Raw genomic sequence first — 57,671 nt, 5'->3', positions numbered from 1 at the left:
TATAGCGCCAATGTGGTGCGTTTAGGTATACCCGATCAGTTCATTGAACATGGTGAGCAACCAGAGCTATGGGCAGAGTGCGGTTATGATAAAGATGCGATTGTGAGTGCGGTTAAGAAAGTAGGGACAAAAAGGGTAACGAATACGTTGGTGGGGTAAAAACAGAACCTCCTTCCCGGTTGCCCGGGAAGGAGGCAATTATTTATTAAAAATGGTAAAATCTTTGTGCTCTATTTTCTCCAGGGCTTCAGGAGGTAAAGACCGGAAATAATCATAGGTAATTTTTAATCCTTCAGCACGCCCTACCTTGGGCTCCCAGCCCAGAATGGCTTTTGCTTTGGTAATGTCTGGTCTGCGTTGTTTCGGGTCGTCTTGCGGAAGTTCCTTGTACACAATCTTCTGATTCGTGCCAGTTAGTTTGATGATTTCCTGGCAGAACTGCTGGATGGTAATCTCATCCGGGTTACCGATGTTTACCGGTTGTGCATAATCGCTCATCAGGAGGCGGAAAATCCCTTCAATCAAATCATCTACATAACAGAAGGATCTCGTCTGACTGCCATCGCCGAATACCGTTAAATCTTCACCTCTTAAAGCCTGACCGATAAAAGCAGGCAATACGCGACCGTCATTCAGTCGCATGCGTGGTCCGTAGGTATTGAAGATTCTCACGATGCGGGTTTCTACCCCATGAAAGGTATGATAGGCCATCGTAATGGCTTCCTGGAAACGTTTCGCTTCATCATATACCCCACGCGGACCCACCGGATTCACATTGCCCCAGTATTCCTCTGGCTGAGGGTTTACATTCGGGTCGCCATAAATTTCTGAAGTGGAGGCAATCAGCATCCTCGCTTTCTTCGCTCTCGCTAAGCCAAGCAAATTGTGGGTGCCTAACGATCCTACCTTTAAGGTCTGGATCGGAATCTTCAGGTAATCAATCGGACTTGCCGGTGAAGCAAAATGAAGGATATAATCTAAGCTTCCGGGAATGTGTACAAACCTGGAAACATCATGATTATAAAACTCAAAGTTCTCCAGTTTGAACAAATGCTCAATATTGGCCAGATCACCTGTAATCAGGTTATCCATACCAATCACATGGTAGTCTTCCGCAATAAAGCGGTCGCATAGATGCGAGCCTAAAAATCCCGCAGCTCCTGTTATTAATATTCTTTTGCGCGCCATGTTAATCAATCAGTTTACGGCCAATGCTATTATAATAATAACCCAGGTCAATCATCTTCTGTAAATCGTATAAATTACGGCCATCGAAAATCACCTTATTCTTTAAAATCTGATCGATCTTTTCGAAATCCGGATTACGGAATACCGACCATTCGGTAGCGATCAAAAGTGCGTCTGCACCTTCCAAAGCATCATACTGGCTTTGCGAATAGTTCACTTTATCACCAATTACCGCCTGAACATTCTCCATGGCTTCCGGATCAAATACCGTAACTGTAGCACCATTTTTTACCAAGGCATCAATGATGTATAAGGCAGGAGCCTCTCGGATATCGTCGGTTTCCGGTTTAAATGCCAGTCCCCATAATGCAAAATGTTTGCCCTGTACGTTCCCTTTATAATATTTTAAAACCTTATCTACCAATATGGTCTTTTGTCTCTCGTTCACTTCCATCACCGATTTCAGGATTTGGAAATCGTATTCATAATCATCAGATGATTTTACTAGTGCCTGCACATCTTTAGGAAAACAAGAGCCTCCGTAACCTACCCCCGGGAAAAGGAACCTTTTGCCAATTCGCTCATCAGAACCGATGCCTTTTCTCACGGCATCTACATCTGCCCCTACCAGCTCACATAAATTAGCCACCTCATTCATAAAGGTAATTTTTGTGGCCAGGAAGGAGTTGGCTGCATATTTGGTCAGCTCGGAAGAACGTTCATCCATAAACAAGATTGGGTTTCCCTGGCGCACATAAGGACCGTAAAGTTCAGTCATCAGCTTTTTGGCTTTTTCACTTCTGGTACCTAAAACTACACGATCAGGTTTCATGAAGTCATCCACCGCTACCCCTTCACGTAAAAACTCCGGATTCGATACCACATCCACTTCAATGTTGCTGTGGGCTTCAAATACCGCTTTTACTTTATCTGCAGTCCCCACCGGAACTGTCGATTTGTTTACGATAATTTTATATTCTGTAATCAGTTTTGAAATGTCTTTGGCAGCACCCAATATAAAAGACAAATCTGCTGCACCATCCCCACCCGGAGGCGTTGGCAATGCCATGAAAATAATCTGTGCAGCCGCTACCGCATCAGCCAGGTTGGTAGTAAAAGTAAGCCTGCCCTGCGCAATGTTGCGGTGAAAAAGTAAATCCAAACCAGGTTCATAAATGGGCACTTCCCCATCCTGCATCTTTTTCACCTTACTTTCGTTAATGTCTACACAAATCACGTCGTTACCAGTCTCTGCAAGGCAGGTTCCTGTAACCAAACCTACATATCCTGTACCTATTACGGCTATTTTCATATTAAATTTAAATGATTGATAAAATGTTGAATTAGTAAAAGTGACTAAAAGTCGGTATACAAGTTTCTGAATGAACTGCGTAAACCGAAAGTGATGATGCCGGTATTCTGTTTACTCAAGCTATTGCTTTCCCTTCTTACAATACCACCTAGTTCTAAACGCAGGTTGTATTTAGGGTTCACTACGTAAGCCACTTTTCCTTCCAAATAAACCAGATCTGTTCTGATGCCCTGGGTGGTGTAATTTCCATTTTGCTGAACGGCATCCGTGTAGGGTGTAAAGATGTTCTTACCATAGTTTGCGCCTGATTCATCTAAACCATATTTAGCATACATCAATTCGCCGCTGAAATCAAAACGTTTGTAGGAATAATTTAACAGGCCTACTACTTCCCTGAAGTTTGCACCGAGCGGGTGTGCTAAAGGCTCATCATAATTCGCATAATTTCCAATACGGGTTCTGGATGAATAGGTATACGGCTTAGCAGTGTTATACTCCAATAAATAATTCAAACCTGAAATCTTGAAAACATCAGCACCTCTCACACCCAGCTGCCAGCCGTATTTATTTCGTGAACTGCCTTCAGAAGAGAAGAACTCTTTTGCCTGAAACTCATCCAGTGAAAACTGGCCGTAAGCCACCAGTTCTTTAGAAACTTTATATTTTCCCGTAAAACCAATCAGGGCATTATCCGGTGAGCCACTAGATGCTTCAACAGGACGTAAAAAAATAATCGGATTAGCATAGCCCCAATCGAAACCTCTCCTGTTTCCTTCGTCGTCGAATTGCGCCCAGATAATCGAATCAAAGAAACCGATGCTTAGGCGGTTATTTACATTCCAGTCTAAATAATGGAATACGCCACCTTTCTTCCGGAAACCTGCATCATAAGATAACTTCTCTGATCCGGGGTCTTCCATCATTGTCCACATGGCCATGTATTGTACATTGCCCAAATTACCGGTTAATTTCAAAAATGGTGCAGGTGAAGAAAAATCAGACAACAACATCGAACGATATCCATCGCCGATGAACGTTTTATCGTAACCAGCGGTTACATTTAGATATTTTATCGGCGTATAAGAAAGTGTTGCGGTTACATATGACCAGTCTGCTGTTAATGGATTAATGGATGGATTATAACCCTGGCCATATTTACCACCTATTCTGTTATAAGATTGACCAGGTACGATGCCCGTTTGATTTACATATCCCCGATAGTAATCCGCAAAGCGACCCTGATTTTCATACCCACTAGTGTAGAATGAAAACTTCTTCCCTACCGTACCGCCAATCTGGTATCCCCTGGTGTTTAAGTATGTATTCTTCTTACCGGATGCATCCCTGCCGATTTGAAAATCAGGAAGGAAATCTGCATAGACCGAAAAGTCTTCTTTTTCTACCTGTATCAGGTGTTCCTGCCAAAGCTTACGTCCACCCCATGATTTACGGCTCGAATCTCCGTTATAGCTTAATAACATACTGGCTTTATCTCTGATCAAACTATCATCAATAAAAAAAGGCTTTAAGGAACTATGAAAACGCATTTCCGGATTATAGATTTCTGCGCCTAACTTCTGATAAAACTGATAAGAATAAGGCTGATACTGAGATTGTGCATTTAATCTGCTGATCGAGAAAGCCAAAAGAACGAGTAGTAAGAATTTTTTCATGGATATTATTTATGTACCGGTTACAAAAGAACGGAAATTATACGGGAAACAGAAAATTAGGATAAAGAGACAGTAATCGAGTGTAAAAAAAAATCCCGCACATGCGGGATTTAATTTTATATAATATTAACGACTAAAAAGCATTCTCCTCACCTTTTACCATATTGATCACGGTCATAAAGATGATCTTCACATCAAGCATGGCCGACCAGTTCTCCAGGTACCAGATGTCATGCTCCACGCGTTTTACCATTTTATAATCTTCTTTAGTTTCACCTCGGTAGCCATTCACCTGCGCCCAGCCTGTTATGCCTGGCTTTAAAAAGTGACGAACCATAAATTGGTCTACAATTCCTTTATACTGTTCTGTATGGCTTAGCATATGCGGACGTGGCCCAACCACACTCATGTGCCCCATAAATACATTGAAAAATTGCGGTAATTCATCCAGACTAGATTTCCTTAAAAACTTGCCGATTGGTGTAATGCGATCATCGTTCTTACTGGCTTGTCTTTTATCGCTATCTGCATTCATGCGCATACTTCTAAATTTGAAACACCAGAAAGGTTCATCATCACGGCCACTTCGCAATTGCTTAAATAAAACCGGTCCTTTGCTCTGTAGTTTAATTAATAGCGCAATGATTGGGTATAACCAGCTCAACACAAACAGTATTACCATTCCACTAAAAACTACATCGATTACCCGTTTCTTAAATCGGTTATGAATTTTTTCTAAAGGCTCTGATCGTAATGATATTACTGGAAACTCATTACCCAAATAACTCACGGTATATGGCGACAAAAGCGCACCGCTGATATCCGGGATGAATTTTAAACGGACACATTGCCGCTCCGCTTCCTCTGTTAGTAACAGCATATCTCCCATACGTTCTGGTGCAATGGTTACGTAAATATCTTTAATGCCCTTATCTACAGCTTGCTTAAATTGCTTACCTACGGCCTCGGATAGTTGTCCATCCCGATCCCGATACTGCTCGGGTACATCATTAATGAAACCATGAAACTCAATATATCTCTGTTTTTCAAAATATCCTGCCAACTGTACACCAGTAGCATTATTACCGAGAATTGCCACAGACTTAACACCCCTCAAATGATTAAACAATAAAAACTGGAAGGAAGTCCCAATGAAACGATTCACAAGGAACAAAATACCAAGCATCCCATAAAAGATCACCAGGAATGACCTTGAAAATTCGTTTTGTTTTGAGAAGAACAAATAAACAGCAAATAGGACTGCATGTAGTACTACGCTTTTCCAGGTTCCTCGATATATGCGCTCTATCCTTCTGGATCCATATTCTGTATACAACCCAAAACTTGTTGTGCTCACAATCCAGATCAAATTGCAAACGACCACGTAGTGCCATTGTAATTCAGAGCTAAGGGTTTTCCCCAGATAGCCCGTAAATTGGAAGGCTAAAAAATATACCAGGTTCACCATTAATAGGTCAGTAACTGGTAGTATGTATTTTAATATGAATAGGTAACGTGTTTGCATAGGCCGTGAGTGCGCTTTATAACAGATATTTTAAATTATTGTTTGCACTAAGTTTATTATGAACAAAATTAATGCCCAAATCATCTCTACAAAGTTAAATAATGATTACCAATATAAAAATTGTTAATAATGTATGAATGTAAGGCTTTTCGAGCGATGATTCAAACTTAGTCACTGAACATTAATGAACAGTAGAACACAGTACTCAATCAGTAGATAGCAAAAAAAGGCTAACTTAAAAGTCAGCCTTTTCAAAATTGTTTTATGAATAGCGATTACAACTTAAACACGTAGGACTTAATAAAGCCCCTTTTGACCACAGTCGTTATACCAATCAGACAATGCATCTTTTAAAGTAAATTGTAATTTATAATGAGATTTACTTAATTTTTCACCCGATATATTCGTAGATATCATTAGTTTTTTTACGCGGTCGGGATGAATACCACTAATTTTTTTACCCAATGACCTTGCACCGAAATATGCTCCTCCAGCAGCAGATTTTAAGGCCCACCCAGGCACTAAAATTTTAGGCGCTTTAACATCCGTAGCTTCAGCCATAGTTTCACATATCTCCTCAATAGTGGGAGCAGGGAAATAGGTTAGATTGAATGTAACGTGCCCAGGATTCTCTTGTTGTGCGGCTTCATATAAAATACGGGCAACGTCCTTTACGTAGACACTTGCTTTTATCGTATCCTTCCTTCCAGGGTAAAAGAAAAAACCTTTCTTTAATGAGTTATATAACCTCGTGAAATTCCCACCCTCCTGCATGCCAAACACAACACCAGGACGAACAATGATCAGTTTTCGATTTTGAGGATCTTCTCCCTGCCACAGCTTATGGATGTATTCTGCCGTAAGTTTGGAAATGCCATACGGCGTGTTAGGCATTGGCAATGTATCTTCAGTTTTATAATCTTCGGATGCACCATATGGTGCAATTGAACTGGTGAAAACAATAGTTTGAATATTATTCTTTCTTGCGAAATCACATACATTTTGTGCTCCAAAAATATTGGCCTCGAAATACTCATGATCAGGGTGGCCAGGGGTCGTATGCACGGCAGCTAAATTGTAGATAATGCTGTCTTTTACTTCGTCAATAACAACATTAATAGGCTGCCGGATATCTACTATTTCAAATCCATCACTAACCTTCTTTTTCAAGTCAAAACTATAAACTTTATCCTTCAAAGCTAAAGTTTCATTTATATATCTTTTCAGATGAGTTCCAATAAAACCAGAACCGCCAAATATTATATGATTCATCTATTTTTTTCAATTTTGTCCCAATATTTTTTATGCATTGAATATGCTCTTCTTTGTTTCGGAGACAGCTTATCATGCATCATCCCAAGCTTGTAGCCTAAGAATTTCGCCCCAATAGACAAAATCATCTTTGGCAATACTAAGGGATTATTCTTTACCACGTAATTTAATTCCGACTTAAGATATTTCAGACCTTCCCCCCCGGCTGATCCAAACTCATCGAGTAGCCATCGATTTGTAGAATGAAACACACCAATATCAAAGTATCTATTAAATTCCTCCTTTACTGTGTAATCATGTGAGTGATATACTTCGGCTTCCGCCACGTAAGCAATTTTCCAACCTTTAATTAATAACTGGCCTCCGACAATTACATCCTCCGCGAAAATAGTATGACTTGGAAACCCACCAACAGAATCGAGTGCTCTTTTTCGGTAGGCAGCGTAAGAATTGGAGCAGGAAGCAGTTTTAATCCCCAATTGTTCCTTATCACTTAACTGCTTAACCTTAGATTGTGTCGTATAGTTAAACAGCCGAGCATGCGTTTCTATTGTCTTAGCTCCTATGTGTGGAAGTTGCCTACCATATGCTATTCCTATTGACTCATCTTCGAAAGCATTTAGTAGGTTTTTTAAAGACTGATCCCCACTAAGAATACAATCTTGTGTAAGATAAACTAATAAATCACAATCTTTTGCCGCTTCGGCAAGAAGCTGCCGTGCATAACCATGATCGAAATCGGATTTATTGATTGTTAACAATTCATATCCATGTGCTAAGGCAATTTTAGTTGTGTCATCACTGGATCCCGAATCAATAATTATCTTTTTGTCAACTACTAAATCTTGCTTTTCTATAGAATCCAGCAACATTTCCCAGCTGTTACCAGCATTTAATGTAGGTATTAATATCGCAACTTTCACTTTTAATTTTTTAGCATAAATAAATTATATAGAAGATTAATTCTATTTTTAATCTGGTCTTTTACAGGGAGTTTTTTAACCAGTGTTTGAGAAGCATTGTTATCATGTCTAAGGTAACGTAATGTTTTCGAATTAAGAAACATTACGGTCCCAAACCGTTCTGCTATAAGACCAATCCACCAATCATGCATATGTATTGATGCCGGAAATGGAAGAGAAATCAGCAAAATTCGCCTTTTAAAAGACATACAGCATCCGATATAAGAGTTTTTCAATAAGTTATTGAAGAGCCCTGCTCTAGATTTCCTTTGAATAAAAAATGAATCAAAAAGTATATTACCTGTTTCATCAACAACTACGGCATCAGAAATGACAAGATCATGCTCTTGATGTCCTTTCATATGATCAGCAAGTTTATTAGGCATCCAAACATCATCCTGGTCAGAGAGAAATATTATATCTCCCTTAGCAAAACTCAACGCATTTTCGAAATTCCCTATTGGTCCACTTTTCCCTGTATTCTTTTTAATAGAAACCCTTGGATCGTTAAACGATCTTACAATTTCTATTGTCCTATCTTTAGAACCATCGTCTGAAATTATTACTTCAGCTGTATCGGGCAATTGATCTAAGATAGATTTTAATTGCGCAGCGATGTATTTTTCGCCATTGTAAGTAGCTAGACAGACTGAAACAGTTTGTTCAAATTCCTTTTTATCATGCATATATTTCTTCGGTTATTGAAGATGTTTCTTTGGAAAATTCCTTTTTATAAAAAATTCGTACACACAGGTAAACTAACACTACATAGAAATACATTTTATTGTGCGAACTGTAAAACGTTATCGAAGCCAAAAATCCAAACCAAAATAGCAAGTCGATAAACAGTTTGTTGAGATATAGCTCTTTTGTAATCCGAAATATTCCAAATACATAAAAGATAAAAATTGGCAGGGAATATTCACTAAAAAACGCAATATGTGTAGAATGTACTGGCGCCTTACCTAAGCGGGCAAACTGTATAAATTGTGGGTCAATTGATTCGATCTTTGAATAGTCAATATCACTTCGAATAAGCACGTCCGAAAATGCCCCGGGGGAAATACCAAATAAAAAGTTGTTCCAGCTTTCAAGTTTTAATTCAATTCCTTTGGCAATTAACATCGAATGTGCAGAGGAAGAGTCATCATTTATAGAATCTGATGACGATACTCGTTGAAAAAGTAAAAATGAATCACTGTTTTTTAAAAGGATAATAATAAGATAAACTACAGCTGGCACTAAAAGAAATAACGCAACAAACACCATCATCTTTATGCCGCTATCTCGTTTTATCTTATAAAACATCGCAAATATTAGGAAAGGGAAGAAGACAACAGTTAAGCGAGATGTTGTGAAAATAGATAGGAAAATAAAGAAAAAGGATAACAAATACGCCCCCTTCTTAAAAACAGTTAATGATATAAATGAACAGAAACATAATATGATTGTTGCATGTGATTTGTCATCCATGCCATAAGATATCATCGTCAAACCTTCTTTATAGTCTAAATATCCTAATATTAAATATATAGGGACTGAAAGAAGTATAAGATAGCGTACAGTTGATTCAAATAATTTCTGAGATACACAATTTGTAAGAAACCTATAGGAAAGTAGTAGAAAAGCAACCGAAAATAACATGAAAACAATCACTAATGGCTTTCCCGGAAAGTTGTAACAAAAGAAACTATTAAGTATGCCTATAAAGGTTAGGAAAAAAAACATAAACAAGATTTTTAAATCAAATAATCTTAAAAATCCTGCTGAAATAAGTGAGACTATAGTCATTACTTGAACGAGATTGGATATTGCTAATTTACCTTCTCCACCGGTAATGGAAAACCCAAAGCTCATCAGCAAAAAGCATAAGCATAGCATGCCTCCAACCAACTTAATCTTTAAATCATTAATTTTTAGCATTTAATTGGATTTAGAAAATATTTCAATCACCATAACTAACCTTTATACTTGCCTAGCTTATTGTTCGAATAATCTTTTAGAGCTTGCATTATAAACTTAACGTATTTTGACCTTTCATTTTCAAATAAAAGAGATTTAAGAATTTCTCTTCGAATTAGACGTTTTATTTTCTGAGCAAATTTAGGATGTTTTTTAGCTATATAATATCCATTTCTAATAAAATAATAAACACGCAATGGCGAGTGGGAAACGTAATGAAGTCTATAGTTAAAAAATCTAAATGTTGCCTTATCTCCCAAGGAATGTACCAACTTTAGTTTTTTCGTTACTAATATACGCAGACCATTTTCTAAAGCGTTATAGCAATAATCATGATCTACATGATCTATGAATAAATTTTCATCAAAGCGGCCCAAAACCTCAAATTTGGTAAGATTCAAGATTGAGCCGGATGTCATACATTCAGTTACGTCATTAGCATTTACTTCATCATTTCGCTCTACGTAAGAGTCCTCTGCCTGCAAAGGGGACAAGGAGGCTATATCATGCCAATTTAATTCAGTAGCGATTGACTTAAACAATTTGAAGTCACCATCAAGGAAAGAGCTATCCTGATCCATGGTCAATAACTTATCGAACCCATCGTCTAAAGCTTTCTTGCAAGCAAGATTTAATGCAGCGGCAATTCCTAAATTACTCCCCTCATGAAGTATCAGATAATTCTGAATTCCTGCCATCGACAAAGTCTGGATACTTTCTGAATTATTAATTATGTATAATTTATCTATCCATGGATGATATGTTTGCAATCTATCAAATAGACCTTTATCTGGGTAATAAAGTATTACAATTGCAGCTAATTTCATATATAATACCCCTTGATGACCACCAAAAACAAAAATTTATAATAAAAAATCGAGTTAATTTGCATTATCAAGAATTTAGGTACATTTTAAATATTTCTTTTAACCCCTTTCTCAAAGGGAGGCTTAAAATTTTAAACCTGTAAAACCAACCAAAACGCCTATAGTCATTTAGGAATTGCGGACAATCCTTGAATTCAATATTTATATCTTTAGTTTTATTTTCTTCGGTCAACAAATGAATATCCAGCCCGCCACTAAAAATTAAATAGTCTGAGAGAAACCTCATTATTTTTGAATTATTGTATCGAGGGACCAATTTCATAATCCTGTAAGTATTCAGAATCATGTCCTTATAGAGAGTTCGGGTACCTTGAATCTCAGACTCCCGATAAAATGATAAAATGCTTGTTGTATAAATTGCTTTAAACCGAGCGGTGAACTTTATCCACATATGAAAATCCAGAATATACCCATATTCATTTGAAAACCCGCCTAATAGTTTGGCTGAACTGACTTTGAATACAGTCCCTGGTGCATAATTGAAATTTCCAAATACAAACGCGTCGGAAGTTACCCCCTTCACTTTAAATTTATCTAAGTTTATCTTATCCGTAAATTTACTACTTGGATTTTTCCTAACTTCACTTTGGCTGAATAAGATATCCCAATTTTTATCGATGCGGCCTATTGCTTCGACAAATTGTAGATGAAGAATATCATCATCGTGTAGAATACTTAGATATTCAGTCGAGCATAGTTCTATACAACGATTCCAATTACCAATCATTCCAAGGTTTTCCTCATTCTTGAAATATGTCAAATTGTGCAAATTTAGACTTTCTACATATTCTTTAAATCGATTGTGTGAGGAATTATTATCTACTACTATTATCTTACATTGAACAGTTTGATTTATAGCACTAGTGATTGCCATTTCGAAAAAATCATCTCTCTCAAATACTGGAATCGCAATGGTTAAGTTATCGTTGATCAAGTTTTTATTTTTTTTTGTTTGTAAAGGGAGAAATAACCAGTTGTAAAAGATTACTATTTAAGTCTTTTAGGCTGACGTATGGCCATTTCCAGTTATTATAGGCTGCTTGTACAATAAATTGAGAAGACAAAACACCAAACATTCCAAGGGCTAAAAATTGTAACGATATGTAAGAAAACAAAACAACTAGTACACCTGAAATTATCGCTGGCTTAACAAAGGGAACTGTATTCTTCGTAGTTATTAAGGTTGCAAATAAAGAATGATTCATCTCTAGAAACAAAATAATACATAAAAATATTAGATTACTTTGTGCGATTAATTCAGTTTTGCTATGAATTAGTGACAATGCAATATTGCCGAAAAATATGAGAAAAGCGGCTCCTATTATATACAAAACCCAACTTATCAATAGACTTTGTCCTACAACAGTTTTAATTTGATCATTATTTGATTTAAGCCTATCCATATTTATCTTGGGAATATGTGCTGTAAAAAAAATTGTTCCGAATGATACTAGTGTTGTAACTAACTGAAGGCTTAAGCCATAACTTGCCGCTTCCGCTAAGGAGAGATATTTCGACACCAAAAAAAGGTTTGCTCTAAGTATAAAGAATGTTCCTAAGGTTACTATCCCCAAGCGCCAAGAGTTCCCCCACAAAACATGAAACAAGTTTGTTAATTCAGATCTATTATATTTATTATTATTGAGCTCGTGATAAAAATATTTTCCTGCAAAATAGCGATCTACTATTGTTGATAAAAATAAGGCTAACACAATCCCCATTAATCCCAAACCAAACTGTAAAGCTACAAAGCTTAAAATCAAATTGGTAGATTTGGTTATTATCACCACGAGATTGTATTCTTTTACTAAACCTCTTCCAAGTAAAAGCGGATTGAAATAATAATAATAAAAGTTAATAACAGAAATTGACAAATATAGTACCCAACACTCCACCAGATAGCTCTGATCAGGCAAATTTGAAGTGACACTGTAAATATAATATGTACCTAAAGTAATCAGGATAACAAAAACAATTACTGAAATTAGCTGATATATTTTTTTCGCAGTGTACACCAGCGACCAAAACAATGGCCAATTTATAGTTGGGGAGGTATCAAAATTATCAATGGTCCCTGAAGATAATCGTTTTGCGCCTGCCATCACATAGGACATATTCCGCATTAAATTTGGCTGAAAACCAAAATCTAGTAAATTAATAGCGGCATTTATAGCGAGAAAAATATACCATATCGCCAAATGCGATGTAGGTAGCGTATGCAATATTATAGGTAATAAGAGTAGCCCCGCACCATAGTTAAGCATTTGCGCTAAATAACTCCAAACGACATCCACCTTACTTATTTTAATATGCATTTAATTTATAAGTTTATAACTTAATTGTAAAAAATTGAAAATGGCGCCAACGTTTGGGTAGTTGGACGCCATCATAACTTACTAACCTTGGATATAAGAACGAATTACATCTGTAATATAATCATAATGCCCCTCATTCAAACCAGGCCAGACACCTAGCCAAAATGATTGATTCATAATGATATCAGTATTTGTTAGATCGCCGACAACTCTATGTTCAACATTTGCATATGCTGGTTGCCTTAGTAGATTACCTGCAAATAGTAACCTAGTTCCAATCTTGTTTTCCTCCAAGTGTTGTACAAGCATATGTCGGTCATTAGAATCTCCTTCTCTTAATGTCATCAGAAACCCAAACCAAGATGGATCGGATTCCGGCGTTGCTTCCGGTAAAATAAATACATCCTCAAATTCTTTCATCCTAGTATAAAGAGCTGTGTAGTTTTCACGACGTCTTTGAATAAAGTAGTCTACTTTCTTCAATTGTGAAACTCCCAAAGCAGCTTGCATATCAGTAACTTTCAAATTAAAACCAACATGGCTGTAGGTATATTTATGGTCATAGCCATATGGAAGTGATCCTAACTGCTGCCCGAAACGGCAACCGCAAGTATCATCCTTACCAGGTAGGCAGTAACAATCTCTACCCCAATCTCTGAAACTTTCCGCAATCTTAGCCAGTTCAGGGTTATTTATGACAACAGCACCACCTTCACCCATTGTAATGTGGTGAGCTGGATAAAATGAAAAGGTAGATAAATCTCCAAAGGTACCGGTTTTCTTGCCTTTGTAAGTGGCTCCGAGTGAATCACAGTCATCTTCAATCACCCAAAGATTATATTTTTTAGCAACTCGCATTACCTCTTCTAAATCAAATGGATTACCTAGTGAATGGGCAATCATAATTGCTTTTGTTTTCGGAGATACAGCAGCTTCAATCATATCTGGCTTAACATTGTGTGTCGCAATATCAACATCAATAAAAACTGGAATAGCTCCTGCTTGGACAATTGGATTTACAGTGGTCGGGAAACCAGCGGCTACAGTAATAACCTCATCGCCCGGCTTAATGGCTCTGTCCCCAAGTTTAGGGGATGTAAGTGTATAAAATGCTACTAGGTTTGCCGAAGAACCAGAATTGACCAACAATGCTTTTGTTGCCCCAAAATATTTTGCAAATTCATATTCAAATTCGGTTGCGAACCGACCAGCAGTTAACCAGCCGTCCAACATCGAGTCAACACCTAATAAAAGATCATCTTGATCCATTACCTTACCAGTTACAGCGATGTAATCTTGACCGGGGACTATTTCCCTCTTTGCATTTTTGGCAGCTATTGCAGACAATTCTTCCTGTAACGCTCCGTTAAAGTGTTTATAATTCATGTTTTGTTACTTTAAAAATAAAAGAATCTACATTTTCAAATGTAAATTGTGGATATTCTCCTAAAAATTTAATATTTAATAATCCTCCGTACAGTGGTCTAACCGCTGCTTGATTAGATTGAGAAGTTTTAACCGGCTTCAGATGAAGATTGTTGCCGGAGAAATAACTGCCAACCTTTGCCGCTAACTGATATCTATTGTAATAGTCATTTCCTGCTAAGTGATAGATTCCCTTTTTGTTATCCTCAACTAGCATTAAAGTCATTGTGGCAATGTCGCGGGCATATATAGGCGTAGCAAACTGATCAAACGGCAAGTTAAGGTCTTTAGAAACATTATTTTGTAAATCTGAAATTAGTCTTGCGATAAAGTTTTTTGACCGAACCTCTTCTCCATAGACATTTGTTACGCGCAAGACAAGGTTTTTATCCAACGTGGAGACTAATCTTTCACATTCTAATTTATGTTTTCCATAAACATTTAACGGATTAACTTTGGCATCTTCACGATACGGTCCACTCGTACCGTCAAAAACATAGTCTGTTGAAATAAATGCTAATCCAACATTTTTCAGCCTGCAGTAGTCAACTATTTTTTCAGTTGGTAAAACAGTTTTTTCATAGCTTTCATCCACGTTATTTTCACAATAATCAACATTTGTTAAAGCGGCGCAGTGAATAATCACATCTGGATAAAAACTGTGTGAAGCAAACAGTTTTTCTAAATCATCTTCCAAGAAATTGAAAGGAACTGTGTGTTCAGTTGCAAAACTTAAATGCGAACCTAAGACCTCCCAGTTATGTTCTTTAAACACAGACATGCAATGAGAACCTACTAGTCCTGAAGCTCCAACGATAAAGGCTTTCATTATTTAAAAAGGGCTTTTTATATTAGAAAATGTTTCAAAACTTAGATCACGATCTGATAAAATTGGGTTTTGAACTTCCCATTCATATCCAAAAGAATCAAATTTAATACCTGCTTCACACTCTCTGCTTTGAGAAGTAGAAGTATGGTATTCTACAGTAGTGTTGTCTTCTAGTGACAAGAATCCATGGGCAAATCCCTTCCCAATATATATCCCCTTTCTATTTTTCGCTGAAAGCTCTGCGAAAAAAAAACTTCCGAAGGTTTCGGAATCCTTTCGAATATCCAAAACGACATCTATGATTGCACCAGTAACCACGTATACTAGTTTTGAATGATCTTCCGGAGGTACCTGATAGTGCATTCCCCGAATTACATCTTTGTTAGAGACAGAATAGAAACTTTCGGCAAAGTTATAATCCAAATCTTTAGCCTGAAATGTTTCTTTGTGGATTGTCTTTACAAACTCACCCCTGTTATCAACAAAACTTTTATAATCCATGATATATAAATCGTGGAAGGGAGTTTCTTTTATTTCCATTATAATGCCCAAATTATGGTCTTGCCTAATGCCGCCTTAGTGTACTGATTTATCTGGTTTGTCCTTAAAGATAAAATGTTACTTCCTCCTTCCAAATCGTCCATGTAACCTTTTAGAGTGAAATCAACTGTTTCCTTAAAGCTCAAAACTGGTTTCCATTTCAAGAAATTGGCTGCTTTAGAGATGTCTAATTTTAATAACACTGCTTCATGAAGTTTAACAGTACCTTCAGGTATAGTATACCCACCTCTACTATCTAAAATCAAGATCTCATCAATTAGTTCCTTTACAGAATAATTGGTTACATCTTCGGGCCCAAAATTCCATCCTCCACTAAATTCCTTGCCATTCATGAAAAGTTCCGCTGCTAAATTCAGATAACCACTCAATGGCTCCAACACATGTTGCCAAGGTCTTGTAGCATAGGGATTACGAACTTCTAGCTTCTCTTCCTTTTTGAATGCCCTGAAGTAGTCTGGTATTATTCTATCTAATGCCCAATCTCCTCCTCCGATTACATTACCCGCTCTCGCAGAAGCAATATTACATGTTCCTTCGGCTTTGAAAAAGGACTCCAAATAAGAACTCGTAATCAGTTCCGAACAACCTTTAGATGCACTATATGGATCTTTACCGCCCATTGGATCATTCTCACGATAACCCCAAACCCATTCCTTATTATCATAACACTTATCTGTAGTTACATTAACCGCTGCTTTTACAGATGGTGTTGCCCTAACTGCTTCCCAGAAGTTTACTGTGCCCATTAAATTGGTGTCAAAAGTTCCTATCGGATCTTGATAAGACAACAATACTAAGGGCTGTGCTGCTAAATGAAAAGCGAAATCAGGCTGGACTTTTTGAAAATATTCTTTCAGTGTTTTGCCATCCCTCACGTCGCCTTCGAAATGATTAAGCTGAAATTCCAGATTGCAAATAACAAAATTATCCATTTCGGATTGAGGTGCTAAAGCATAACCATAAACATCTGCACCCAATTCTTTCAACCAAATGGCCATCCAGGATCCTTTGAATCCTGTATGCCCAGTGATCAATACCTTTTTACCCTGATATATATTTTGAAAGCTCATACTACCAAATTTTCCATTTTGCTTCACCACTGGACCATAGTTGTTCTAATTCGATGCGATCACGCAACGCATCCATAGGCTTCCAGAAACCCGAGTGCTTAAATGCAGCTAGCTGTCCGTCGTTTGCAATTTCTTTCAAGGGCTTATTCTCCCACTGAACATCTTCCATGTCTCCATCAAGATACTTGAAGATACCTGGGTTTAGAACAAAGAAACCCCCATTGATCCACATTCCATCCCCCTGAGGTTTTTCGACAAAATGTTTAACTGTACCATTGTCTTCCATTTCTATATTCCCGAAACGACCTGGAGTTTGAATACTGGTTAAAGTAGCTAACCTATCATGGCTATTGTGGAAATCTACTAATTCTTTAATATTTACGTCAGAAACCCCATCACCATAAGTTAGCATAAACGTTTCACCTTCCACATACTTCTGAATTTTTTTAATCCTACCTGCTGTATTAGTTTTTAAACCTGTATCAACTAAAGTAACTTTAAATGACTCCGAATTGGAAAAATGAACATCAACTTTATTTTTTTCTATATCGATTGAGACGTCAGAATTGTATAAATAGTAGTTCAGAAAATATTCCTTTATTGACTGTGCTTTATATCCAAGACACAATACGAAATCATTATAGCCATAGGCTTCATAAATTTTCATTATATGCCATAAAATTGGCTTACCACCAATTTCCACCATCGGCTTTGGACGAGCTTCTGTCTCTTCCATTAATCGGGTACCTAAACCACCTGCAAGTATTACAACCTTCATATTGTTGATTTATATTTCTATGTGAACGTTTTCTGTTAAAGGATGAGTACAGCAGAGTAAGTATTCACCCGCTGAAAGATCATCGCGCTGTTTGGTTAAGCCTATCATCTTAACCTCCCCTTTTAGCAAGGCACCTTTACAAGTGCTACAGTTGCCTGTTTGGCAAGAATACGGTATTTCAATATCAGCGTTCAAGGCTGCTTCTAATATACTTTTACCTTTGACAACTTCAAGCATATGCGAATTGCCCTGAAAATTTAATGTAACATTCTGTGTATGTATATTCTCAAAATCTTTTGGGTCTTTGATAAGCTCGAAATCTTCGGAAAAAACATTTTCCACATTTCCAAACTTTGATTGAATGGCATTCTTAACTGATTCTTTTAATCCTACCGGGCCACAGATATAATGCCCTACATGATCCTGGCTTGTGTGATTTCCAAGTATTTCAAGCGCTTTTTTCTGATCAATTCTTCCTTGTATCAAATGTGGCTTTTCTTCTTCAACAGTTAATTTCGTATGGAAATGTCTAACCAAAAAGCGGTTAGCATATTTCGCCTTTAACTGATCAATTTGATCCCTAAATATTGTCGACTCATGATTTCGGTTTCCATAATTTAAAAACACATTTATCCCGTTTTTCTCAGCAAGTATATATTTAATGATCGATAGGAGCGGTGTAATACCACTACCAACTCCCCAAAAATAAACATCTGTAAAATTATATTTCTCTTCGAAAATAAAGTCTCCCATCGGCGGCATTACCTCAATCGAATCACCAACTTGGACTATGTCATTTATATGATTAGATATCAAGCCGTTTTCGACACGCTTAACTGTAATTTCTAAAAAAGAGTCTACGCCAGGGCATGACGAAAATGAATAAGGACGAATGAACCGGCGGCCGTTAATTCTAAATATTAAGGTCAAATACTGCCCAGCCAAATATTTAATTTTTTTCAAACCAGGTTGCTTGAAACATAGAGTAACCGTATCTACTGTTTCATGCCTAACTTCAGCTACCTTTAAAGTATAATTCATTTCTTTGATTAGCTGTTTTTAAATATTTTCTTATACCATTTTTCATTCACGCTTTCACCATAGTTCCCGTAACCATAACCATAACCGTAATACTTACTAATAATATCGTTTACAACAATACCCATATTCTTCATCTTGCCAGATTTGTATAGGTCCTGTGCAAGATGTAACTGGTCTATACGGGTAACTTTTTGGCGCACTAGATAGAGTACAAGAGAGGCATACGGTGTCAGCAATTGTGCATCCGCGATGATACCGATCGGCGGTGCATCCATTATGATATAGTCAAATTCCTCTTTTAATTCCTCAATCAGTTTAGGCATTCGTTCACTAATTAAAGTTTCCGCCGGATTGGGAGGTAAAGGTCCGGAAGATATAATGAACATATTTTTGTTGATTGTTAATGGTTTAATAATATCTCCCACTTCCATATTAGGAGTTATTGTATAATTACTAAATCCAACACCGCCGTCTAAACCAAGCTTAGCAGACAATCCTGGCTTTCTTAAGTCTAGCTCCATTAACAAAACTTTCTTCCCAGCCAGGGCCAATATATTACCTAGATTAATCGCAGTAAATGATTTTCCTTCACCACTCATACTCGACGTCAATAAGATAACCTTTTCGTCTTTATTTTTCAAGAAGAATGATAGATTTGTCCGGAGTGCGCGAAACTGTTCTGAAATAGCTGAGCGGCTTTGATTGGCAACTATCAAATTATCAGAACTGTCGTTATGACTTATTTCCCCTATAACCGGAACATCTGTTTGACTACTGATATCCATTTTGGTTGATATCGTTGTGTTTAGGATATTAATAAGAAAAATTAATGCAGTCGGAAATACAATACCAGACAAAATTGCCAAAGCGTAAAAAATGGTTTTCTTCGGACTTATTGGACTAACCTCTGATTTAGGGGGATCGATTACTTTCGCTACGGAGATGTTTGAGGTTTTTGAAATTGCAGTTTCTTCAGCTTTTTGCATAAGAAAAATGTAAAGTTCCTGCTTGATTTGCTGGTTCCTTGCAAGTTTGAGATAGTTCTTTTCGATTTGTGGCACATCAGAAATCTGATTTTCAGCACTTGCCAACTGACCTCGCAATTTACTTCTGGTTAAAACAAATGTATTCTTTGTGCTTTCAATGTTTGCCAAAATACCTTGACGCATACTAGCAATCTGATTGTCAATGTTTTTGACAAATGGACTTTCTTCGGTGTTGCCAAGCAATAGGCGGTCTCGTTCGATTAACAATGAGTTGTAATTCCCCATCATATTAGAAAAAACCATGTCTGAAGGAAGTAGAGATGTTGGAAAAACCCTCTTATTTTTTGTCTCATCTTTCAAATATTTTTCAAGATCAGTTAATATAGAGATTTGTGTCTCGGCTTTAGCTAGTTCAGACGAGAATTCTCCCGTATTTTGCACTAATAATTTACCTTGCTCACTCATATCCGCCAGCTTATTAGACTTTTTAAAGCTTTCAACATTATCCTCAACGTCACCAAGTTCAGCTGCAATTACATTTAATCTTTCTTTAATAAATTTATAAGTACTATCAGCAATTGAGTTTTTATCGCTCAAATTAGTATTTGTATATTGGGTTATAATTGTATTAAGAATATCTTCTCCTTTATTGGGGAGAGGGTATGCAAGCCCTAGGTCGATTATAGTAACTTGTTTATTAGATACACCTACTGACAACTGCCTCATTAATTCTGCCACTCGCTGATCAATAGACTTAATCGTTACGAAAAACTCTCCAATGGGCATAACGCCATCTGAACCGGGAGTAACTTTAACCTTTCCTACACCTTTTAAGTCGAAAATTTCATTGAAAGTTACATCTTTTTCAAAATGATCACTCGTTATCCTTAACTTTCCTTGAGGTTTAATATCGATATCTAATCGGGTTGCAAGAATTGTATCCACCCCTTTTTCAATAACTATTCTGAATGGAGCTTGATAAAGCTCTCTACTAACCAGATTAATTTTTCTCGAATATGTAATATTTAGTTGCATTTGCCTTACAACTTGCTCCATCAAGAACCTGGTCTTTAAAATTTCAACCTCATTTTCTACAGAGTTACGAGATCCTAAAATCCCGCCCAAATCCATGAGAGAGCCTGCTTGTTTTCCCAAACCACCTCCCTTTTCATCATCATTAACCAGCAACTTTGCATTGATTTGAAAAATTGGAGCCGTATATCTGGTGTACATGAATGCGGCTATAACGAAAATGATGACACTCATAAGAAACCAGTGCCATTTATCAAATAATGTACTAAAAATCTTTTTAAGGTCTATACTTTCATCCTGACCACTAAAAATTTTATTTTCTGTCTGTATACTAGGCATCTTATGGTATTATTTAAATGCGGTGATTGCTACGATTAACACTGAAACTATTGAAGTAACAATTCCAATTGTTTGAACTTGAGCTGCATTGTTAGCAGAAACGCGAGCTTTGTTAGGCTCTACGTAAATCACATCATTTTGCTTTAGATAGTAGAATGGGCTATTAAATATTTCAGAGGAATTCAAATTTAAACGAGCAAATTCCTTTTTGCCATCATTATCGCGTACGATCAACACATTTTCTCTTTTCCCATAAATAGTCAGATCGCCAGCCAAACTAAGTGCATCTAATATAGAAACCTTTTCATTAGGCAAGGTATACGCTGAGGGTGAATTCACTTCACCCAATACACTTACTTTAAAATTAGCAAATCGTAATTGAACGTTTGGCTGTTTGTATACTTCGGCTGCCTTATCTCTAATTAATTCTCTAGCCTGATAGGTTGTTAGACCTGAAACTTTGATTTTTCCAATTAAAGAAAGTTCTATTTCCCCATTTTTGTCTACTAAAAAACCGGTATTTTGGGTTGATAAACTATTGTTGGTATTACCTCCTAAAGTCGGCGTACTTGCAGCCTGATTGATTACAGCACCCGTTTGTGGAGTTAGGGTGAAAATATTAATACTTAATAAATCGTCAGGTTGAATTACGGGTTCCGTAAATGTAGTCGCATTTTCTAACTTTGCTTGATTTATTGCCTGAATATCTTGAAAGTAAGCAATTTTTTTATTACTGACACAAGATGAAGTTAACGCTAAAATGAACAAAGCGGTCACTTTGCTTAACGTTTTAATCACATTATTTTGTTTATTCATAGATTTATTTCTGTCCAAAATCAGTATAGCATAACAGACAGGTTACAAACTTAATCATTTAATTGTAATATCTGGAAACCACTTGCCAGATAATAGTTCTATTGAAGGATGTTTTCATTTTTAACATATTACTAAAAACACGCAAGCAACTAAACCCGCTTTGCTTCTTCAATGCTTAAGTAAAAATTTCACGATTTTTAAAATTATAATCTCCAATCAACTCGTATAATCTGCCAGATATTATTGCCTCATTAAGAGTGTTCAGATGCTTATCATGATGTAAATCGGTGCCCGCTAGATCATACATATTTTCTTTGATTAATCCTTCCGCAAGAAGCTTTACTTCCTTACCATAATATCCTAAAACAGACAAAAGATTTAATTGAAATAAACAACCTTTTTCCTTAAATCTCCGAAGCCTAGTTTTGTCTTTAAAATAAAATGTATAACGTTCCGGATGGGCGAGTATTGGTTGGTAACCAGCAATTTCAATATCAAATATAGTTTTACTGATATCAGGCGTTTCATTTAAATAAGACATTTCTATTAAGACATGCTTTTGATCCAATTTACATAGCGGCTCATCCAATGAAAAATCCTGGTCCACCATATACTCAGCAGCAGCACCTAGTTTCAATGATATATGTTGGCTATCCATTTCCATCTGCAATGCGTTTTTCGCAGCCCTGATAGTTTCTGGTGTGTTGGGATAAAGTTCTTTATAAATGTGGGGCGTAGCGATCAATTGGTCAAAACCCAACTCCTGTAGGGCTTTAACAAAGCGAATAGATGTTGCCACATCTGGTGATCCGTCATCTATACCTGGCAATATATGCGAATGAATGTCTATACCTAGCCACGAAATGTCTGTAACCTTATTTTTTTTTCTAAAAAAACTAAACATAAATTTTAAATTATCTCTTGATCAGTTTAACTGGTATATGGACATGTCAAAGTGCTATATACTTGAAGAAGACCGGGACAGAGCGATTTTATTTCGAAATTACAACTTTTGGCGTTAATAACAATCAAGCTACTGAAGTCGAAGCCAATTAGTAGATGAAATCATACAACTAGTCGACGCTTTTTTTATCACGAGTTGATTTAACATAAATTCAACATACGATTGCAATAAACCCTAACTTATTCAAAATAATTCAACGTTTTAAAACCGCCATTCTTCAAATATTCATCTTTTTTCATCAAGTGCAAATCAGAAATAACCATGTCTTTTACTAATGCCGGCAAATCATATTTAGGCTCCCAACCCAATTGCGTTTTTGATTTAGTTGGATCACCTAAAAGCAAATCTACCTCTGTTGGTCTGAAATATTTTGGATCAACTTTTACCACCGTGCTGCCTAAAAACAGCTTACCAGCATCCAATCCTAAACGACTAACCGTTTCCATATCTATCCCAATGATCACACCCTTTTCATTTTCATCTTTGCCAGAGAATTCTATGTCGATACCCAACTCTGCAAAACTCATTTTCACAAAATCACGTACGGTAGTGGTTATTCCGGTTGCTATAACAAAATCTTCTGGTTTTTCCTGTTGCAATATCAGCCACATCGCTTCTATATAATCTTTCGCATGCCCCCAATCTCGTTGCGCGGAAAGGTTGCCCAGATATAAACACTTCTGTAGACCTAAAACAATTTTAGAAGCGGCTCTAGTTATTTTTCTGGTTACAAATGTTTCTCCTCTTAGCGGACTTTCGTGATTGAATAAAATTCCATTGCAAGCATACATGCCATATGCTTCGCGATAATTTACGGTAATCCAGTAGCCGTACATTTTTGCTACTGCATATGGTGAACGTGGGTAGAAAGGTGTAGTTTCTGATTGTGGTACAGCTTGTACCAAACCATAAAGTTCTGAAGTACTTGCCTGGTAAACCTTCGTTTTCTTGGTTAAGCCTAAAATTCTCACCGCTTCCAGTAAACGTAACGTTCCAATACCATCAGCATTAGCTGTATATTCGGGCATTTCGAAACTTACCTGCACATGGCTCATTGCCGCCAAATTATAAATTTCATCGGGTTGGGTTTCCTGAATGATCCGGATCAGGTTAGTTGAATCAGTTAAATCTCCATAGTGCAATTTAAACTGTACATCGTTTTCATGCTGATCCTGATACAAATGATCGATCCGGTCGGTATTAAAAGAAGAAGAACGGCGTTTAAGCCCATGTACAAAATAGCCTTTTTTCAAAAGAAACTCAGCTAAATAAGCACCATCCTGTCCTGTTACACCTGTAATTAAAGCAACCTTCATAAAATATTCTGTTTAAAAAACACAAACATACAGAATTAAATGATTTGCTTGATAGATCTGGAAAAGTGAAAATTGTTAGAGGGAACAGAACGCAAATGTATTATGCTAGCCACTTCTGGATGCTTTGTTGACTCTCCCGACGTTGCTCTTTTTGTTTCAAGTTGCGTAAAGCAAGAAATGCCACTGCATTTGAAATGGCTAATGCTACCCAGCCAAGGGTTTCAATATAACTACTCATAGTATTAAGAATAAGACAGCCACATAACAAAGCTGAAATGAAAAGGTTTTACAAACTTGAAAATTAATTGGAGGCCTTCACTGAAGCCAGGTAGTAAGGATATAAGCAGAAATTGCTTCGTACCTCGCAATGAAGGTCAGAGAGGCACGAAGCAAATCATAAATGTCAACGAACTGAGTTTTGCAGCAACTTCCACAACAACCATAAACACAGGATTAAGATCAAACCAATCCCCGCGGCCCAATACCAGTTTCGCCATCCGACCTCTACGTGACTTTCAGCAGTTTCCTTCTGCTTTGTTTCAGTACTGAGCTGTCTATCTAAACTTGTAGAATCTGAACCTTTTGCCTTTGCATTAACCTTTCGCATTTCTTTTTGCTGTATTTCAATCAGCGCAGCTTCACCTTTAAAGCCGCTATCCCTTGAATAGCTTACAGCTCCTTTTGGCCAAATACGCCAAAAGGTTTCATTGGACAAACTATCATTGCTCAAAATACTCCAGGATCGATGGCTAAACAAACTGGAGCTTAGATGTCGCGTTTCCTGAAGTTTGTGGATGTTGGAGGCACTTTCCTTCCTCAGCGCGCTGCAGGAACAAAAAAAGACTATGATTAAAAACCTTTTCATGTTCCACCTCCTTTCAGCCAATCCGCATAGTACCTGATTGTGCGCTTGTGCCTGTATTTACTGTACACCCCATCTCCTTCCCTGCTGCCTGTTATGTTAGTATTACCTTCAATGGTGACGATCCACGAGCCACGCTTTGTTTTGACAATACCACAATGCGCAATCCGCTTCAGGCCTGGAAAGTAAATCCCAAACACATCAGCAGGCTGAGGGGTATTAACTCTTCGATTAGTAGGAAATAGGCTTGGGCTCCAGGCGGTATGCGGGAGTTTTAATCCCGCCCGTCCGTAAACCCAGCTTACAAACGCGGCACACCAAGGGTCTCCTTTTACATTTCCAGTATAACGGAGATAGTTTTCTACGGCAACTCCATCGTTGTTACCCGTAGTCTCGCGAACACCGAGTTGGGCCTGTGCAATGGAGATGATTCGCAGCCTGGCGGCTACCGAATCAGATTTATTGACTATGGTGGGAATGAGATAATTTGATGAGGGGAAATTTCTTCCTATTTTGCCGCTTCCTAAAATACCGCCACTAAGCAGCCCACTGCTGCAAATACAAGCAGTGCAAAGGATGCAAAATAAAAACTTAATTGTTGCCATGGTGATAAAGCTTTAAATTGTGAAACCATAAAGATGGAACCCGGAAGGCTGAGCCTGTTCCAGGCAAAACGGAATATGTACCAGCAGATGACCAATACACTCAGGAAGGTAATAAAGCTGAAAGCAAGTAACTGCCAGATTGCTGCATCAAGAACAGCAGTACCCGGATCAAAATGACTTAGAACAGTGGGTATAAGCTGATAGACTAACATCAGCATCAATACTGCAATGATGATATAATGGTATTTTTTGCCGGCCCATGATAAGGGGCTAAGAATTAAAGTTCTCATAATTATTAATTTAATAAGTGAATATTGAAGAAAATAGATAGAAAGCTGTTTGGCGAATGCCGGAACTATTTATATTATTCCATCATGTGGCGACATTTTTCCGTTGTCACCAAACAGCTATTCTAGTTTTTAGTGATCATTAGGGCATGGTCAATGCACCTACATACTGGCTGTTTGAAACCGCAGCATCGCCTCGTTTTACGGCGAAAGCCCAGATGTGCATTGTGTCGCCGCTGTAATCACCGCCCATATCGACAGTATATTGCTCATCGTCGCGAACAATATCATCAAATACGAGGTACATCATTTTAGTCGAGTCCAATACAATGAAAATTAAACTATCGTCTATAAAAGCAGAAAACTTGTTCAATAGCTTCTTCCAGGTAAAAGTTAAAGTATCATCTTCCAGGCCAACTGCCAGATTTACGATGGGTGAAAGCGAACCTTTGCTCATAATCACTTTCGAAAAATCAATAATGTAATCCGGATAAGCCCCGATCACTGCCTGGGTAATGAACAATTTCACTGCTGCATTGTAGCCGGTAATTTTGTTCAGATTTTTATCGCCGAAGCCTATATTCAGGACATCTTTGATTGGCCTCAGATAAAATGGTGCCAGGGCAAACTTGGCACGTTGCGTAATCTGATCAACTGTTGGTTCTTTCGAGCTTTTTTTAAGTAAGCTTCGAAAGTATTCGATGCTGCGCCAGTTGCTGCCTACTACAGCTCCTACTTTTCCTGAAACTGAGCCATTCAGGCCGTTTTTGTAAGTTCCCATAATTTTGGATTTTTAAGTAAATAAATTTGTTTCTGGATGTTTAATACCGGTATATTTTCGATCCGTTAACCAAAACTATATACTGATGAAACGGAAAAAACATTTTGAGCTCAATTGAGCTACATTGAGCTACATTGAGCTGATTTGACTAGGCACATGAGCTAAAATGAGCTATCAATATGCCAGCCTTTGAGCACGAAAAATCAAGGGGTACAGTGTTTCAGAAGCGCAAAGGTTCAAAAGCAGGTTAAAAATGGATAGGCTTTAATCTGCATGATCGTTACCCATTTTCTACTATTTATTAACCTTTCGTTAACTCTGGGGGTTACCAAAGGGTTAAGGATAGGTTACCAATGGGTTAACAATAGGTAGAGAAAAGGTTAAGAATAGGTACAGAAAAGGTAAGCGAGGTGTTAACCAGGTGCAAACGATGGGTTAACAAACAATGGGAAATGGAAGCCGAAAAAGGTAAAGTGCTAAAGTGCGGGATGTATCACAACATCACTCTACCTTTCATTTTTGTAAATTTAAATGCGGCCTTTGCGGAGGCTTTCGTTTAATTCCTGCTCTAACTGACTTTTCAAAACACGTTCTCCTCCAGGCATTTTAACAGGCCTGATGACGCCTGCTTTAACTTTTCTTTTGTAAGTGGCTTCACTGATTTTTAAGTAATCTTTAACCTGTTGTAGCGTAAGCACCTCATCGTCACGAAGTTCAAGATTAAGCATTTGGTTTGCCTGAAGATAATCTCTAAAGAGCAGGAACACATTAACGAGTAGTTTTAAAAATTGATCAAATTTGTTCATAACAGCGTAATTTTTTATGCCCGAATCCACTTTCCCTTTATTTTAATCAATGCAATAAAGTTTAAGCAATTCAAAGCGGTTTGAAATTTTGCCTCATGGCCAAATGATTAATCTAATTTAATTATCTGGGAAACTAAATATAAAATTATGTTTAAAAATTTTTTTCCACATTTAACTGGTTATTAACTACATAGAGAGAAAATGCCTTATAAAAACTGTTAAAAAACCTTCTGCTGATTTTTAGGGGTTGATCATCCCTATTTCCTGGTTTCAGGATAATTTTTCCGTTTTGTTTAGTCCCTTCAATCCCAGCAATCATGTCTAAAGAATAAAAACATCCGCCGGATGTTTCTGCAAAACGCCCGGGATCGAGACATGTGCGTAATTCACTTTTTGTGGTACGAATATTTTTATTCTCTCCATTTTTTAAATAGACAATGCTATATGGACTGTGCGTTGCGAAGCGCAATACGTCATTAAGCGACAAACTTATTTTTTTTTTGCCGAGCTCGCAATCTACTAAACTCCAATAGATTTTCTTTGTGGAGTTTCTATGATCATTTCCAGCCTCGGCTTTTTCTGATGCTTCAGCGTCATTTTGCAATCTTAACTGATTTGTTTCGGGTTCAGATTTCCCTTTTTTTAATTGTTTTTTCATTTATAATACATTTTTGAGATGTCGCTTATTTCCGACTTAAGCCTAACGCTAAATGGTCGCTTCAAGTAAACCGTACGAGGGTATAGACTATCCCGATTAATGGGAAACAATTAATATAATTGCCGCTAAATCTCACTTGTAGCAGACTTATGTACTGTCGGTAGTTGGCTCATGATTACTTAAATCTGGAAACATGACAAGGGGATACTGTTTCAACAGAAGTAAAAATGAAAATGGGATGGTGTTATATAGTCATGACATTTTACTACAATGCCTATGTGAACAGTCAAATAAAACCAAAGAAATTATAATTTGCAATTTTTGTGGTGAAAAAATATTTTAAAATGAATCAAACAATTGAAAATCAAATCAATAATTTTTATTATACCACGCTAGATACCAGATACTTACTGATTTTAACCACATAACACATTTGATGTCCAAAAATTTGGAGACATCAAAAAGCATAAATACTTTTATCACAGTATGCATACTGATTTATCACACATTGATAGCAGGAGAGCTGCCGGCCTCATGGCCAAAATGTAAGCTGGCAGTTTCTTTTGCTTAATTCATTGGCCTATGGAAATGGAATATCTTCAACAATTAAAAGTTCATTTGCAAAGCCTGGGTGCTTTACGACCGGAGGCATGGGAAAAAATTATTGGCTCAATCAGCGTAAGTAAATTAAAGAAAGACGAAAATCTTGTTCGTGAAAACGGCACCATTGCTTATGTTGTTTCGGGTGCACTAAAAGAATTTGATTCATGGAGAAGGAGCCATCCAACTATCGTAAATTTTATCACTGCAGATCAGTTCATCGTTACTGGAAAACGGAATCAGTCTAACTACATTGTCGCATACAACAATTGCATTGTTTATGAAATAAACCGAACTCAACTGAACGAGCTAAACAAATTATATCCTGAGCTGCAACAGATTCATGATGGGATTTGTGAAAGTTATGATCAAGCTATTGCATTCAGATCGATGCTAATGGACAATTACGCTGCAGAAGGGCGGGTTGAGCAGTTTAAACAGCATTTCAAATCAATTCTTAATCTCATGTCAAAGGGAGATATGGCAAACTACCTGGGTATTGAGTATGGATATCTATTAACCCTTTATAATTAGCAGACTAGTTCTACATCGGCAATACACTATTTCACAGCTATAAATACATGATTTCCCTGTAAATTTCATGTTTTTTCCCTGAAAGCAACACCACGATCCGTACCTAAATTAGTGTAAGAAATCAGAACTCAATACCCTTGTGATCTGAACCTGTACCGATACGGTTATCATCATCATTCAGCGGAGTGGTTCACGTCATTAGGGTAGTACTTTTTGGTTTCAGTAAACTAAAAGTTAAATATTATGAAAACAATTTTAAAAGGAGGTCTTGTAGCCCTTATTGGGTTCGGCCTTGCGGTAACACTGAATGCGTTTACCGAAGTAAAGCCAAAAACTGATTACAGTTATTGGCAGTATGAATCAGATGATGCCGGTGATCTTCGTGATGGCGCAAGTTACACCCAGATTTCCGCACCAACATCTTCGCCATGTGAAACCGGCGTTGATTTGCCCTGCGTGTTGAGACTGGATGAGAGTATCGATACTGAAGGAGAATTGGATAGCCATTTAAAAAGCACTGTAGTTTTTCCAACAGATAACGACATCATGAATGTGGCTATCTACAAAAAACCATAACGGAGCGGTGATTGGTTACCTGGTATGCCGTGCAGCTTGTGGATAATTTTGAACTGTTCCACAAGCTATGCATGGCATTTTTTTTAAGGGTTTTGCGGCATTCCGCTTAGCGAAATAACATCTTCTGGAAATGGCAGCGCATAACGCAGACTATTAGGCTGTAAAACTGTTTGTGCTCCATTTATCGTCCGGCTCATTGGTATTTCATCACCTTCCATGTTCCATCTTTTAATATCGCCCCAACGCAAAGTCCGCATAATTAATTCTTTCCTACGTTCATTTTTGATCAATGCGAGCAAAGCTGTCGGGCTTTGGTTGGCATAAGCTGTAAAGGTCCCTTTTTTATAGCGATTTGCGAGCAGGTTGTTCAAATCGGCCAACGCTTTGGTAATTTGATTTGCGCGGGCATAACATTCAGCCCTTGTTAAAAGCATCTCATCGGTAGCAACTCCATTAAATACAGAAGCTGCACCTGTATAATACCCTTTAAAAATGTAAGCTGTACCGCTCGCTTTAAAATAAACGGTTTTACGGAGATCATTGGCTGAATATAGATTGTACAGATCAGGATTGATCAATGCCCTGGTTTGGGAGGCAATGGCTACAGTAGGCGCCCTGCTATCAAATAATACTTCAATATTTTGTTGCGCGATCGGAAAGTTCGCCGAAGCAGTAAGGCTATTAAAATCCATTAATGTGTTTTGAATCTGCAAAGCACTGTCTGCATAGAGTCCGGCATTAATATAATCCCGCATTTGTAGGTAGGTTCTGCTCAGCATACCGTAAGTGGCACCTTTCGAGGGTCTGACTACTGAGATATCTCTTGCAGGCAGATATGTTAACGCAGCTTTCAGGTCACCCAATACCTGGGCATAACTTTCGGCCAAAGATGCCCTGACAGAAACAACATTGAAGTTGGCGTCTACTCTAAGTGGAATCCCTAAATCAGTCGCCGCTGTAGCGGCATTATAGGGTTTGGTCCAGATGCCAATTATATTTAGAAATGCTCTCCCTCTATGGAATAAAGTCTGTGCTTTGATGTGATTGGTTGTGGCAGAAGGTTCAAACTTATCCAGCGCATCAAGTATGGAATTACAGATATAGACCATTTCGTAGGGTGAAAACCACTGTGATGATGAAGCCCCGAAGTTGTGATCCCCCTTCCATAAATACATATTCTGATCTTCTACAGAACGGGCAGCAAATACTTCATTGGTTACATAATAATCGTCGACACAGGCATTGGGTACAGCCGGATCAGCAAAATTCATTTTAAGATAATAATCAAGCAATGCCTGCATATCATCGGTAGTTTGGATAGTAGCCAGTTTCTGATCGGGCTTTTCATCCAGGTATTTTTTACAGCCTAAACCTGTTGCCATAAGCAAGATCAGGATAGCTATTTTTAAAAACGGTATTATATCTTTTTTCATCTTGTTCGTATTAAAAGTTAAGCCTGCACCCTGCCGATAACGTTTTGGCGGGTAAGAGTGTACTTGTACCTGAATATTCGGGATCGATACCTTTTTTGTTGGCGCGCCACAAAATGCCCAGATTGCTGGTATTCAGGTAAATTTCGGCCGAGCGTAGTTTGGCCCCGAATAAGCCTTTGGGCAGGCTATAGCTCAGGTTGGCATACTGAAAGCGAATATGATCACCTTTTTCGATCAGCACTTCCGAAGCGGCATAAAACATATCCCTGTAGCTGTTGCTGGGGTAGATAAAGGAGGGTATAGTAGTGGTGGCTTCATCGCCAGCTTTCTGCCATCGTTCGGCAAAATCACTGTGTCCTTTCCCATTATTTACCAGGTTACTATAGCTTATGGTACTGCGTCTAAAATAATAGCCTAGTTTAAAACTAATGGCAACCTGTAAGCTCAATCCTTTATAAGTGAAACGGTTTTGCAGATTCCCAAAAAAAGTAGGCAAGGCCGAACCAAAGAATTTAAGGTCGTTTATCGATGTACCGGTAGTTACTATACTTTGGTAATTCTTGCTGGTCACACCATTTAGGTAAGCGATCGGATCACCTGCAGCATCCAGACCCGGACTTTTGAAAGCATAAACACTATAAAGGGGGCTACCCACTATGCCGCTGATGTTGGCACTTGTACCGCCTACCCATTCGTAAGCATTAGTAGCCAGTACATAATAGTTGGTTACTTTGGTAGCATTACGGCTTACATTTACCTGCGTTTGCCATTTTAGCTGCCCTTTTGTATTGATACTATTGAGCTGAATATCCAATCCCTTACCTTGCATAGAGGCAATATTGCGGGTAATGTACGAACCAACCCCGGTGGTATAATCAATAGGGTAAACACCTAACAAATCTTTCCCGGTTTTGATGTAGGCATCTACACTGCCACTCAAACGACCATTAAGCATCTTGAAATCAATACCGAGGTTGGAGGTGCCCACAGTTTCCCATTTTAGATCGGGATTTGCCTTTTTATCTATTATTGCATAAGGTGTTTGGGTATAGATCGAAGTGCCATAATACTGAAGTGTAGTTACCGCGGTTTGAGATGGATCGGCGTTACCGCTGAACCCATAACTTAGCCGGAGCTTTAAAAATTCTACTGCGTCTGAATGGTAGAATCCTGCTTTCGAGATAATCCAACCCGTACCCATACTCCAAAGTGGTTTCCACTTATCGTTGGTATTTACGCCAAAGAAATTAGTGGCATCCCGACGTGCGCTGCCATACAATAAATATTGTTCACGGTAATTGTAGTTAAAATTTCCATAGGCACTTACATAGCGGTTATTAGTATGGTTTAAACTTTGTCCATCTGAAATATAAGCACTGCTTCCTGTGACATAATTGGGAAAAGCCGATACGTAATCAACTGTCGTAGTACTTAATACAGCAGTATTGTAGCCATAACTCCGGTATTTATCGCCTGTATCGTCTTGCTCCCGACGCTCAGCGCCAATCATGATGTCGATTCCATGTTGCCCCGTTTGCTTAGTATAATTTACTTGCGCCCGGAGGTCATGAGCATGGAGCAAAGCGGTAGAGCGGTCATCAATAGCACCCAGAGGTATTTTGTAAACCAGGCTGCCACCTGTGCCCGCCTGGGTAAAACTATTGATCAGATTACGCGTATAAAAACTCCCCATCTCGTAGAGTGTTTCGCTTTTTCCATATTGCCGTTCCAAACGGTATAACAGAGTGGCCGATAAACCTTTCCATTTATAGTTAAGCCCCGCATTGAGGTTCAGGTCGTCTTGATGGACTTTGGTTTGCTGAAAGTTGTCATCGGTTAGCGGATAGTAACGCCAGTCGAGCAGTTTAGTGTTACTGAGGCTATTGATGTAACTGGCACTATAACCCCTGGCAATGGGCAGTGCATTTCCGTTTGCATCCGTAAAGCTGGCATAGGGGTAAAGATTACTGCTCGCAGAAACGACACTGCCATAACCGCTCTTACCACTGGTACCATTGCTACCGGTATAAAGTAAACCAACATCAAGCTTTAAGTTTTTAACAAGGTCGAAACTAAGTCCATACTTCAGGCTAAGCCGGTTGTTTAAAGCATTAAGTTCTGTTGATGACCGGTCATAACCTGCCGAGGCTGTCCACCCGAAGCCTTTCGCGCCAGCTGCCGCCTGTACGTAATACTGCTGAGCATAGGTATTACGGTAAAAATAACGGGTAAAATCATCACGCACATCTTTGGTGCGGTAGGTGGCAATCTCAGCTTCTTTTTGTGCCTGTGACAAAGCAGAATTGTACATCAGGTCCACCACCGGAGAAAACACTGGTTTGCTTGGGCTGTTGTAATCGGATGTATAAAAGCCAGCCTTATACAGCTGCAATTCTACATCAATGTAATCACTACTGCTTATTTGCGGCAGGCGGTATAAATCGGGTGCCGCTTTGAAAGTACCTGCCATATTAGTGCTAACACTTAAGGGCTGATTATACTTACCTTTCTTAGTATTAATTACAATTACGCCGTTACCCGCACGGCTTCCCCAGATAGAAGTAGCTGCGGCATCTTTTAATACACTAATGCTTTCTACATCGTTTGGGTTAATATTGTCTAGGCTCCCCTCGTAAGGGAAATTATCCAGCACAACCAGTATTTCGCCCGGACCACCAAAGGTAGCAACCCCGCGTATACTCATCCGATCACGGTAATAGCCTTCGCGGTCAATGCTAATGCCATTACCGATGGCTTCAAGCCGGGCCATAATGCTGCTGCCTACCTGCTCGTTTAACGTAGCGGCATTAATTTGCTGATAAGCGCCTGTTAGCCTTTCAGCATTTACCTTTTGATAGCCTGTACTTACCGTTACTTCTTCCAATTGATTTACCCTTTGGCGCATCAATATCATGAGGTTCTTATTCGGTAAAATAACTAAGGTATCAAGACTCACATAATTCATCAGATACAATTTCAACTGATATTTTCCCGGTGGATAATTCAATTCTACGGAACCAGAGCGATCACTGAAATAGCTGCGCTTGTTTATCACAACAGTAGCTCCTGTAAGTGGCAGACCGCTAACCTGATCGGCAATTTTAAGTGTTGTGTTCTGTTGTGCACGAGCACTAATTATGCAACAGGCAAGTAAGAGAACGCCAATAATATTTTTCATTTCCAATTCTTTTGTGTTTAACTTATCTTTTCCCTGCAACGGCTGCTGCTCTGCGGGCCTCACCGTCTTTAAGTGCCTGCTGACGGTTGAGGATGGCATCGAGATTCCCCTTGTGCATAAACTCACTTCCGGAACTAGCAAGAAATTGACCTCCGGCAATCCATATATAATTTGGCACATAAGTGTGGATGAACTGGCGGGTCAAAATCGTATCGCCAACGATGGTGCTTAACTGATCATCAAAGCGCTTCATCATCTTCGCGATTTTCTCTGGAGTATCTCTGGTGTCTTTAGCATCTACCAATAACACTACAGTCAGCCCTGTATACTCTTTTTGAATGCTATCTAAATATTTAAACCGCTTAGTACAGCTGCTGCACCATGTGGCCCAAAAATCGAGAATGAGTAACTTCCCTTTGTATTTCTCTAAAGTTTGCTTGCTTGTTTTGCCGTTTTCGTATACGTTATGTTCTTGCTTCCAGAAACTTTCAGGCAGTATACTGCCTATCTTAACCGGGGCGACTGCCACTGTAGGCCCACTTTTAGATTGCGCGTGAAGTTTGGATGATGTCACGTTTAGACATAGCAAAGCCACTACGCTAAAAAATGTATTTTTTTGCATGTTAGTTTTTAAATGAATAGTGATTAATAAGCCTGTTTCCAGGCATACCGAAAGGAGTCGATGTTAGCTTGAGCTAAATTAATCTCTGCAGCATTGTCAGCAGGATAAATAGTTGAATAGCCTAAACTAACTTTACCTATCAAAAGCAAAACCCTGCCGCCCTACAGCATTAACCATCTCAAAAATGTGTAGCTGCAAGACGGACAGGGTCTGCCCGCTCTCTCTCAGCTCGGTTGTTTAGGCTTCAACGGATAAAGCCTGTTAAAATCATAGAATGTAGACGGTTTCATATCATAGTTAGTTTGTTCTATTTATTCTTTCCTTCAATTGAACAGAAATGTTCGTCAAGCCAGGATAAATAATTCTGATTTGAAACAAATCTGTTTTGATTACTTAGTAATCAGTCTTAACTGGGATGTGATTCTAATGATATGATTGGTTTTCCAATGTCATTAGTTATAGGGAAGATAGCCAACAAAAAAATGGCTTCGTAGTGATTCTTATGCTAATATAAAAACATTTAAAGCATACTCCAAATAAAAATACTCTTTTTATGGAGTGTGAGGATTTTTTTGTTTTCGGTCACTTTATTTCATGGCTGAAAGAGATAAAAAATTAGAAGAAGCAATTGAAAAAAAGTTGATCGAGATAGGAAGAAGACTAAAAGTTTTAAGAAAGAAACAGGGTTATTCAAGCCCGGATCACTTTGCTTATGAAAAAGGCGTCAACCGATCTCAGTATGGAAAATATGAAGCTGGCAGAACCAACATTACAATTGGTTCCTTGATGGCATTGTTAGCACATCATGGACTGAAATTGGAAGATTTTCTTTCGGAAGAGTTTAATACCTTATATCCAGGTGAAGAAAAGAAATAAGTATTCGACTGCCCGATCCTTTTTTTAATTTTAATAAAAACAAATTTTTAGCAAGTTGGCACGATTAGCAGAAATAGAAACTACAGCCTGGCATCAACCAGCTCTCGTGGTATAAAAGATTTGGTATCAAAAATGACGGCACCTTCCTGTTTAAACTTAGCATAGTCGATTTCGAGAAACTGCTGATGTGCAACAGCCAGGATCACCGCATCATAGCTTTTGATTGCATCGGCTGGTATCAATTCGAATCCATATTCCTTTTTAACTTCAATATCATTAGCCCAGGGATCATATACATCCACATTTAAACTGAAAGATTTCAATTCTCTGTAGATATCGATTACCCGGGTATTGCGGGTATCCGGGCAGTTTTCTTTAAAAGCAAAGCCTAAAATTAATACGCGTGCGCCATTGATCACCTTGTTTTTAACCACCATCATTTTGATGACCTTATTGGCCACAAACATTCCCATGTTATCGTTTACCCTTCTACCAGATAGAATCACTTCCGGTTTGTAGCCTAAGGATTCAGATTTATGGGCCAGGTAATAAGGATCTACCCCGATACAATGTCCGCCTACCAGTCCAGGTTTATAATTCAGGAAATTCCATTTGGTTGCAGCGGCGGCCAGAACATCAGTGGTATCAATCTCCATCCGATCGAAGATTAATGCCAGTTCATTGACGAAGGAAATGTTGACATCGCGCTGTGCATTCTCAATGGCTTTAGAAGCTTCGGCTACTTTAATGCTAGGCGCTAAATGCGTACCAGCGGTAATGATAGACGCGTATAAATCATTTATCGCGATTGCCATTTCGGGCGTGGAGCCCGATGTGACTTTTTTAATTTTGGTGAGGGTGTTCACTTTATCACCTGGATTAATCCTTTCCGGCGAATAACCGCAGAAGAAATCAATGTTATATTTTAGCCCAGATATCTCTTCAAGCACGGGCACGCAGTCTTCTTCGGTACACCCTGGATATACAGTGGACTCGTAAATCACCACATCCCCTCTTTTAAGTATTCCCCCGATCATTTTACTGGCTTCAAGCAAAGGTTTTAAATCAGGGCTTTTTTGCTGATCAATCGGTGTAGGGACGGTAACAATGTAGATTGAACAAGTTGCAATATCACTGAGCTTAGCAGTAAGCGTTAGCCCCAATGTTGTGGCCCTTGCCTCCATCACCTGAGCAAGTGCATGGAGGTCAGCTTCATGGGTGGCATCCTGTAAACGACTTAATTCCTCTACCCTTTGAGCACTGATATCAAAACCATAAACCGGATATTGTTTAGCAAACTCAATGGCTAGTGGTAAACCAACATAACCTAAACCAATAACTGCGATTTGCTTTTCCTCGTTCATAGATGCGCAAATATATATAAAAAGGCTTGAAGGCTGAAGGCCGTGGGAGCTGAGGAAAAATGACTCCAAGCGCGTTGGTTTGTAAAATCTATTGTATTTTTGGAATGTAAATAGAAAACATTGGAAAAAAGCGCTAAAATTTATATTGCAGGCCACAGGGGTATGGTGGGTTCTGCCATTTACCGTAAATTACAGAGGGAAGGTTACACCAATCTGATTACCAGAACTTCAGCAGAGCTCGATTTGCGTGATCAGAAAGCGGTAGCAGATTTCTTTGCTGAAGAAAAACCTGACTATGTATTTTTGGCTGCTGCTAAAGTAGGTGGCATTGTGGCCAATAATACTTACCGTGCAGATTTCCTTTATGAGAATTTAGCCATCCAGAACAACGTGATTCACAGTGCTTACGTAAACGAAGTAACGAAACTGATGTTCCTGGGATCAAGCTGCATTTATCCTAAAATGGCGCCTCAGCCTTTAAAAGAAGATTACTTGTTAACGGGTACATTAGAGCATACCAATGAACCTTATGCCATTGCTAAAATTGCCGGCATTAAAATGTGTGATGCTTACCGTGATCAATATGGCTGTAACTTCATTTCGGTAATGCCGACCAACCTTTATGGTTATAATGACAACTATCATCCACAAAATTCACACGTGTTACCGGCTTTAATCCGTAAGGTGCATGAAGCAAAAGTAAACAACGAAAAAGAAGTGGTGGTTTGGGGTTCAGGATCGCCCATGCGTGAATTCCTGTTTGCAGATGATTTAGCGGAGGCTTGCTATTATTTAATGGAAAATTACAACGAACCTAATCTGATTAATATCGGTACGGGTGAGGACTTAACGATCAAAGACCTGGCTTTATTGATCAAAGATGTACTAGGCTTTGAAGGCGAATTGGTATTTGACGCGAGTAAACCTGACGGAACACCAAGAAAGCTAATGGATGTAAGCAAATTGCATGCACTTGGCTGGAAACATAAAATAGACCTGCGAGAGGGTATTGCGCTGGCTTATCAGGATTTCGAAAGCAGATATTAGGAAGGCAGGAAGGCGGAAGGTAGAGAGGGACTGAGCGAGCTGCCGGTCTCGTAATCCGGAAACGACGATATAAACAAAAAATCCCGAATGATTCGGGATTTTTTTATGCTATTTAATTTGCTTTAAGAGGTAGGCACCATAACCACTCTTCACCAGTGGTGTGGCAATGGCTTTAAGCTGCTCAGCATCGATGAAACCCATGCGATAAGCAATCTCTTCGATACAACCGATTTTTAAGCCCTGGCGCTCCTCAATGATGCGCACGAACTCGCCAGCCTGCATTAGTGAGGCAAAGGTTCCCGTGTCTAACCAGGCCGTGCCACGGCTTAATACGCCAACCTTCAATTTACCGCGTTCAAGATATACCCGGTTCACATCGGTAATTTCATATTCACCACGAGGGGATGGTTTTACATTTTTGGCAATTTCTACCACTTCATTGTCGTAAAAATATAAACCTGGAACAGCATAATCTGATTTAGGTTGCTCCGGTTTCTCTTCGATGGAAATGGCCTTTTTGTTTTCATCAAATTCCACTACGCCATAACGTTCCGGATCGGATACCTGATAGGCAAATACCACGCCGCCTTCCGGATCAGCACTTTCCTGTAATAATTTCGACATCCCATCTCCGTAGAAAATGTTATCGCCCAGTACCAGCGCCACTTTATCTGTTCCGATGAAATCGGCACCAATCACAAAAGCCTGCGCCAGTCCGTTCGGTTCTGCCTGTACCGCATAGCTGAATTTACAGCCCAGCGATGCACCGTCACCCAATAACTTTTCGAAGTTCGGTAAATCGTGTGGTGTAGAAATAATCAGAATCTCTTTAATACCCGCAAGCATTAAAGTAGACAGTGGATAGTAGATCATCGGTTTATCGTAAACCGGCATCATTTGCTTGCTGCAGGCAAGGGTAAGTGGATGCAGGCGCGTACCGCTACCGCCAGCTAAGATTATACCTTTCATATATTAAAATTAGATTTGAGACACTAGATGTGAGATTTAAGATAATTTATCGATACAAGCCACAAGGCTATCTCTCCAGTAAGGAATGCTGATATTAAAAGTACTTTTAATTTTGCTTTTGTCCATTACGGAGAAAGGAGGGCGTGTGGCTTTGGTAGGATAAGCCGAACCTGGAATGGGATTGGCTTTTACCTCGGTATTGCTGATATCGAAAATCGATTTGGCAAAATCGAACCAGCTGGTAACTCCTTCGTTGCTGTAGTGGTACAATCCGTACGCGGTAGAACCGGAAGCAATGATATCGAAAATGGCATTAGCCAGGTCAATGGCATAAGTGGGTGTACCTACCTGATCAGCAATGATGTTCAGTTCATCGCGTTCGGCACCAAGCTTCAACATCGTTTTAACGAAGTTGTTGGCGTATTCTGAATACAGCCAGCTGGTACGTAAAATGAAATGCTGCGGCAATAAAGCAATCACCGCTTTTTCACCATCTAGTTTGGTTTGACCATATATACTAACCGGCAGAGCTTCGTCATCTTCCTTCAGTAGTTTCACCTCATTGCCGGCAAACACGAAGTCAGTGGAAATGTGCACTAGAGTAGCCTGATGACCTGCACAAGCCAGGGCCAGATTCGCGGCACCGGTTTCATTCACCGCTTTGGCCAGTTCCACTTCGTCTTCGGCTTTATCTACCGCAGTATAAGCGGCACAATTGATGACGAAAGCTGGTTTTTCTTTTTCAAGCAGGCTGTTTAAGCCTTCCTGATCCAAAATATTGGCATCTGCCTCCGCAGGAAATATCATTTCGGTAATGCCTCTGCGTTCGGCAACGGTTTTTAAACATTGTCCCAATTGCCCGCCGGCACCAATCACTAATATTTTACCCATGTTGTAGTTCAGCAAATGGTTTTAAAAGCATGTCTTTTTCGGAGATCGACTCCATTCCGGTTGGAATCAGCCAGTCTATATTTAAATCCGTGTCATTATAAATGACACCGGTTTCTGAAGCTTTATTGTAAAAGTTGTCGCATTTGTAAAGGAACTCCACGGTTTCACTCAATACCGAAAAGCCGTGTACAAAACCGCGGGGGATATACAGCTGCAATTTGTTTTCAGCACTTAAGCGTACCGCCACATGCTGTCCGTAAGTCGGAGAACCAGGACGAACATCAACCGCTACATCCAGCACTTCTCCTTTGGTTACACGCACCAGTTTGGCCTGTGCGAAAGCACCGGTTTGGGCATGTAAACCACGGATGACACCATAAGATGAATAAGATTGGTTGTCTTGTACAAAGGCACCGGAAAGCCCGGTTTTATCTTCGAATGTCTGCTGATTGAAGCTTTCGAAAAAATAGCCACGCGCATCATCAAAAACCCTGGGCTTTAAAATCAGACAGTCTTTGATTCCTGTTTCGGTAATTTCCATTATTTAGCGCTGTACTGTTGCTCGTAGTATGATTGATAGTTTCCTGAAGTCACGTTATTTAACCAGTCTTCGTTTTGTAAATACCAGTCTACCGTTTTCGCTAGACCTTCTTCGAACTGTAAGCTGGGTACCCAGTCTAACTGGTTCTGCAGTTTACTCGAATCGATGGCATAACGCAAATCGTGTCCGGCCCTGTCGGTTACATAGGTAATCAGCTTAGCCGACTCACCAGCCTCACGACCCAGTTTCTGGTCCATGATGGTGCATAGCAAATTGATCAGGTCGATATTTTTCCACTCATTATGTCCGCCGATATTATACGTATCACCGGTTTTTGAATTGTGGAAAATCACATCGATGGCACGTGCATGGTCTTCCACCCATAGCCAGTCGCGTACGTTTTCACCTTTACCGTAAACCGGTACCGGTTTGTTATTTTTAATATTGTTGATGGCTAAAGGAATCAGCTTTTCTGGAAAGTGATGTGAGCCATAGTTATTGGAACAGTTTGAGATCACGCAGTCCATACCATAAGTATCGTGGTAGGCCCTTACAAAGTGATCGGAGCTCGCTTTAGAAGCAGAATATGGGCTATGTGGATCGTAAGCGGTTGTTTCGGTAAACATACCTTCTTCACCCAATGCACCATATACCTCATCTGTACTCACATGGTAGAAACGTTTCTGGTCGTAAGCACCTTTCCAAGATTCACGTGCGGCATTTAATAAGTTTACCGTACCAATCACATTGGTCATCACGAAAGCCGTAGGATCTGCAATAGAACGGTCTACATGACTTTCTGCTGCCAGGTGAATCACCGCATCAAAGTTTTCGTTTTTGAATAACTCGAAAATGGCACTGGCATCAGTGATATCTTCTTTAACAAAACGGTAGTTCGGTTTATTTTCGATATCGGTTAAGTTGGCGAGATTACCGGCATAGGTAAGCGCATCTAAATTAACAATTTCGTATTGTGGATAGTTGTTTACAAAACGACGAACGACGTGTGAGCCAATAAAGCCTGCACCACCTGTTATGAGAATTTTTTTCACAGTTTATTAAATGATTTTCGAATGGCTAAAATAACACAGATATTATTAATAACCAATATTTTCGTTACAAAAATCGATGAATAGCCCTTTTTCGTTGAGAAGGACCGATTATTGAATGGGTGATTGAATGGATAATGATGTTGATTACATCGCTGCAACTGAACTTTCCAGTTCCTGGTACCAGGCTTCGCCATACTTACGGATGAGCGGTCCTTTAAGGAAACTGTATACCGGTACTTTTAGCTCCCGGCCAAAGGTGCATGCATCATGGCAGATGTGCCACCTGTCATAGTTCAGCACATCAAACTCCGGATATTTAGTGATGCGGATGGGGTATAAATGGCAGGAGATCGGTTTTTGCCACTCTACAATACCTTGCTCATAAGCTTTCTCAATGGCACATTTGGTAATGCCACCTTCAAATAAAACATAAGCACACTCTTTATTTTTATCTACACAAGGCGTAGTTAAGTCACCATCTTCATCCACCACATAAGTCCCTTGTTCTTCGATGGCTTTGATGCCTTTTTCGTGGAGCAGGTGTTTGATTTTCGGATAGATTTCTTCCAGTATCGCGGTTTCATCATGATCCAATGGTGCCCCTGAATCGCCCTCCACACAGCAAATGCCTTTGCATTTGCTTAAATTACATACAAAGTTTTCTTTTAAAACATCTTCGTGCACCAGCACCTGTTCCACTTCTATCATCATTATTCTTTTGCTAAAGCATATTTAAGCCCATCTGCCGATTTCAACTCCATTGTAACCGCACCCACCAGGATTTCTACCTGCGCTTTTACAGGCACACGGTTGCCATCATCGGTGACCCAAAGATACAAACGACTATCCTTTTTAAAAATACGTCCAGGCTTAATAGATGGACTAAATTTTAAACACCGGATGTTTCCCAGCTTACTTTTAACGGTTTCTTTCCCAACATATTCCACTTCGAGCGCGGAGATTTCATCCTGCAGGAAATAGTTAAGCTTAAACTTGTCGCCCACTTTCAGCTTGCTGATGTCCAGACTGCGGGCAAAGTAATAAGCCGATACCAGATCAAAGGTCTGCGTGGTTGGAGTAGTAAAGGTGCCCCGGTTGGAGACCACTTTTTTACCGTCCTGATTAAAGCGGGCCTTATCCTGGCGTTTATAGCTGGCTTCACGGATGTTCTCCTGGTAGAAGTAGGGCAACAAATCGGTTCTATCGATATAGGAGTCGTAATGGTCCCTGATTTTGTAAAAGACATCAAAGGTGCCGGAGGTTTCCGCATCTACCGTGAGTTTATAGGTAGGCCTGCCGTCGAACTTCAGATCGGAGTTGGTCACTTTCAGTGTACCCTCGGCCGCGGTGATGAAGCCGTAGCGGAGTTTGTACTTGAGTACCTCCCCTTCCTGAAATACAGGTTCCTTTTTAATGGGGAGCTCCTGCGCCAGACTCGTCAGGCTAAAGAGAATCCCGATGAAGATGAATAGTATGGGTTTCATTTGCGTGTGTGTTTGCATGAAGATATGCAAAAAGTAAACCAAAATAAAATGAACATTTTGTGTCGGCTAAGGCCGCCGGGGCCCCTTCTCCTTTTCCTTGATGAAAAGAAGCAAAAATCAAGGCTTGGCACTGATGTCGGATAAATTCGTAAAAGCTTTATTTCGGCTGCACAAGTGCCGATGAAATCGAGGCTATTGAACATCGGCATTTACGCGCAGCCTTAGCCAGGATAAGACCCGATTAGAACTGCTCAAGCTTTAACGTTTTCTCCTTCCATCATTGCCTATGCCGGATAACCGACCGCCCGAAGCAGGGTGCTTAGACAACCTTCTATTTAATCCTTTCTTTTAAACACAGGCACCGTAGAACATGGCTCCCCGAACATGATGCTCTTTACGACTGGTGTAAGCAGATTGGTGATCTCTACATAGGCGGATACCGGTACATCGATATCGCCACAACCTTTTACCACTACCCTTTCGTTGGCATAAGCCTGAGGATCGATTTTAGATAAGGCTTTGGTGGCCAGAACAGCTTCGAGGGTATCGAGGGTGCCGAATACCACTTCATTAGCATAAGGTTTCATTTTATTGGCCAGCAGCATATAAGCCCAGGTAGGTACGATAGCATCGGCTGAGCAGAAGATGGCAACATTTTTATCCTGATACTGGCTCCAGTCGTGGGTTTTGATGAACTCACGGAAATCCTTTTCGCGCAGCATTAAACCATGGAAAAGATTATCCTTGATATCGTAAAGTACACGCTCGCCTTTATGATAAAAGTCTTCGAGATTTAAGGTGATTAAACCGCTGTTAGCTACTTTGTTGATGATGTTTTCCTGAATGTCCATGGCCTGTAAATAAAAAAACCGTTCCGAAGATCTTCGGAACGGTTACAAAATTACGTATTTTCTGTTTAATAGAATTTCACACGATTGTCTTTTATCTTGGCATTATCCTGTAAAGCCTGGAAAGCTGCGCCTAATGAACGCTGACCTAAGCTTAACAACATGCCTTCTTTTTGTTTGTACATGTTGGCAATTGGTGCAGGATTAGTAAATCCATCTACCGAGAACACATATACACCACGCTCGCCTTGTACCGGTGCAGATACTTTGCCTGGCTGAGAACCAAATACGCTACCAACCAATGCATTTTCTTGTGCCACACCTGGAATTACCGGGTTAGCAAATACAATGTTTGATACCGGACTTACCTGACGGGCAACTTTCGCTGCAATCTGATCTAAGTTTCCTTTTCCGGCAGCAGCTAATTTCTCTTTTAAAGTTTTAGCTTTTACATTGTTGATCACCATCGGTTTGATATCGTTTTTCACATCAGCCAATGATAAAGTGCCTTTCGGACTCACACCTGTTAAGTGTGCCACTACATATGAATCGCTCATGCTGTAGATTTCAGGTAATACATCACCTTTATCTGCTGCGTAAGCATCCTGAATTAATTTACGTGGGTTATCTAAACCTGCAGCGAATCCCTGAGTAGCGGTAACGCGGTCGGCCAGAGCCACTTTTAATTTCTTAGCACCTGCCACTTTAGCAAAATCACTTCCTTTAACATCGTTTAAGAAGTTACTTGCTGCTTTATAAGCGGCATCTTTGGTTTTGCTACTTGCAGTAAGTGCTTTCTCAACGTAAGCCAGCTTAGCTACTTTAGAAGAACCGATTTGTTTTTCGATTTTAAGGATGTGTACACCAAACTGAGATTTTACCACTTTAACATCGCCAACCTGGCCATCAAAAGCAGCATTCTCAAATTCAGGAACCATAGCGCCACGGGCAAAAGTACCCAGCTCACCACCTTTATCTTTAGAACCATCTACACTGTATTGTTTTGCCAGTTCAGCAAAGTTACCGCCTTTAGCGATTAAGCCTTTTAATGAATCAGCCAGTTTGATGGCTTTATCTTCGCCGCCTAATTTAGCTGCATCTAATAAAATATGGCTCGCTTTAACCGAATCAGGAGAGAAACGCGTTTGAACCACTTTAACAATTTTATAAGAATTACCTGATAATTTCGGACCGTAGAAGCTGCCTGCAGGTAAATTGAATACTGCTGAATCTAATGCCGGATCGCCCAGTTTACCTTTTGAAAGGTAAGTGAAAGGAACCTTAACATCAGAGTTGATGGCTGCGAACAGTGAATCGTTTTTAGCTACCTGGAAATCTGCAGCCAATTTATCTACCTGTGCTTTTGCAGCCAGTGAATCTTCTTTGGTTGGGTTGATGCTGAAAGCAACATATTCAAAAGCGCGTGTTTCAGTTGGATTATTGAAACGTGCTTTGTTCTGATCGTAATACTCACTGTAATCTGCATCTGTTAGTTTTACAGAAGCATCAGGAATAGAAGTATAATCAAGGCTTACATATTTGAAGTTAGCCAGTTTGTTGCGGTTGTTGTACTCATCGGTAGCTTCTAATGAAGTTACATACACAGAGTTTTTAATCAGGTTGCTGTATTTGGTTTGCAAAGCCTGGTTGGTTACCTCTTGTTGTAACATATTCGATTGCTGTATCGCTTGTGCTTCTTTTGATTTTAAGAAGTTCATCAGCGTAACGCGATCAATCTGTCCGGTTTGAGGGTTAGAGAAATATTGTTTGATTAAAGGGCTTGGGTTCGAACCTTGCAATAAATCAAGTAATTCATCTTCAGAAACAGTTAATCCTAAACGCTCGTATTCTTTTGTTAACAATACTTTACCCAATTCAGCATTCCAGGCCTGATCTACAGCCATAGCAGTCATTTGTGCATTCGCACTACCGCCATACTGTTGTTTCATCTGGTTAACACCCTGATCTACTTTCGGTCCGAAGTCGTCGATACTGATATCGTTGCCATCGATAGACCCCACAACTTTCTGATTTGCCGACCAGAAAGGCTTACCCACGTTAATTGCATCGCCTACTAAAAATGCAACAATTGCAAAACCTATCGCAAAGACCAGGATATAGCCTGCACGGTTACGCAAAAATGTCATTAATCCCATATTGTACTGTATAAATTTATTTAGTTTTTTTAAGAGGGCGCAAGATACAAATTTGCCTTAAAAAAGAAAATACAAAATTTTATTTATCAAGAGCTTAGTTTTCAGGAATATCAGGTAGTCAGAATCAGGTATCAGAACTGGATTCGGACTAAGGCGCCACGCCCTCTTTCATGTTCAGCTCCCCGCTACCTGTTTCCATTTCATAGGTGCTAAAATCCTGGGGTGCTTTGAAGTTGATGCCGTTACCGACATTCCCATCAACGCCCTTTACAAATACCCTTTGATTGGAATAAAAGATTTTTTTCTGCTCGTCCCAGATAAGTTCTTCTGAAGTGAAGGTATCGCCTTTGGCGCTCTTCACCACTACGTTTTTACGGAATTCGGTTTTGAGTTCCTGATCTTTACGGATGGCGTAGTCGCATACGAGGTTACCATCAATCTGGCCGTTCTCGTTATAGAAGTCGATCTTTACGCCTTTGGGCATTTCCTGGTAAATCGCTGCGTTGGCCGGAGTTACCTTATCAAGCACGGGTGCATAGCCCTGCGCTTTTACTCTCGCAGAATCACTGTAAATGATATCAACACCCAGAGTCCTGTCGCGCGCAACATTAACTTTTTTGGAAGAAGCAACAGCATCGGCTTTTTTTAAATCATCATCTCCACACGATGCCAGAAATAAAGGCAGGGCAAAGATTAAACCATATAAAAAAGCCTTTCTGATCATTAATCTACCCTGTATCTGCGGAACCAGGTATCGTTAAGTGTAAAACCTAAATGGAAATTGATGTATTGTTCTTTAACCAGGTTATTGTTTAAAGTACCGCGTTGACCAACTTCTGTAGTGAAGTTGATTTTATAGAAGGCAGTACCCCCGTTTGCTGATGGCAATGGGAAACCAAAACCCAATGAAGCACCCATTTGCTTAATATCCTGATTGTTGATTTGAATATATGTTTTATCGTAAGATACCCCCAAACGGTAATCTACTCTTTTCATGTAATTGTTGTATGAATAGGCATCAGGCGTAAATTGTCCACCTAGAGATGCACCCCAGCTGTTTTGTAAGCCCTGGTTGGTACCATTAATAGAAGTGGCTGACCATTTGCTCATTCTGAAATCGGCACCCACCATCCATTTATCGTTCTGCTGAATGGAAATACCGAAGTTATGTGTTAATGGTAAAGTGATGTTTGATGATCCTTTATCCACGCTGCTCAGGGTATCGATTGCCGTTTGCTCGTTTCCGCTCGCATCTCTCAGGTAACGGGTAGCATAGAAATTCTGGGTGGTATTGATTTTACCTTTGTAGCTTCCTGAATAACCTAAAGTAACCAGGGTCTTTTTACCTACATTGAAATCGTATTGAAGTCCGTATGAATAGTTGATACCGCCCACGCTGTTTTTATTCTGCAATTTAGCATATACGGAAGTGGCATCGTAAGGGTATTCTGTAGCCCTGGTGGTTTGCAGGTTACCGAAGATATACTCGATGTTTGCACCGATCCTGAAGTGATCGCCAATGCGGTGACCGTAACCGAAGTAAGCTTTAGATAAACCACCTTCGCCTTCGTAAATCTGATCTACAGTGGAAGTATCAACCTTGGTTCTGTTGCGGTAAGAGTAACCCAGATCAGAGTATGGCAGGATACCAAAACTGATGGCCGAGTGCCTGCTTACAGGTGTGGCAAAGGCCAGGTGACTAAATGTAGCGTTGAAGCTGTTCTCACTCAGACTGCCTTTTTGCAGGTTGGTGAGGCTGGCATTCATACCGATATCGATGGTGGTTAAAGTGATGCCCGCATAGGATGACGGGTTTTGCATATTGATGTAGTTAAAACCACTTACCTTATTTACTGCAGTAGAAATTCCGCCCATTGCCCTTAACTGGGGAAGCAACGAACCTTTGATATTTCCTAATCCATATCTTGAATATGGTGATGATGTGGTAACCTGTGCCTGGGCACCTAAACCACAAACTAAAACGAGTATGGCTGCAATATAATTTATTCTTCTGTACATTTTAATCTGCAATAGCTTCATTTAATCCTTTTAATACTAAGTAGGGATCATTAATAATTTGCGGGGCAAAGATGCTGTTTTGTAATTGCTTATACAAAAATTTAGCGTCGCCACCTGTTAAAATCACCTTTAAAGTACTTTCTTTTCTATTATTTAGGGCGATAAAGCCTTCAATTTCATTTATTACCCCTTGCAATACGCCGTTTTTCATGGCCGAAGTGGTATCGGTTCCGGCCTCAATCTGGTCTCTTTCACTCCATTCTACCAATGGCAACCTGCCGGTAAATTCGTGCATGGCTTTAAAGCGCATGCTTATACCCGGACTAATGCTCCCCCCGAAGTAGGCTTTACTGCTGCCCAGCAAATCGTAGGTAATGCAGGTTCCGGCATCGACAACTAAACTTGCCGAATTGGGATACAAGCTATGGGCGGCTAAAACAGCTGCCCACCTGTCTAATCCCAGTGTTGCCGGAGTAAGGTATTTATTTTCTACGCCGTTGCTAAGCTGGGTAGAAAACCGCGTATAAAGTGTATGTTTTTTCAAATACTCTTCCAGGGGTTTAATTTCCTGATTCACACTGCTAATGATTGATTTTTGAGGAGAGAACTTCTCGATTAGTTGTGCCAGATCAAGAATGCCCAATTTAGTTAAACGTTGATGGTGTACCACTTCGCGATGCTTAAAAATGGCAACCTTCGCTGATGAATTCCCAATATCGATGCTTAATTTATGCACTTAATATCCCTGTCTGCTAATTATTAAATCATTAGAAATTTAGAAAAAACACAGCATAACCAAACTTCATGGCACAAAGCTATCAATCTTCTTCAAGTTTCGTCCTGGTTTTTTGTTAAAAAAGGTTAAACAAAAAGAAAGTACTGCACCGAAAGCACGAACAACAGGAACAGCGTTTCGTAAAACCAGCGCTTTTTGGCATTGGAAAAATAATAGGCTAACAGCACTGCGCCCGGTGGTACGCACAACAGAAAATGCCAGGTCCGGAAATCAGGCTTGAGGTAGAAACTGGCTGCTGCCACGATGAACATGAAGAACAGTAGCTGGAAGGCTTTCCGGGTACTGATGAAACTGCGGAAGAAGTTTTCGCGAAGCTGTAATGATGCCAGAATGATGATGATGGCTACAGGGATCAGCACCAGATAATCGTTATAATTGATTTTGAAAACAGATGGAAATTTATTGCCCAGTGGTTTCCAGATCTGGTAAAACAGGCTTAGGTTATCATTCCAGTAGTAAAAAACGGCCAGAAAGAAAAAGACGGTCAGAAAACCGGTCACGCCGGCAACCCACTCGCGCCAGCTGAACGCCCGGAACAGCAGCAATGCCAGAAAAATCATCACCATCATGACCATGAAAGGGAAATAAACCAGCGTGCCCAGGCCGATGATCATGCCGATATCAAATACCGTAGTGATGGAATTGGCACTCTTCCCCAGTTTCAGGAATTTATCAATGATCCAGATCAGCAGAAAATTGCTCACCAGCGCCGGGCTCAAAATCATAAAGGGCATGAAGAGACTGGTTCCGGTAACAAACATTAGCGCCGGCAGAAAGCTGGGCTTTGCCAGTAAGTTGTGGTTGTTTACGACATAATTGAAAATTAATGCCTGAATAAAAACCAGCATAGACGCAATGGCAATGTTGGTAGATGGGGTAAAAGCATTGTCGAGATCGATATTGATGAGCAGCCGGGCAAAGGGCTCCAGGAAATCGAAATTCAGCTGTGGCGGCACCTCATAAAAAATGGCTATTCGCATAAAAATTGTATATGCAAACAGCAGCAATATGTTAATGGGGTTGAGCTTTCTAAACTGATTGATCATGCTTTTTTAAAGAGGAAGCAAAGTAAAGATAAAAAGCTGAAAGTGACAAGTAAGTATCACTTCTCACCTTTTCTCGCATATTTCTTCACCATTTCATCAATAATCTTCGCGGTTTCATCCGGAAAATCGAATTCATGTTTTTGAGGTTGCGCTACCCAGTTTTTCACAATCGGCAACCAGTTTCGGGTACTGCCCCAGATCACCGGGAGGCCGAACTGCTTCAATGCATAGGCATTGCATTGCTGCTCAAACTGGAAACGCATTGGCGCGACCAGTAACTTTTTCTTCAGATACAGGGCTTCAGACGGGCCTTCAAAACCGCCACCGGTAAACAAACCTTCGCAGGTGGCGAGGCTGGTATTGAACTTTTCGTTATTCACGGGCTCTACCAGCACGTTTTCATGATGGTAGGCGACTTTAGTATGCTTGGAAAACACCTGCCATTGAACTTCAGGAAGCTGGGTAAATAATTTGACCAGTCTTTTATCATCGATAGCAGGTAAATATACCGTATAATGCCCCAGGTTTTTATTATCCAGGGACCTGATTTCAGAACGGATAACCGGCGTATGGATAAAGGTATCATAGCGATCGAAATGAAAGCCGATATGGTATTTAGTAGGTGCATACCTGCTCAGGATCAGTTTACCCCAATCCAATGAACGCGGGCGGGGGACTTTCTTCGATTTAAAAGCAGCCTGGTGACTCAGCGATACGCAATCGATCCCCTGCAACTTACAGGCCCAGGCGCTAACGGGTTCGAAATCGTTAACAATCAGGTCGTATTCTTTAAGCGGAAGCTGTTTCATGTCTTTCCTGAAGCGGAAAAGGTTCATGTTCAGCCAGGTTTTAAAATGATCTACCCCACCTTTTTTACCAAAAATAAAGCTGAAACCATGAAGCTGGTATTTGATCGGCTGACTCAATTTTACATCGGCCTGGGTGCCACTTACCAGGATATCAAGTTCACCATACTGCTGAAGTAATGGAATAATTTCCCGTGCGCGGCTCACATGCCCGTTCCCTGTACCCTGAATTGCGTAAAGTATTTTCATTTAATGCTCCAATATCTAAATTTATTGGGCAATTTCATATTTTATATTCTGTAAAAGAATATTTATATCCAGTTTACTTTTTAAATCATCGGCATCAGACAGGATTCCCTCTTCTGTTTCATCTTTAATAAAATCCGCATGATTGTATTTAAATACCGTCCATTGCTGGTCGTGATACTCGAGTGCCGTTAAACTTTCCACCCAGTCGCCGCTGTTAAGATAGGTTACTTTTCCCTCATCGGTAGAAATTTCGCGCATTTCAGCCTGGTGGATATGTCCACAAACTACGTAATCGTAGCCTTTTTCGATTGCCAGTTCAGCTGCTGTTTGTTCGAAGCTATTGATAAACTTAACGGCATCTTTGAACTTGGCCTTTATCTTTTTTGAAAAACTCATCTTCTCGCGGCCGGCTTTGGTGAGTACCCAGTTGACCACACTGTTGAGCAGAATCAGGGTATCATAGCCTACCGCTCCCATTTTAGCCAGCCATTTGGAGTGCTGCATGGTCACGTCGAATACATCGCCATGGAAAAACCAACCCTTTTTACCGTCCAGGTTGAGGATCAGTTTATTTTGCAGGTAGAAACCGCCCATTTCCATGCCATCGAATTTGCGGAGCATTTCATCGTGGTTGCCAGTAAGGTAATGTACCTGTACGCCTTCTGAAACAAATTTCATCAGCTTGCGGATCACTTTCATGTGCGACTCCGGCCAGTAGCTTTTACTAAACTGCCAGATATCAATTATATCACCGTTGAGGATTAATGTTTTGGGCTTAATGCTTTTGAGATACTTTAGCAATTCTTTGGCGTGGCAACCATAGGTGCCCAGATGCACATCGGAAATTACGACTACATCAGCATTTCTTTTACTCATAACCGGGATTTTTTAGGGGCAAAGATTTTGATACCGCTTGCAACAAGCAGTTTAATTTAAAACGGGGATGTTTACCACTCTTCTTCCTCATCAAGTTTTACCTCAAAAGGACTGAAGAAATAAAGGATAACAATCAATAAACAAATTGCGAAAAAGGATTCCAGCATAGCATCTGATTTAACAATACAAAAGTAAGACATTGAATATCAAACAAATGTTACGGGACTGTTAAATTTTTAGCAGGAAAGTTAAAGGGGTTTAAGGCGGAAGGGAGGGGATGGAAGGGAGGAAGGTAGAAGGTAGGATGGCAACCGGATCACTAAACAATGAAAATAAGCGGAAATAAAAAATCCTGAGTAAGGCGTGATGTTAAACACCGCTACTCAGGACTTTCAATTTTTTCCTGTGATTGAACACGCGACTGAAGGCCCGAGACTTCGGACTAAAGCCTGTTTAAGCCTTTTTCTTCTTTTTGTTTTCTGAATAAAATCCGAAACCTAAACCGGCAAGCAATAAGATGGATCCGGCAAGCGAGATTTTTTCTCCTGCATAGTATGAGGTTGGGTGGAAAATAAATTCCAGTTTATGGTTACCACCTTCCAGTTGAGCGGCACGTAAAACGTAGTCGGCCCTGAAATATGGCTTCTCCTTATCATCGATATACATTTTCCAGCCTTTGTTGTAATAAATCTCTGAGAACACAGCGATCACATCTTTTGCTGATGAATACTCATAGGTTAAATGATCTGGGGTGTAGGTGGTCAACTTGATAAAACCTTCCATACCTGTACCCAAACGTTTGGTATCGATTAAGCTCTTATAACTTTCATCTACAATAGCTTCTTTTTTGGCGTCGAAACTGCTGATGGCTTTCATTTCCTCATCAGAATTCTTCGCAAACTGCACACTTTGTACAAACCAGGCATTACCCGCAGCCGTTTGGTTACGCTGCATTTTGTAAGAACCGTTTTGAGGATCCTGAGTAATGATGTATTTGGTATTCAACATATCCAGTACATCCTGATTGATGCTTTTGGTTAACTGATTATCCACCAGTTCCTGAAAACGTTTTAAACGCGCAGAGTGGAAACCACCAACTGTCTTATGGAAGTAAGAGGTTTCAGCACTTTTAAACGGATCGCCCAGTGATAAATCGAATACCCTGAAGTTAGGATCTTTATCTGCAGAAATCAGCGGATCGATATCTCTTGGCTGATAGTGGTTAGCCAGGTCAGACTTGCTTACGAAATTCTGGTTGTTTAAATAGCGGCGATCTACCTGCCATAAATCTACCAGGATGAAAAATGCCAGTAGTCCGAAGGCCAGTTGCATGTTCATTTTTTTGGTAATGAATGCCCAGGTGATACCAAAGCCCAGGGCAATAAACAATAAGGTACGCAAAGCATCGGCACGCGCCAAAGCGACACGGTCGGCCACTACGCCATTTAATATTTCGATAGCAGCACCCCGGTTATTTTGTAAGGTTTGTGCCAGGGCATCTAATATCTGCGCCTGATTGGCCTGGGTAAAACTGAAAAACGCGGTAGGCAGTACGGCTACGATAAGTGCAAAACCTCCGGTAATGGCGGCCGACCAGGTCAGGCGTTTAACCAGGTATTTCTGATCGTACTGACCTTCCTGTGCTTCCTTAATTGCCAGAATAGCCAATAAAGGAACCAGAAAGCCTACAACGGCCAGGATCGATTCTACCGCACGGAATTTATTGTACCCGGGCAGGTAATCGAAGAAGATATCGGAGATTAACGGGAAGTTTGAACCGAAGGAAAGGAACATCAGTAAAATACTGGTTCCTAAAATCCACCATTTCCAGCGGTGCTTTACAATGAATAATCCGAATACAAAGAGCATACAGATAATGGCACCGAAATAATATGGCCCAGAGGTACCGGGTTTGTTTCCCCAGTACTGGTTGGTACCGAAGTTTTGCGCCACATAACCAATAGCCTGACGAGGATCTACTCCCTGAAGGTTTTTCTCAACCGCTTTATAGGTATTGCTCTCCGGCTTGATCATTTCATCGATGCTGCTGGCACCGCCATAAATATCGGGAATCAGAAAAGAGAAGCTTTCGCCAACACCCTGGCTCCATTGATAAGCATAATCTTTATCTAAACCGTTCGCAGGCTCAGCTTTATCAGTGGTTAAATTAGACTTTCCACGGATGGTTTCTTTTCCATATTCATAGGTTGTCCACAAGGTACCTGCATTTACCAGAACGGCAAGGAAAAGACCTGCAACGATATAGGCAATAGACTTACCAAATGTGGCCAGCTGTTTTGCTTTTATGGCATGGTAAAGTTCGATACAAGCCAGGATGAATAACGCGATGAACAGATAATAGGTCATCTGGATGTGGTTGGAACGGATTTCCAGTGCCATGAACAAGGCGAGTAAACTTCCGCCAACCAGATAACGGCCTCTTAATGTAAGGATAATAGCGGCCAGAATCGGCGCAAAAAAGCCGATCGCCAGCGCTTTATTGCTGTGACCTGCGGCGATAATGATAAAGTTATAGGAAGTAAATGCAAACGCAATGGCTCCTGCCGCAGCCAGCCAGGGGTTAATCCGGAGTACGCAGAACAATAAATAACCGCCAAGGAGGTAAACTAAAACCGTTCCAACCGGATCGGGAAAAACACCTTTAATTACATCAATACCATAGGTGGTAATGTTAAGCGGATACTGCACCCAGATCTGGTAGGCCGGCATCCCGCCAAACATCTGGTTAGTCCATAGCGGACCTTTTCCAGTGGCTTCCTTCACATCCATAATTTCTTTCTGCATGGCTTTAGCCTGCAAAACATCGCCCTGCTGAGGTGCCTTCCCCTGTAATACAGGACTGAAGTAGGCAAAAGTAATGACTACAAAAAACGCTATAATGGCAAGGTGGATGCCATTTCTATTGAACCAGTTATTCATTAAGGTTTGTTTAAGTTTAAACGAAGGTCAAAAATAAAAATTTGGGCGGTATAAAAAAGGAATAAATTAAATGCACGTCGAATAAATAATTAGTTTTGTATATAGTATAATCAAATTTAAGCCATTTATAATGAGAATTTTTGCTTTGATCTGTCTCTTTACGGGAATCAATTTTGCTGCTTACAGTCAGACGGTAAGTTTGAACGCAAAAGAAATTAAAAAGCTGAAAGCATGGATTAAACAAGATGCAGCAGCTAAAAATACTTACGCAAAGTTTGAGCAGGCCGGGGCGAAATACCTGAATGAAGCACCTAATCCTTTAGATACCATCAGGACGGAAGGTTTATTGAAAGGAAATCCAAAGAAGATAAAAACATGGCTGGCTTTCCAGGACATGGATAAAATGTATACCCTTGCATTGCTGTACCGGTTAACAGGTGATCAAAAATACCTGGATAAAAGCACCTCGTTTCTGCTGGCATGGGCAAAAATAAACCGCCCGAATGGCAATCCGATTGATGATACCAATGTGGATAAAGCTGTTGAGGCTTATGACCTGGTTAAAGATAATCTTGCAGTCAAAGATCGTGAGGTGATTACGAAATGGCTTGCTGAAACGGCGTGGGCGGAGGTGAACAGTGTGCGGATGAAACCAGGAAGGGCTACCGCTATCAATAACTGGAACGCGCACCGGTTAAAAGTTGTCGGAGAGATTGCTTATGCCATAGATAACCGGGAGCTGATTCAATGGACCATAGATAACCTGAAAAGCCACATCGACATCAACTTATATGCTGACGGAACAAGCCTTGATTTTAAAGAGCGTGATGCCATGCATTACCATATTTACGACCTGCAGCCCATGCTAAAGCTGGCCATCATCATCGACCGGGCAAAGGGATCAAACTTTTATAGCTACGAATCGCCTAAAGGCGCCTCGATCAGGAAATCTGTTGAATGGTTGCTTCCTTATATGGAAGGCAAAAAACAGCATGAAGAATATGTAAATACCACAGTGCAGTTCGACCGCGACCGGGCAAAAAATAACGAGCCTGGTTTTGCAGCCGGTACTATGTTCGAGCCTAAAATGGCGCTGCCCGTGGTGGAGCTATCGGTTTATTTTGATGGCAGTCAGAAAAAATTGTTGCAAGAATTGAAGGAAGTTGAATCGATGCAGTCTTTGACTGACGAGATTCAGCGGGAAAAGATAAGGTAATTTCAAGCCGGGAATATCAGGTGGATTCAGCAGACTTACCGAGATAGATAAACTTTCAATAATTTTTGAAAACATAAAAATTATGGGTTATCTTTAGCTATGGAATTAGCTGCAGCGAAACTTAAATTTATAGAGGCCTGGGGAAAGCTGGGCTCGGAATGGGGAATCAACCGCACCATGGCGCAGGTTCATGCACTGCTGCTGATCTCTCCGGAGGCGCTGACCACTGAAGACATTATGGAAAGTTTGAGTATTTCCAGGGGTAATGCCAATATGACCCTTCGCGATTTAATTGGCTGGGGTTTGATTGAAAAGCAACACAAAGCCGGAGAGCGGAAAGAATATTTCTTTGCGGACAAAGATGTGTGGAACATTTCCCGTCAAGTGGCCAAAGAACGTAAAAAACGCGAGCTGGAGCCGGTGCTGAAGATTCTCGGGGAATTATCCGCTGTGGAGGGTGATGAAAAGGATCCGAACTATACCACTTTCAAAAAGTCGATTACGGATATTAATAAACTGGCTGTGAATGTTGACAAGACCTTTGAGGCGATGCTGAAGGCAGAAGAGAGCTGGTTCTGGGGATCGGTTTTGAAAGTGTTTAAATAGGCATTAGTATCAGGCATGAATACCTGATACTCCTACCTTAAAATTATTTAACTTCTTCGTAATCTACAAAATCACCGAGTTTATCGGTTTTACCTGTTTGCTGGGGCGGCATGTAATCGATTGATATAGAACCTTCCGGCTTTGAACGCTTTTGTTGTTGTCCTTGTCCGCCGGCCTGTTGCTGGGCTTTACTGACAAGGTTACTGAAAAGCATCGGCAATATCAGTTTGATCAGCATTCTGATGATCCAAAGTACCAATATAGCGATGAATATGAATTTAATTAATCCCATTTCTTTTAATTACTGTTAATACAAATATAGACGTCGCAATTTTTATTTTGTTACTTTTTAGGCCTTTAATTGCTTTTTCATTACAAAATGTTACGTAATCGAGCTGTATTAGCTACCATTGCTGGCCTTCAATCTTCAACAATCTCCGCTACCCTCCCGATCTGTCCATCCTCGAGTCTGACTTTAATACCCCTCGAATGAAAGGCGGATGAAGTTAACAGATTTTGAACTACACCGTAAGTAATTACGCCTGACCGCTGATCTTTCTTCAATATAATTCCTACTTCGAGTCCCGGGTAAATATCTTTTCTGTTTTGACCATTCATAATACTATGTTTTAATAATAGGCAAAGATCAGAATTTTATTTCAATGAGAATAACTCCGGGTAATCCGGATGAAGT

The 57,671-nt window shown here is 39.8% G+C and carries 55 protein-coding genes (1 of these 55 cut by a window edge); 7 read left to right on the top strand and 48 right to left on the bottom strand.

Features of this window, described 5'->3' with window-relative positions:
- Window positions 1–159, top strand: partial view of a 1-deoxy-D-xylulose-5-phosphate synthase gene (gene dxs / locus R2Q80_RS19545; protein ID WP_316801218.1) — the end only. The gene continues 1,770 nt to the left of window position 1, outside the view; 159 of the gene's 1,929 nt are visible here — the last part of the coding sequence; its start codon lies beyond the left edge, outside the window; it ends in the stop codon at window positions 157–159.
- 39 nt (window positions 160–198) lie between these two features.
- Here the strand turns inward: dxs and R2Q80_RS19540 are convergent, their stop codons facing one another.
- The 27 genes from R2Q80_RS19540 to R2Q80_RS19410 form a co-directional block, all read right to left on the bottom strand.
- Window positions 199–1,188 (bottom strand): UDP-glucuronic acid decarboxylase family protein, encoded by a 990-nt coding sequence (locus R2Q80_RS19540; protein WP_316801217.1) that lies wholly within the window; start codon window positions 1,186–1,188, stop codon window positions 199–201.
- A gap of 1 nt (window position 1,189) precedes the next feature.
- The gene (locus R2Q80_RS19535; RefSeq protein WP_047800794.1) at window positions 1,190–2,500 is read right to left on the bottom strand and encodes a UDP-glucose dehydrogenase family protein; all 1,311 of its coding nucleotides are present in this window, start codon (window positions 2,498–2,500) and stop codon (window positions 1,190–1,192) included.
- A 44-nt stretch (window positions 2,501–2,544) separates the two neighbouring features.
- Window positions 2,545–4,173 carry a gliding motility protein RemB gene (locus R2Q80_RS19530; RefSeq protein ID WP_316801216.1) on the bottom strand — a complete coding sequence of 543 codons (1,629 nt, stop codon included), beginning with the start codon at window positions 4,171–4,173 and terminating at the stop codon, window positions 2,545–2,547.
- A 133-nt stretch (window positions 4,174–4,306) separates the two neighbouring features.
- Window positions 4,307–5,698: an undecaprenyl-phosphate glucose phosphotransferase gene (locus tag R2Q80_RS19525; protein WP_316801215.1), complete on the bottom strand. Its 1,392-nt coding sequence runs from the start codon at window positions 5,696–5,698 to the stop codon at window positions 4,307–4,309.
- Between the two features lie 297 nt (window positions 5,699–5,995).
- Complete coding sequence (locus R2Q80_RS19520; protein ID WP_316801214.1) at window positions 5,996–6,970, bottom strand: NAD(P)-dependent oxidoreductase; 975 nt, start codon at window positions 6,968–6,970, stop codon at window positions 5,996–5,998.
- On the bottom strand, window positions 6,967–7,893 hold the full coding sequence (locus R2Q80_RS19515) for a glycosyltransferase (RefSeq protein WP_316801213.1): 927 nt from the start codon (window positions 7,891–7,893) through the stop codon (window positions 6,967–6,969). The genes R2Q80_RS19520 and R2Q80_RS19515 overlap by 4 nt, the downstream gene beginning before the upstream one ends.
- Window positions 7,894–7,895: 2 nt before the next feature.
- Entirely contained in the window at window positions 7,896–8,618 is a 723-nt protein-coding gene (locus tag R2Q80_RS19510) for a glycosyltransferase family 2 protein (RefSeq protein WP_316801212.1), read from the bottom strand.
- Window positions 8,611–9,855, bottom strand: a complete 1,245-nt coding sequence (locus R2Q80_RS19505; protein WP_316801211.1) for a hypothetical protein — start codon at window positions 9,853–9,855, stop codon at window positions 8,611–8,613. Before R2Q80_RS19505 ends, R2Q80_RS19510 begins: the two co-directional genes overlap by 8 nt.
- A gap of 35 nt (window positions 9,856–9,890) precedes the next feature.
- Complete coding sequence (locus tag R2Q80_RS19500) at window positions 9,891–10,721, bottom strand: hypothetical protein (RefSeq protein ID WP_316801210.1); 831 nt, start codon at window positions 10,719–10,721, stop codon at window positions 9,891–9,893.
- A 67-nt stretch (window positions 10,722–10,788) separates the two neighbouring features.
- Window positions 10,789–11,715 (bottom strand): glycosyltransferase family 2 protein, encoded by a 927-nt coding sequence (locus R2Q80_RS19495; RefSeq protein WP_316801209.1) that lies wholly within the window; start codon window positions 11,713–11,715, stop codon window positions 10,789–10,791.
- Between the two features lie 4 nt (window positions 11,716–11,719).
- Window positions 11,720–13,096, bottom strand: a complete 1,377-nt coding sequence (gene wzx / locus R2Q80_RS19490; RefSeq protein ID WP_316801208.1) for an O-unit flippase-like protein — start codon at window positions 13,094–13,096, stop codon at window positions 11,720–11,722.
- Window positions 13,097–13,177: 81 nt separating this feature from the next.
- Window positions 13,178–14,482, bottom strand: a complete 1,305-nt coding sequence (rfbH, locus tag R2Q80_RS19485) for a lipopolysaccharide biosynthesis protein RfbH (protein ID WP_316801207.1) — start codon at window positions 14,480–14,482, stop codon at window positions 13,178–13,180.
- Complete coding sequence (locus tag R2Q80_RS19480) at window positions 14,472–15,350, bottom strand: SDR family oxidoreductase (RefSeq protein WP_316801206.1); 879 nt, start codon at window positions 15,348–15,350, stop codon at window positions 14,472–14,474. Before R2Q80_RS19480 ends, rfbH begins: the two co-directional genes overlap by 11 nt.
- Before the next feature lie 3 nt (window positions 15,351–15,353).
- A complete protein-coding gene (locus R2Q80_RS19475; RefSeq protein ID WP_316801205.1) occupies window positions 15,354–15,890 on the bottom strand; it encodes a dTDP-4-dehydrorhamnose 3,5-epimerase family protein in 537 nt (178 codons plus the stop codon).
- Entirely contained in the window at window positions 15,890–16,981 is a 1,092-nt protein-coding gene (gene rfbG, locus R2Q80_RS19470; RefSeq protein ID WP_316801204.1) for a CDP-glucose 4,6-dehydratase, read from the bottom strand. Before rfbG ends, R2Q80_RS19475 begins: the two co-directional genes overlap by 1 nt.
- A 1-nt stretch (window position 16,982) precedes the next feature.
- On the bottom strand, window positions 16,983–17,759 hold the full coding sequence (gene rfbF / locus R2Q80_RS19465; RefSeq protein WP_316801203.1) for a glucose-1-phosphate cytidylyltransferase: 777 nt from the start codon (window positions 17,757–17,759) through the stop codon (window positions 16,983–16,985).
- A 9-nt stretch (window positions 17,760–17,768) separates the two neighbouring features.
- Entirely contained in the window at window positions 17,769–18,800 is a 1,032-nt protein-coding gene (locus tag R2Q80_RS19460) for a ferredoxin--NADP reductase (protein WP_316801202.1), read from the bottom strand.
- Window positions 18,801–18,808: 8 nt separating this feature from the next.
- Window positions 18,809–21,157: a polysaccharide biosynthesis tyrosine autokinase gene (locus tag R2Q80_RS19455; protein ID WP_316801201.1), complete on the bottom strand. Its 2,349-nt coding sequence runs from the start codon at window positions 21,155–21,157 to the stop codon at window positions 18,809–18,811.
- A 9-nt stretch (window positions 21,158–21,166) separates the two neighbouring features.
- Entirely contained in the window at window positions 21,167–21,973 is an 807-nt protein-coding gene (locus R2Q80_RS19450; RefSeq protein ID WP_316801200.1) for a polysaccharide biosynthesis/export family protein, read from the bottom strand.
- 175 nt (window positions 21,974–22,148) lie between these two features.
- A complete protein-coding gene (locus R2Q80_RS19445; protein ID WP_316801199.1) occupies window positions 22,149–22,877 on the bottom strand; it encodes a tyrosine-protein phosphatase in 729 nt (242 codons plus the stop codon).
- 239 nt (window positions 22,878–23,116) lie between these two features.
- The gene (gmd, locus tag R2Q80_RS19440; RefSeq protein WP_316801198.1) at window positions 23,117–24,253 is read right to left on the bottom strand and encodes a GDP-mannose 4,6-dehydratase; all 1,137 of its coding nucleotides are present in this window, start codon (window positions 24,251–24,253) and stop codon (window positions 23,117–23,119) included.
- A 403-nt stretch (window positions 24,254–24,656) separates the two neighbouring features.
- The gene (locus R2Q80_RS19435) at window positions 24,657–25,118 is read right to left on the bottom strand and encodes a hypothetical protein (protein WP_316801197.1); all 462 of its coding nucleotides are present in this window, start codon (window positions 25,116–25,118) and stop codon (window positions 24,657–24,659) included.
- Complete coding sequence (locus R2Q80_RS19430) at window positions 25,115–25,720, bottom strand: peptidoglycan-binding protein (RefSeq protein WP_316801196.1); 606 nt, start codon at window positions 25,718–25,720, stop codon at window positions 25,115–25,117. The genes R2Q80_RS19435 and R2Q80_RS19430 overlap by 4 nt, the downstream gene beginning before the upstream one ends.
- On the bottom strand, window positions 25,639–26,010 hold the full coding sequence (locus R2Q80_RS19425) for a hypothetical protein (RefSeq protein ID WP_316801195.1): 372 nt from the start codon (window positions 26,008–26,010) through the stop codon (window positions 25,639–25,641). The genes R2Q80_RS19430 and R2Q80_RS19425 overlap by 82 nt, the downstream gene beginning before the upstream one ends.
- Window positions 26,011–26,149: 139 nt before the next feature.
- Window positions 26,150–26,788, bottom strand: coding sequence for a DUF6266 family protein (locus tag R2Q80_RS19420; protein WP_316801194.1), 639 nt, complete (start codon window positions 26,786–26,788; stop codon window positions 26,150–26,152).
- Window positions 26,789–27,315: 527 nt separating this feature from the next.
- Entirely contained in the window at window positions 27,316–27,594 is a 279-nt protein-coding gene (locus R2Q80_RS19415; RefSeq protein WP_316801193.1) for a DNA-binding protein, read from the bottom strand.
- A 151-nt stretch (window positions 27,595–27,745) separates the two neighbouring features.
- Complete coding sequence (locus R2Q80_RS19410) at window positions 27,746–28,252, bottom strand: hypothetical protein (RefSeq protein WP_316801192.1); 507 nt, start codon at window positions 28,250–28,252, stop codon at window positions 27,746–27,748.
- Between the two features lie 582 nt (window positions 28,253–28,834).
- Here R2Q80_RS19410 and R2Q80_RS19405 point away from each other — a divergent pair.
- On the top strand, window positions 28,835–29,386 hold the full coding sequence (locus tag R2Q80_RS19405; RefSeq protein ID WP_316801191.1) for a hypothetical protein: 552 nt from the start codon (window positions 28,835–28,837) through the stop codon (window positions 29,384–29,386).
- Window positions 29,387–29,629: 243 nt separating this feature from the next.
- Window positions 29,630–29,962: a hypothetical protein gene (locus R2Q80_RS19400; protein WP_316801190.1), complete on the top strand. Its 333-nt coding sequence runs from the start codon at window positions 29,630–29,632 to the stop codon at window positions 29,960–29,962.
- Window positions 29,963–30,045: 83 nt separating this feature from the next.
- Here R2Q80_RS19400 and R2Q80_RS19395 read toward each other — a convergent pair whose 3' ends face one another.
- The 3 genes from R2Q80_RS19395 to R2Q80_RS19385 are packed head-to-tail and all read right to left on the bottom strand — an operon-like array spanning window position 30,046 to window position 35,195.
- Entirely contained in the window at window positions 30,046–31,395 is a 1,350-nt protein-coding gene (locus tag R2Q80_RS19395; RefSeq protein ID WP_316801189.1) for a RagB/SusD family nutrient uptake outer membrane protein, read from the bottom strand.
- Between the two features lie 10 nt (window positions 31,396–31,405).
- Window positions 31,406–34,573, bottom strand: coding sequence for a SusC/RagA family TonB-linked outer membrane protein (locus R2Q80_RS19390; protein ID WP_316801188.1), 3,168 nt, complete (start codon window positions 34,571–34,573; stop codon window positions 31,406–31,408).
- A 22-nt stretch (window positions 34,574–34,595) separates the two neighbouring features.
- Window positions 34,596–35,195, bottom strand: coding sequence for a TlpA disulfide reductase family protein (locus R2Q80_RS19385; protein ID WP_316801187.1), 600 nt, complete (start codon window positions 35,193–35,195; stop codon window positions 34,596–34,598).
- 594 nt (window positions 35,196–35,789) lie between these two features.
- Between R2Q80_RS19385 and R2Q80_RS19380 the strand changes: the two genes are divergently transcribed.
- Window positions 35,790–36,071, top strand: a complete 282-nt coding sequence (locus R2Q80_RS19380; protein WP_316801186.1) for a helix-turn-helix transcriptional regulator — start codon at window positions 35,790–35,792, stop codon at window positions 36,069–36,071.
- A gap of 80 nt (window positions 36,072–36,151) precedes the next feature.
- Here the strand turns inward: R2Q80_RS19380 and R2Q80_RS19375 are convergent, their stop codons facing one another.
- A complete protein-coding gene (locus R2Q80_RS19375) occupies window positions 36,152–37,435 on the bottom strand; it encodes a nucleotide sugar dehydrogenase (protein ID WP_316801185.1) in 1,284 nt (427 codons plus the stop codon).
- 120 nt (window positions 37,436–37,555) lie between these two features.
- On the opposite strand from R2Q80_RS19375, the gene R2Q80_RS19370 reads away from it, so the two are divergent.
- Window positions 37,556–38,482, top strand: a complete 927-nt coding sequence (locus R2Q80_RS19370; RefSeq protein WP_316801184.1) for a GDP-L-fucose synthase — start codon at window positions 37,556–37,558, stop codon at window positions 38,480–38,482.
- Between the two features lie 108 nt (window positions 38,483–38,590).
- Here the strand turns inward: R2Q80_RS19370 and rfbA are convergent, their stop codons facing one another.
- The 15 genes from rfbA to R2Q80_RS19295 form a co-directional block, all read right to left on the bottom strand.
- Window positions 38,591–39,451: a glucose-1-phosphate thymidylyltransferase RfbA gene (gene rfbA, locus R2Q80_RS19365; protein WP_316801183.1), complete on the bottom strand. Its 861-nt coding sequence runs from the start codon at window positions 39,449–39,451 to the stop codon at window positions 38,591–38,593.
- Between the two features lie 36 nt (window positions 39,452–39,487).
- A complete protein-coding gene (gene rfbD, locus R2Q80_RS19360; protein ID WP_316801182.1) occupies window positions 39,488–40,342 on the bottom strand; it encodes a dTDP-4-dehydrorhamnose reductase in 855 nt (284 codons plus the stop codon).
- Window positions 40,335–40,883, bottom strand: coding sequence for a dTDP-4-dehydrorhamnose 3,5-epimerase (gene rfbC, locus R2Q80_RS19355; RefSeq protein ID WP_316801181.1), 549 nt, complete (start codon window positions 40,881–40,883; stop codon window positions 40,335–40,337). Before rfbC ends, rfbD begins: the two co-directional genes overlap by 8 nt.
- On the bottom strand, window positions 40,883–41,935 hold the full coding sequence (gene rfbB / locus R2Q80_RS19350) for a dTDP-glucose 4,6-dehydratase (protein WP_316801180.1): 1,053 nt from the start codon (window positions 41,933–41,935) through the stop codon (window positions 40,883–40,885). Before rfbB ends, rfbC begins: the two co-directional genes overlap by 1 nt.
- Before the next feature lie 144 nt (window positions 41,936–42,079).
- Window positions 42,080–42,643 (bottom strand): DUF3109 family protein, encoded by a 564-nt coding sequence (locus R2Q80_RS19345; protein ID WP_316801230.1) that lies wholly within the window; start codon window positions 42,641–42,643, stop codon window positions 42,080–42,082.
- Window positions 42,644–42,645: 2 nt separating this feature from the next.
- Window positions 42,646–43,419, bottom strand: coding sequence for a DUF3108 domain-containing protein (locus R2Q80_RS19340; RefSeq protein WP_316801179.1), 774 nt, complete (start codon window positions 43,417–43,419; stop codon window positions 42,646–42,648).
- A 335-nt stretch (window positions 43,420–43,754) separates the two neighbouring features.
- Window positions 43,755–44,270, bottom strand: a complete 516-nt coding sequence (locus R2Q80_RS19335; protein ID WP_316801178.1) for a DUF2480 family protein — start codon at window positions 44,268–44,270, stop codon at window positions 43,755–43,757.
- 65 nt (window positions 44,271–44,335) lie between these two features.
- The gene (locus R2Q80_RS19330) at window positions 44,336–46,423 is read right to left on the bottom strand and encodes a SurA N-terminal domain-containing protein (RefSeq protein WP_316801177.1); all 2,088 of its coding nucleotides are present in this window, start codon (window positions 46,421–46,423) and stop codon (window positions 44,336–44,338) included.
- 148 nt (window positions 46,424–46,571) lie between these two features.
- Entirely contained in the window at window positions 46,572–47,147 is a 576-nt protein-coding gene (locus R2Q80_RS19325; RefSeq protein WP_316801176.1) for a hypothetical protein, read from the bottom strand.
- A complete protein-coding gene (locus tag R2Q80_RS19320) occupies window positions 47,147–48,463 on the bottom strand; it encodes a hypothetical protein (protein ID WP_316801175.1) in 1,317 nt (438 codons plus the stop codon). The genes R2Q80_RS19325 and R2Q80_RS19320 overlap by 1 nt, the downstream gene beginning before the upstream one ends.
- On the bottom strand, window positions 48,444–49,178 hold the full coding sequence (locus R2Q80_RS19315; protein WP_316801174.1) for a type III pantothenate kinase: 735 nt from the start codon (window positions 49,176–49,178) through the stop codon (window positions 48,444–48,446). The genes R2Q80_RS19320 and R2Q80_RS19315 overlap by 20 nt, the downstream gene beginning before the upstream one ends.
- A gap of 125 nt (window positions 49,179–49,303) precedes the next feature.
- Window positions 49,304–50,218 (bottom strand): DUF6427 family protein, encoded by a 915-nt coding sequence (locus tag R2Q80_RS19310; RefSeq protein WP_316801173.1) that lies wholly within the window; start codon window positions 50,216–50,218, stop codon window positions 49,304–49,306.
- Between the two features lie 122 nt (window positions 50,219–50,340).
- Window positions 50,341–51,339, bottom strand: a complete 999-nt coding sequence (locus tag R2Q80_RS19305; RefSeq protein WP_316801172.1) for a glycosyltransferase family protein — start codon at window positions 51,337–51,339, stop codon at window positions 50,341–50,343.
- Window positions 51,340–51,360: 21 nt separating this feature from the next.
- Window positions 51,361–52,215: a UDP-2,3-diacylglucosamine diphosphatase gene (locus R2Q80_RS19300; protein ID WP_316801171.1), complete on the bottom strand. Its 855-nt coding sequence runs from the start codon at window positions 52,213–52,215 to the stop codon at window positions 51,361–51,363.
- A 453-nt stretch (window positions 52,216–52,668) separates the two neighbouring features.
- Window positions 52,669–55,155, bottom strand: coding sequence for a YfhO family protein (locus tag R2Q80_RS19295; RefSeq protein WP_316801170.1), 2,487 nt, complete (start codon window positions 55,153–55,155; stop codon window positions 52,669–52,671).
- Window positions 55,156–55,285: 130 nt separating this feature from the next.
- Between R2Q80_RS19295 and R2Q80_RS19290 the strand changes: the two genes are divergently transcribed.
- Complete coding sequence (locus R2Q80_RS19290) at window positions 55,286–56,371, top strand: alginate lyase family protein (protein ID WP_316801169.1); 1,086 nt, start codon at window positions 55,286–55,288, stop codon at window positions 56,369–56,371.
- Window positions 56,372–56,470: 99 nt separating this feature from the next.
- Window positions 56,471–56,977, top strand: coding sequence for a GbsR/MarR family transcriptional regulator (locus tag R2Q80_RS19285; protein ID WP_047800856.1), 507 nt, complete (start codon window positions 56,471–56,473; stop codon window positions 56,975–56,977).
- A gap of 43 nt (window positions 56,978–57,020) precedes the next feature.
- Here the strand turns inward: R2Q80_RS19285 and R2Q80_RS19280 are convergent, their stop codons facing one another.
- Window positions 57,021–57,269, bottom strand: coding sequence for a DUF4834 family protein (locus R2Q80_RS19280; protein WP_047800857.1), 249 nt, complete (start codon window positions 57,267–57,269; stop codon window positions 57,021–57,023).
- Between the two features lie 128 nt (window positions 57,270–57,397).
- Window positions 57,398–57,595: a YwbE family protein gene (locus R2Q80_RS19275; protein WP_047800858.1), complete on the bottom strand. Its 198-nt coding sequence runs from the start codon at window positions 57,593–57,595 to the stop codon at window positions 57,398–57,400.
- Window positions 57,596–57,671: the final 76 nt, after the last annotated feature.

Origin of the sequence: Pedobacter frigidisoli (assembly GCF_032678525.1) — a bacterium.
Taxonomy (GTDB): Bacteria; Bacteroidota; Bacteroidia; order Sphingobacteriales; family Sphingobacteriaceae; genus Pedobacter; species Pedobacter frigidisoli_A.
This window is presented reverse-complemented; position numbering and strand designations above follow the sequence as displayed.

Bases quoted from the DNA above. Each gene is read 5' to 3' on its own strand.
- R2Q80_RS19420 (WP_316801194.1), bottom strand. From the start codon at position 26,788: ATGGGAACTTACAAAAACGGCCTGAATGGCTCAGTTTCAGGAAAAGTA.
- R2Q80_RS19430 (WP_316801196.1), bottom strand. From the start codon at position 25,720: ATGGCAACAATTAAGTTTTTATTTTGCATCCTTTGCACTGCTTGTATT.
- R2Q80_RS19395 (WP_316801189.1), bottom strand. From the start codon at position 31,395: ATGAAAAAAGATATAATACCGTTTTTAAAAATAGCTATCCTGATCTTG.
- R2Q80_RS19460 (WP_316801202.1), bottom strand. From the start codon at position 18,800: ATGAATTATACTTTAAAGGTAGCTGAAGTTAGGCATGAAACAGTAGAT.
- R2Q80_RS19435 (WP_316801197.1), bottom strand. From the start codon at position 25,118: ATGAAAAGGTTTTTAATCATAGTCTTTTTTTGTTCCTGCAGCGCGCTG.
- R2Q80_RS19425 (WP_316801195.1), bottom strand. From the start codon at position 26,010: ATGAGAACTTTAATTCTTAGCCCCTTATCATGGGCCGGCAAAAAATAC.
- rfbH (WP_316801207.1), bottom strand. From the start codon at position 14,482: ATGAATTATAAACACTTTAACGGAGCGTTACAGGAAGAATTGTCTGCA.
- R2Q80_RS19535 (WP_047800794.1), bottom strand. From the start codon at position 2,500: ATGAAAATAGCCGTAATAGGTACAGGATATGTAGGTTTGGTTACAGGA.
- gmd (WP_316801198.1), bottom strand. From the start codon at position 24,253: ATGAAGGTTGCTTTAATTACAGGTGTAACAGGACAGGATGGTGCTTAT.
- R2Q80_RS19475 (WP_316801205.1), bottom strand. From the start codon at position 15,890: ATGGAAATAAAAGAAACTCCCTTCCACGATTTATATATCATGGATTAT.
- R2Q80_RS19340 (WP_316801179.1), bottom strand. From the start codon at position 43,419: ATGAAACCCATACTATTCATCTTCATCGGGATTCTCTTTAGCCTGACG.
- R2Q80_RS19520 (WP_316801214.1), bottom strand. From the start codon at position 6,970: ATGAATCATATAATATTTGGCGGTTCTGGTTTTATTGGAACTCATCTG.
- R2Q80_RS19400 (WP_316801190.1), top strand. From the start codon at position 29,630: ATGAAAACAATTTTAAAAGGAGGTCTTGTAGCCCTTATTGGGTTCGGC.
- rfbF (WP_316801203.1), bottom strand. From the start codon at position 17,759: ATGAAGGTTGTAATACTTGCAGGTGGTTTAGGTACCCGATTAATGGAA.
- R2Q80_RS19285 (WP_047800856.1), top strand. From the start codon at position 56,471: ATGGAATTAGCTGCAGCGAAACTTAAATTTATAGAGGCCTGGGGAAAG.
- R2Q80_RS19390 (WP_316801188.1), bottom strand. From the start codon at position 34,573: ATGAAAAATATTATTGGCGTTCTCTTACTTGCCTGTTGCATAATTAGT.
- R2Q80_RS19455 (WP_316801201.1), bottom strand. From the start codon at position 21,157: ATGCCTAGTATACAGACAGAAAATAAAATTTTTAGTGGTCAGGATGAA.
- R2Q80_RS19415 (WP_316801193.1), bottom strand. From the start codon at position 27,594: ATGAACAAATTTGATCAATTTTTAAAACTACTCGTTAATGTGTTCCTG.
- R2Q80_RS19275 (WP_047800858.1), bottom strand. From the start codon at position 57,595: ATGAATGGTCAAAACAGAAAAGATATTTACCCGGGACTCGAAGTAGGA.
- R2Q80_RS19305 (WP_316801172.1), bottom strand. From the start codon at position 51,339: ATGAAAATACTTTACGCAATTCAGGGTACAGGGAACGGGCATGTGAGC.
- R2Q80_RS19450 (WP_316801200.1), bottom strand. From the start codon at position 21,973: ATGAATAAACAAAATAATGTGATTAAAACGTTAAGCAAAGTGACCGCT.
- R2Q80_RS19290 (WP_316801169.1), top strand. From the start codon at position 55,286: ATGAGAATTTTTGCTTTGATCTGTCTCTTTACGGGAATCAATTTTGCT.
- R2Q80_RS19375 (WP_316801185.1), bottom strand. From the start codon at position 37,435: ATGAACGAGGAAAAGCAAATCGCAGTTATTGGTTTAGGTTATGTTGGT.
- R2Q80_RS19445 (WP_316801199.1), bottom strand. From the start codon at position 22,877: ATGTTTAGTTTTTTTAGAAAAAAAAATAAGGTTACAGACATTTCGTGG.
- R2Q80_RS19300 (WP_316801171.1), bottom strand. From the start codon at position 52,215: ATGAGTAAAAGAAATGCTGATGTAGTCGTAATTTCCGATGTGCATCTG.
- R2Q80_RS19500 (WP_316801210.1), bottom strand. From the start codon at position 10,721: ATGAAATTAGCTGCAATTGTAATACTTTATTACCCAGATAAAGGTCTA.
- R2Q80_RS19530 (WP_316801216.1), bottom strand. From the start codon at position 4,173: ATGAAAAAATTCTTACTACTCGTTCTTTTGGCTTTCTCGATCAGCAGA.
- rfbD (WP_316801182.1), bottom strand. From the start codon at position 40,342: ATGGGTAAAATATTAGTGATTGGTGCCGGCGGGCAATTGGGACAATGT.
- R2Q80_RS19480 (WP_316801206.1), bottom strand. From the start codon at position 15,350: ATGAAAGCCTTTATCGTTGGAGCTTCAGGACTAGTAGGTTCTCATTGC.
- R2Q80_RS19280 (WP_047800857.1), bottom strand. From the start codon at position 57,269: ATGGGATTAATTAAATTCATATTCATCGCTATATTGGTACTTTGGATC.
- R2Q80_RS19380 (WP_316801186.1), top strand. From the start codon at position 35,790: ATGGCTGAAAGAGATAAAAAATTAGAAGAAGCAATTGAAAAAAAGTTG.
- rfbA (WP_316801183.1), bottom strand. From the start codon at position 39,451: ATGAAAGGTATAATCTTAGCTGGCGGTAGCGGTACGCGCCTGCATCCA.
- R2Q80_RS19525 (WP_316801215.1), bottom strand. From the start codon at position 5,698: ATGCAAACACGTTACCTATTCATATTAAAATACATACTACCAGTTACT.
- R2Q80_RS19410 (WP_316801192.1), bottom strand. From the start codon at position 28,252: ATGAAAAAACAATTAAAAAAAGGGAAATCTGAACCCGAAACAAATCAG.
- R2Q80_RS19540 (WP_316801217.1), bottom strand. From the start codon at position 1,188: ATGGCGCGCAAAAGAATATTAATAACAGGAGCTGCGGGATTTTTAGGC.
- R2Q80_RS19510 (WP_316801212.1), bottom strand. From the start codon at position 8,618: ATGCATGATAAAAAGGAATTTGAACAAACTGTTTCAGTCTGTCTAGCT.
- rfbC (WP_316801181.1), bottom strand. From the start codon at position 40,883: ATGGAAATTACCGAAACAGGAATCAAAGACTGTCTGATTTTAAAGCCC.
- R2Q80_RS19320 (WP_316801175.1), bottom strand. From the start codon at position 48,463: ATGAAGCTATTGCAGATTAAAATGTACAGAAGAATAAATTATATTGCA.
- R2Q80_RS19385 (WP_316801187.1), bottom strand. From the start codon at position 35,195: ATGCAAAAAAATACATTTTTTAGCGTAGTGGCTTTGCTATGTCTAAAC.
- R2Q80_RS19310 (WP_316801173.1), bottom strand. From the start codon at position 50,218: ATGCGAATAGCCATTTTTTATGAGGTGCCGCCACAGCTGAATTTCGAT.
- R2Q80_RS19330 (WP_316801177.1), bottom strand. From the start codon at position 46,423: ATGGGATTAATGACATTTTTGCGTAACCGTGCAGGCTATATCCTGGTC.
- R2Q80_RS19295 (WP_316801170.1), bottom strand. From the start codon at position 55,155: ATGAATAACTGGTTCAATAGAAATGGCATCCACCTTGCCATTATAGCG.
- rfbG (WP_316801204.1), bottom strand. From the start codon at position 16,981: ATGAGCTTTCAAAATATATATCAGGGTAAAAAGGTATTGATCACTGGG.
- R2Q80_RS19335 (WP_316801178.1), bottom strand. From the start codon at position 44,270: ATGGACATTCAGGAAAACATCATCAACAAAGTAGCTAACAGCGGTTTA.
- R2Q80_RS19325 (WP_316801176.1), bottom strand. From the start codon at position 47,147: ATGATCAGAAAGGCTTTTTTATATGGTTTAATCTTTGCCCTGCCTTTA.
- R2Q80_RS19345 (WP_316801230.1), bottom strand. From the start codon at position 42,643: ATGATAGAAGTGGAACAGGTGCTGGTGCACGAAGATGTTTTAAAAGAA.
- R2Q80_RS19505 (WP_316801211.1), bottom strand. From the start codon at position 9,855: ATGCTAAAAATTAATGATTTAAAGATTAAGTTGGTTGGAGGCATGCTA.
- R2Q80_RS19405 (WP_316801191.1), top strand. From the start codon at position 28,835: ATGGAAATGGAATATCTTCAACAATTAAAAGTTCATTTGCAAAGCCTG.
- wzx (WP_316801208.1), bottom strand. From the start codon at position 13,096: ATGCATATTAAAATAAGTAAGGTGGATGTCGTTTGGAGTTATTTAGCG.